The following is a 41,066-nucleotide window of genomic DNA, read 5'->3' as shown; positions in this document are numbered from 1 at the left end:
TCTGCGAAAAATCGATGTTTTGTTCAATCGGGGAGGGCGCGGACTCTTGATTTGCGGAAGCTGCATGCAATTCTTCGGCGGATGGCCTACGGCGAATCATGGGCGATATAAAGTGTGGCATGGCGACCTTCCTGATTTTGGGGGACTTTTCCTTAAATGCAAACTCCGTGCCAAAAAGGGAAATTGGCTTCAAACATTCCCAAAGAACAAGAAATAGCTCAAATCGTTTCCCCGCTTATTCAAAAAATAACATGTAATCGTTTCAAAAGCAAATGTTTAAGGCGTTTTTTGAAACGCTGTCAGCGCAACTGTGCTGCCGACGTGAGCGCAAACTTGCCGGTTGCGGTTTCACATTCGGCACGGACGTACGCAAAACCAAGCGTGGCAACAGGAATGTCGGCGTGGTCGGGCGTTGCGATGAGGCTTCCGATCATGACTTCTTCTTCGGGGGCAAGCTTGCCGTTGCTCTGTATGCGGCGCCCGTAAATGCGGATGTAGCGGAATCCTCCGCCCATTTCTTTGTTGCTGCGGGCGTGGAACGTGATGCCGTTTTTGTCGCGTTCCCACCAGAGGGCAGGACCGTCCGTGATGTAGCAGTTGTCTGCGGCGAAGGCGGCGTTTAATAGGTCGAGGGTCAGCGGGGGCTGTGTAGGGAGATTCCCGGTCGTCCCCGTCATCCCCGTCAAGCGAGGACAGGCGCGAGGACAGGTAGCCGGGAATGACAAAATCGGATTGCCGGTAGGGTCCATGATTTTCACAACCGTGCGGACTTTTCCAAATGTATGGGCACGTGTGTGCTTTAGCGAAATAAGCGGCAAGTTTACGGCCGTCATACTGTTCAAGTCTCCATGGGCGTCGTTTCCACCGATGGGGAGCAAGTAATTTCCTTTGCCTAACTCATTTATCCAAAATTCTCGGCCGAGCTTGAAACCTTCATCGCGACTTCCGTTCCAGAATTGCAGCCCGCGAATCGAATGCTTGTTTTTCAGTTGCAAATCTTCGGGCTTCCAGTAACCGCGACGGAACACGAATTTTTCCAAGAGTCCCATTTGCTGGAACGGGTGCGCTGCGAAGCAGTGCGCCTCAGTCATGTTCAGAATTTGCTTGATGCTGCGCGTCGGGTGGTTTTCGAGCCAATAGCGGCCGCAGTCGCCGAGCCCCGGGAGGTAACCTTCGGGGGCGAGGACAGTCATGTGTACGTTCTCGCCTTTGCTGTTCCCGGCAGATACTTCTTCGCCAGCGAGCATGAGCGGCATATTGTTGCCTTTATCATCCTTGGTGGGGAGCGCCGCAATTTCTTTGCGCAGTTTTTGGAATTTCGGCACTGGCGAGTCCGCTTCTTTGGTGTAATCTTCTTGCGTGAAGGCGAAGTCGTAAGCGTGGTCGGTGCAGTTCACAAAGTCGAGCCCGACTGCCTTGGCGGCAAGCTGCAACACTTCGGGCGTGGCGCCGTATTCCACATGGTCTGCGGAGTAGTGCGTGTGGCAGTGCATTTCGCCCGCGGCATAGCCGGGGGCGATAGGCGGCATCTCGTTCAAGATCTTGAAACGGAGCGGGACGGGTTTAAGTCTCGGCAGGTTCCAGCGCTCAAAAGTCTGTGTCTTGCCGTTGCGTTCTACGGTCAGCTTGCAGTGCGCTTCATATGCACCTGCCGGAATTTTCCCAAGCGCAAGCGGAATGAATTTCATCTGCTCGCTGACGTCGATATTCAAGTCTTTGCAAATGACTATGTTTTGCGACGTCGCGGGTAGATGGCGGTTTGGGTCCGCCATGACATTATCATTAAGTTCCGATGCAGTTTCTTTGTCTGCAATACGTTTTAAAACGATTTCCGCATTTTTAATCGCCGTCGGGAAACGGTCTGCGTCACGCACGACAATCCAGAGGTATGGCTCGACGCCCGGCACAAATTGGAACGGCGCATCGAAAAAAATTTCGGGCCACGGCTTGTAAAGGAGCGACCAGGGCAACTTGAACTTAAAATGCGTTTCGGCGTAACGCAATTTTTCCCCCGGCCAAAAACTCATCAGTCCCCTTTTGCTTTTACGTTTGCTGATTCCGCGCTTGTTTGTGGCGCGTCTTGAGGGACGGGCGCATTTTCCGGCGCAGTTCCAACTGAATCTTGCACAGCTGTTTTCAGTGAGTCGGCGATTCCTGCGGAATCTAGAACTACGCTCGTATCAATCTTTGCGCTATCCTGGACGGTTTTCACAGAATCTTTCACATCGTCGATGATTTTGACCTTGGGCTTCTTGTCTCCGTCGTCATCGTCATCATCGTCGTCGTCCTTGGGCTTAGGCTTGTTCCACAATCCAAAGGAACCCCTAATTTGCAACTGAATTCCACCCAGGTTCCACTTTGCCTTTTCGTCAGGACCGTTCGGGACAATTGCCGAGAACATCTTGTCGGACTTCACCGAAATGGAATTGAAACCGATGTCGCCGTAAAGCTTAAAGTTTTTCCAGCTTGCAAAAAGGTAGCCGAGGCTTACGCCAAAACCCGCGCCAAAGGGGGAGTTTTCCGCTTCGAGCTTGCCCCATGTCGTGTAAATTTCTGTGCCAGGCAAAGTCCAGTACCAACGGACTGCAATGCTGAAAAGCCCGCCTGTGCTGAGAGTAATGAAGTTTTTGGGGAGCGCCAAGCGGTATTCGAGAAACAGCGGGATGCCCTGGAGCGTGTACTCGTAACTGTGCGTATTGCTCTTGCGGTCGGTCAACACGACGGATTCGTTATCGTAGATAAATCCGATGCCCGCGCTTAAGAACTGGTCTTCGCGGAATTGCCACTGGATGCCCGCTGTAACCGGGAAGCAGAAGTTCACTTTCTGGAAATCCTGCTTGGCAACGTTTAATGTCTCTGCGTGGGTGACGGCACTTTCCCTAAATCCATAGTAGATGGTATCGATGGCGTCCTGGAAATATTCGCGCTCGGTAAAGCTGATGAACGAAATTGACGGCTGCACAAATACGGACAAGATGGAATTGTCGTGGTCCAGTTTCTCTTCACTTGCGGCAAAGGCGCTTGCCGAAAACAGCAATGCCGTGAGCAGTGAAACGCAGTTTCTGGACTTAAACTTCATCCGGAGGCCTAGTCAGCGAGTGTCTTTTCTTCTTTCTGGAGGCGCTTCTTTTCGGCTTCTTTCTTGAGGCGCTTTTCGTAGGTTTCTTCGGCGCTTGCAATTTTTTCTTCGGCCTTCTTCACGCGTTTTTGAATTTCCTTGTCTTCGCTTGCTTCGTTTTGGGCGACGGCGAGGTATTGCCTTGCCGATTCAAACTGGTCCAGGTCGGTGTAGGCATCCGAAATCAGGAATAGCGCTTCTTGGCGGCGTTTGGCGTTGGGGTAGGTCTCGAGAAATTCCTTGAAGTAGATGACTGCGGCTTGCGGCTTTTCCATGCGCAAGTAGAGGCGGCCCGTCTGGAATTCCTTTTCGGCCACGCGATCGACGAGGAGGTTGTAGTAGTAGTTGACGGAATCGCGAAGCGGGGTGCTCGGGTGGTTTGCGAGGTAGCGTTCAAAGTCCTTCATGGCGGTTGTCGTGTTGGATTCGTCGCGGTCAATCCTGTAATCCATGTTGAACGAGGAAACTGCCTTGCGGAATTCGGCGGTTTCTGCAAACGGAGAACCCGGGAAGTTCACGATAAAGCTTCCGTATTCGCCACGGGCTTCAATCCACTGCTCCAGGTTGAAATGGCTTTCGGCAATCAGGAATTGCGCCTGTTCCATGTAGCCTGACCCTGCGCAGGTCGAAAGGATTTCTTCCAGTTTTTCGACGGCGCGTCCGTACTTCTTTGCCTTGTAGAGTTCTTCTGACGCCTCATAGCGGGCCTTGCACCATTCGGTATGGGTTATTTTAGATGAAGAGGTCGAGGAACAACCCATCATGGTTGCCATATAAAGGAAAAAAGGAACGAACAGGGTACTCTTGAAAACTTTTTTCATTTTTTTTCTTTGGTTAATTCTAACTTTCATGCTGTAAAGTAGAAAAAAACGACTCTAGAGAAAAATGATTTTAGTCCGCTATGTCTTGAAAGAGCTGATAGGTCCTTTTTTGGCTTCGCTCTTTGGCATTACTTTTTTGTTTGTAGTTGACTTTTTGGTCAAAATCTTGGACAATGTGCTGTCCAAGGGATTGCCTGCATCTACGGTCCTTGAAATTTTTGCGCTGAACCTTGCATGGATGCTTTCGCTTTCGATTCCGATGGCTGTGCTTGTCGCAAGCCTCATGGCATTTGGCCGTATGTCTGGCGATCAGGAAATTACGGCCGTCAAAGCGGCGGGCATCTCTCCCTTGTCGCTGATGCGCCCGGTGTTGCTTGTTGCGCTTTTGCTTTCGGTCGTGATGGTCGTGTTCAACAACTGGGTGCTCCCTGAGGCAAACCACAGGTCGGTGGAACTTATGAACGCCGTGTCGCGCAAGAAGCCTCATGTGTTTATTGATGCGGGGCGCCTTATTACGCAGTTTCCCGGCGTGCAGCTTTGGGTAAACCGCATTGACCCTGTGTCGGGGACGTTGTACGGTATCCAGATTTTTGAGATGGAAAAGAAAGGCGCACCTAGAATTGTCTATGCCGATAGCGCATCGATGGATTATGTGGATAACGGGGCTACGCTCATGCTCAGGCTCCGTAGTGGCGAAACGCATCTCGTGGATCCCGACGATAACGACAACTATTTCCGCATCCGGTTCTTCTCGCAGGATTTGGCGATGCAGAACGTGGACGACCGCCTGGAACGCCGCAGTCGCAGTTATCGCAGTGACCGTGAAATGCCCGTCGAGATGATGTGGGATGTGGTGACGGATGCCCGCAAAAATTATGACTCGGCGGCAGTGCTGGCCAGGACGCGCCGCTTGCCTACTCTTATGAACTTGCGAGAACTTGTCAATGGCGATTCGATTCTCCCCGAAAATGCAAATGGCGTTCAGATGGGCGATTCTATGCAGTTTGTGCAGGGGCTTCGCAAAGTCCGAGTGCAAGAAACAGCGGCCCTCCGTTCGACGGAGCGTGCCTGGGGCCGTATGGATGGTGAACTCAAGCGCGCCGCCCAGTACCTGGTCGAAATCCACAAAAAGTTCAGTACCGCATTTGCATGCTTTGTGTTTGTGCTGATTGGGGCGCCGCTTGGCATTATGGCTCGCAAAGGTGGTATTGGCACAGGCATCCTCTATAGCCTTGCGTTCTTTGTCATCTACTGGATTTGCCTTATCGGTGGCGAAAACTTGGCCGACCGCTTGGTGGTCTCTCCGGAACTTGCCATGTGGATCTCGAATATCATTATCGGTGTCGTTGGCATTCTCCTTACGCGTGCAATGGTGCGCGACCGATTTACTGGCAATTCTAAAGTTCTACGCTTCTTTAAAATCGTTGGCCGTTATACAGGTATTACCCAGTGCGTCAGGGCGGCTGGTTGGCTGTTCGGTAAACTCAAGAAGAGGTTCGAATGAAATTTTCTAGATACCTTATCTGGAACTTTTTGAAGATGTTCCTCATCGTTGTCTGCGGTGCTGTCCTTATTTTTGTTGTTATAGATTTTGTTGGTAATATCAAGACTTGGTCTGCTCGCGAGATGAAAGCCGTGGGCGATTACTACCTGAGTTACCTTCCGTATATTTTGTACTTGATTACTCCTGTGGCGTTGTTTATCGCGGTTTTGGCTTCGGTCGGGAATATGGCACGGCACCTGGAAATGAGCGCCATGCAGAGCTCGGGACAAAGTCCGTTCAAGACGCTTTTGCCGATATTCTTCTTGGGCATCCTCATGTCCATTGGTTCGTATGAAATGAGCGAACACTGGCTCCCAGATGCAAACCACAAGCGCTTTGAAATCATGGAAACCAATGCGCAAAAACGCAAGAACCCGCGCATCAAGGAAAAGCAGGATTTCACGTTTATTGATAGCGAAAAGAATAGCTGGTTTTTTAAGCATTACTCCGGTAAGAATAAAGTTGGACGCGATGTTGTTCTCTTGGTGCGCGATCGAGGACGTTTGGTCGAACGTTACGATGTTCGCTCTATCCGCTGGCATGAGACTGATTCTGTGAGTGGAGACGGTTTCTGGCGGTTTGAAAATGGGTACCACCGCGTGTTCAAAAAGGACGGCTCCGTGGAAGTGACTCCCGTTCGCATGAAGAACATGAAGGGAAAAGTCAAGACGCGTCCGAACGACTTGATCAACGAACGCCAGCTTGCCGACGAGATGGATTCCAAGATGGTCAAGGAACGTATAGATGTGCTTAGGCGTTCGGGTGAAGAAACCCGTGCGATGGAGACCGCGCTTCAGTTCAAGTATTCCGCACACTGGATGAACTTGATAGTTCTTTTGATTGGGGCGGCGCTATGCCACCGGTATAGCCGTTCAGGGGGCCTTTCCCAGAAATTCGGTGTTGGCCTGTTGCTTGTTTTTAGCTATTATATTCTTGAGAGAATTGGACTTAAAATGGGTGAAAACGGAGCTTTGTCGCCGTTCTGGGCGGCGTGGAACAGTCACTTCATTTATGCCGGTCTCGCGTTTGTCATGTTATATCGATCATTCCGCTTGTAGAGGGTTTAAATGTCCGTATCTGAGATTTTGTTTGTTGTAGCCGGTGCATTATTGGGACTTGCTTTTCAGGGGGGCATGTTCCTTTTCCTTATTCCCTTTGCTGTTGTCGCATTTTCCCTTGCTGTGATGAATCGCCCGAACATTCCGGCGAATACCTCTGTGATTCCTGTCATTAAGCGCGATAAGCGTTCTACCGCATTGACTCCGGTCGTTTCTCCGGATATCCGCAATGAATTTACGAACAATGTCAAGACGGATACGAACGAACCCGATTCCTCGCTCCGCGTAAACCAGATTTGGTCACGCGCAAACTCTGATGTCGATAAGGCGTATGGTGATATCTTGCGCTGTCTCAAGGTGCTTATGCCGGATGCCAACACTTTTACGATTTTTACGAGCGGCGGCAGTGTTAACGAATTGAGGCTGAGGGCGTTCCAGAGTGACATTCAGAACTTCATTGATTCAAGTGCGAAAATTACCGAAAATACGGGCATCTTGAGCCAACTTTTACGCCCAGGCGTATCCCGTATCTTGGAAGGTGATTTGTTTGTAAGCAAACGTCTTCCGTATTACATTGAAAATAGAAGAATCCGTTCCTTGGTGGGCGTTCCTTTACTTGACCGCGAAGAACGCCGCTTTGGTGCAATCTTGGTAGACTCCCTGCAGCCGAATGCTTTTAAGGAAGCCGATGTCCAGGCGCTCATGTTCATGTCCCATGTCATGTTCATGGTGAGTTTCAAAAGCTATGTATCGGCGCAGAACTACATTGAACAGCAACAGTTCAGTGTGCTTTACCGCTACCAGCGTAAGTTCTTCCAAACCATGACGGTGAAGGACATCTATAAGCAAATGTTTGAATACGTCAAGGAGAACATACCGTTTGACCGCTTGACGATTCTTGCTCTCGACAAACCGAAGGAATGCTCCGGTCGTGTTGTTTACTGTGTCGGTGTGGATTCTGAACAGTTTATTAATAAAAAGTTTACGTTGTCTGATAAAGGCATTTTCGTGCTTGCGCTCATGAGAAACCGCCCGGTTTTCCGCTCGTTTACCTCGGGATATGCCGATTACGTGCCGCGCTTGAACGATTCCGAAAAGCGCAATATGGAACTGCGTCAGTTGTTTGTAATGCCGGTTGCCTCTGAACCGGACGCAAGAACTGCGGAACTAGCCATTTGCCTTGAAAGCCGCTATACCAACCGCTATCAAGATCACGAAAAGAAACTCCTTAAGGCGTTTGCCGGTGTCGCAGGCTTTGCTTATGCCCGAGCTCTTCAGGTCGAAAAGGATAAGGACCTTGCAACGCGCGATGGCCTTACAGGACTTATGAATCACCGCTCACTACAAGAAGCGCTCCGCACAGAAAAGGTTCGCGCTGACCGCAAGAAATACAATATTGGCGTCTTGATGATGGATATCGACCACTTCAAGAGTGTGAATGATACCTATGGACACCCGGTAGGCGATGAAGTCATCAAGGGTATTGCAACGGCGATTAGTGGCGAAATCCGCAAGGAAATTGACATCGTGGCTCGCTACGGTGGTGAAGAATTTGTGGTGGCACTCGTCGATACGACTCCGGAAGGCATGATTGAAACAGCTGAACGCATCCGCAAGGCGGTGGGCAAGCTCGAGTTCAACGTGCACTTGACGGACCCGCTCCGCGTGACGGTAAGTATTGGCGCTTTCCTTGTGGAACCGGAATTCTCGGACATGAAGAAGGCGGTAAACAATGCGGACCAGGCGCTCTACAAGGCAAAGGACGGCGGCCGCAATCAGGTCGTGCGTTTTGAAACCGTTGAAACTGAAGCGGTGGGTGCTGTTTAGAGCTTAGAACTTAGAACACTTCCTTCTCTCTAAAAAGAAAACACTAAGTTCTAAGAGCGAAGCGGGCTAAGTTCTGCCAACTAGATTTTTTAAACAGCGTCTCCCTAACCACCAGCCACTAACCACTTCCTACTTCTAACTTCCTACTTCCTACTAACCTATGTTCACCGCTATTGATTGGATAGTTCTCTTCGCTTACTTGCTCCTCTCGCTTGCGATTGGGCTGTGGGTGTCCCGTGGAAACAAGAACCTCAAGGAATACATGTTCGGTGGCGGCTCGATGCCGTGGGTGGCCGTGGGCATTAGCCTTATTGCGACATCCGTGAGTGCGACGACTTTCCTTGGCGCGCCTGCCGACGTCTATGGCGACGACATGACGTTTTTGATGTTCCAGATTGGCGCATTGTTGAGCATTTTCGTGGTGGGCTTTGTTTTTATCCCGCGCTTCCGCACATCGGGCATTTCGAGCGCTTATGAACTTTTCGAAGTGCGTTTCGGAAGCAAGTCGGTGCGCCGCTTGGCTGCGATTTTTTACTGCTTGCATTTGCTCCTCCGCACGGGCATTTTGCTTTATGCGCCTTCGCTTGTGCTTGCGCAGATTTTGCACATCGACTTGAAACTGGCGATAATCGTTTCGGCCGCGATTGCGATTTTCTACACGTGGTTTGGTGGCATCAAGGCGGTCATCTGGACCGATGTGATGCAGTTCTGCGTGTTCTTTGGCGGTGGCGTGCTTGTGCTCTTGATTATCGCAAATCAAGTGGGTGGCTTTGGCGAAATGGCGACACTTGCAAGCGAAGCGGGCAAGACGCGCTGGTGGAATCCTTCGATGGATATTTCTGATGCGCGCACGCTCATCTCGGCAGGCTTTGCTTATGCGATTCTTGAAATCGCCATTCGCGGTTGCGATCAGCAGTTTGTACAGCGCTACCTCAGCTGCAAGGACGTGAAGGCGGCGAACCGTTCGAGTGTGCTTTCGATGGTGCTTGGCTGCGCGGTCTCGATTCTCTTTTATTGGGTGGGCGCCGCTCTTTATGTTTATTACAACGTTTCGAAAGTGGCTACAGTTCCGGCGGGCATCGGGCAGAATGACGTATTCCCGTACTTTATCGTGAACGGTCTCCCGGTTGGCGTGACAGGTTTGATTGTCGCTGCCATTTGTGCGGCGGCCATGAGCAGTCTTTCGGGCGCCATCAATTCTCTCAGCAATACGTCCGAGCGCGACTTCCTCGGTTGGGGAGAAGCGACGGGAATGGGCGGGCTCAAGCGTGCTAAAATCTGGACGGTCGTCTGGGGCGTGCTCGGCGTGTTCTTTGCACTCTTTGCTGCCACTCAGCAGGGGAGCCTCCTCAAGAACGCCCTATTCTTTACGGGGCTTTTCACGGGCCCGCTTCTTGGCATGTTCCTCCTCGCGTTCTTTGCAGACAAGATTTTTGGAACCGCAGAAAAAGCGTTACGTGCCTGGGTCGTGATTGTCGCCGTTATTTGCGGCATGGTAAGCCTTGTGCTTATCCAGGGAATCCCCGCCTTTGGCGTGCCTGCCGTTTTTGATAAAGTCTTCAGCTGGCCATGGATGCCATTCATCAGCATGACTACAACGATTGTTGTGGCGATTATCGTGAATTTTGTTGTTGCTTTTATAAAAAATAAAAAGGATTGATTTTTATTTTTAGTGTCGTTTGCGAGTTTTTGAAATATTGCCTATTTGTTTTCTTTAGTCCTTTTATTATTTTTTAATTGAATTACATTGTAAATTGGTGAAGAATGGCTATTTCAGAAAAACAGATAGAAGAAGGTTTTATAAAAAAACTTGTCGATATGAAGTATGTCTATCGTGATGATATTCATGATAGAAAATCGATGGAAGACAATTTTCGTGACAAGTTTGAAAGTCTAAATAAAGTTCATTTGACTGGTTCTGAGTTCAATCGCCTTTTGCAAGAGATTACAACTTCTGATGTGTATGCTTCTGCTAAAAGATTGCGTGAACGTAATACTTTTATGCGCGAAGATGGAACGCCTCTACAGTATATGCTAGTCAATATAAAGGATTGGTGTAAAAATGAATATGAAGTTGTAAATCAGTTACGAATAAACACAAGGAATAGTTGCCAACGTTATGATGTGATTATTCTTGTAAATGGTTTGCCTTTAGTTCAAGTGGAACTGAAAAAGAACGATATTGTTCCGCATAGGGCTATGCAGCAAATTGTTGACTATAAAAATGATGCCGGAAACGGCTATGAAAATTCGCTTCTTTGCTTCATGCAAATGTTTATTGTTAGTAATCAGAATAGTACATACTATTTTGCGAATAACAATCCCGAGTTTTTTAATTTTAATGCTGATGAATCGTATCTTCCTGTTTATCAGTGGACTAGTAGGTCCCAAAAAAAGATAACAGACTTGAATGAGTTTGCAGAAGCTTTTTTGCCCAAATGCAAGCTTGGTGAAATGATAAACCGTTATATGGTTTTAGTTGCCAGTGAGCGTAAAATTCTGATAATGCGCCCCTATCAGATATATGCGGTAGAAGCTATTGTTAAGTGTATTGATGAAAACCGTGGAAATGGTTTTATTTGGCATACTACAGGAAGTGGTAAAACTCTTACGTCGTTCAAAGCGGCAACTTTGTTAAAGGACAATCCTGACGTCGATAAATGTCTTTTTGTTGTAGATCGTAAGGATTTGGATAAGCAGACTCGTGAAGAGTTCAATAAGTTTCAAGATGGATGTGTCGAAGAAAATACAAATACAGATGCTCTAGTGCGTCGGTTGTTGTCAGAAGATTATTCAAATAAGATAATTGTTACGACGATTCAAAAATTAGGCATTGCTTTAGATCCCAAAAACAAACGTAATTACCAAAAACAGCTGTATCCAATAAAAAATAAGAGAATTATCTTTATTTTTGATGAATGCCATCGTTCCCAATTTGGTGAAAATCATAAAGCCATAAAGGAATTTTTTGTAAATTCACAACTTTTCGGATTTACGGGAACACCTATATTTGAAGCTAATGCTGTATATACTCAGGTTTCAGGTGAAGAAGCCCGCTATACAACTACAGAAGATATTTTTGAAAAACAATTGCATTCTTACACGATAACAAATGCAATTGATGATAAAAATGTACTTCGCTTCCATGTAGATTATTATAAACTTGAAAATGTTCAGAAACGTAATGAAACTTCAAGAAAACAGGCCGTTGTAGAAGCGATTTTGGATAAGCACCAGCAGGTGACAAATAGTCGCATGTTCAATGCTATATTTGCCACAAATTCAATTGATGATGCTTTGCAGTATTATGCTCTATTTGAAAGTTTGCAGAAAGAACGCGAAAAAATTGATGGCTCTTATATTCCGTTGAATGTAGCATGTGTTTTTTCACCTCCTGCTAATGGTAGTAAGGATATAAAGCAAATACAGGAAGATTTGCCCCAAGAAAGAATTGATAACGAAGAAAATCCAGAAATAAAGAAATCTGCCTTGAAAAAAATAATCAAGGAGTACAATAAACAGTATGATACAAACCACAAAATTGAAGAGTTTGATGCGTATTATCAAGATGTTCAGCAAAGAATAAAAAATCAAAAATACAGCAACAAGGACTATCCGCATAAAAATAAAATTGATATTGTTATTGTTGTCGATATGCTTTTGACTGGCTTTGACTCGAAGTATTTGAATACTTTGTACGTTGATAAAAATTTAAAGTATCATGGACTTGTTCAGGCTTTTTCAAGAACAAATCGTATTTTGAATGCTACAAAGCCTTATGGAAATATTCTTGACTTTAGAGGACAAACGGAATCAGTTGATGCTGCCATTGCGCTTTTTTCTGGAGAAAAACAAAGTGATGCTAGAAAAATTTGGCTAGTAGAACCCTTTGAAAATATTGTCCAAAAGTATAAGAAATCTGTTGAATTTTTGCGTGATTTTATGAATGAAAGGGAGTTGCCATTTAAGGCTTCTGAAATTCAAAATTTACGTGGTGGTGCACAAAAGTCGGATTTTGTAAATCGATTCAAGGATGTTCAGCGTTATAAAATACAACTTGATCAATATTCAAATATAGATGATGCTCAGAAAGAAATTGTAGAATCATTGTTGTCTGAAAATGAATTGCAAGCGTTTCGTGGGGCTTATTTAGAAATTGCTAGGCAGTTGAAGGCTGAGCGGGAGCAGAAACCGGAGCTTGTTCCACCAGAAATTACTGATCTGGATTTTGAATTTGTTTTATTTGCATCGGCTTTGATTGATTATGATTATATAATGACCTTAATTGGGCAATATGTAAAGAAATCAGCAAAAATCAAACTTACGAAAGAACAGCTTGTAAGTTTGATTCGGTCTAGTGCAAATTTAATGGATGATAGGGATGATATTATTGCCTACATTGATAGTCTTGATGGTGTGAACGGAATGACCGAACAGGAAGTTAGGGATGGATACGAACATTTTAGAAACGAAAAGAAGGCGAGTGAATTGAAGCGAATCTCGGAAAAATATAGCCTAAATTTAGATGATGTTCAAAAATTTGTTGATGATGTTGTAAACAGAAAAATTTTTGATGGAGATAAACTAAGTGAATTACTGGAATCTCTTGATTTAGGCTGGAAAGCTAGAGTGAATATGGAAACGGAACTAGCTATAGATTTGGCTCCATTGTTAAGAAAAATGGTTCCGGGGCAAGATATATCAGGTCTTTCTGCATATGAAAAGAGGAATTGATTAGGCTATATGATGAAGAAATGTTTACTTCCGAAAATTCGTTTCCCGGAGTTTGTGAAAGACGGGGAGTGGTTTTGTTCTTCTTTAGAAGAGGTTATCAGTATGGTAAATCCTCCGAAAAAAATTCAAACAGGTGATTATCAAAGTAAGGGTAAGTTTCCTATTGTTGATCAGTCTCAAAAGTTTGTATCCGGTTATTCTGATGATGCTTCTGCTTTAATAAATGAGGTTGGTGAGAGTCTCATTGTTTTTGGTGACCATACTTGTATTTTGAAAAAAGTTGCGTTTCCGTTTATTCAGGGAGCTGATGGAATAAAAATATTTAAATCAAAAAACGAGAATTTTTTGGATTCACTATATTTATATCAGTATTTATTGTATAATTCAATCGAATCAAAGGAGTATAAGCGACATTTTTCTGAATTAAAAGAAAAAAAAATTACGTTTCCAAAAAGTTTGCTTGAACAAAAGAAAATTGCAAATTTACTTTCTTCTGTTGATGCTAAGGTTTACGCTACTCAAGAAAAATTAGAAGAACTCCGAGAACAGAAAATAGGAATGCTCCAAAAGCTTTTTCCTCGAAATGGAAAAAACATTCCTGATTACAGATTTTCTGATTTTAAAAATGACCGGGAATGGCAAAATGGCTGTTTAGGTGATTTTGCAAGCTTTTTTAAGGGAAAGGGAATTTCAAAATCCGAAATCTCGGATGATGGAAATATTCCTTGCATAAGGTATGGTGAACTGTACACTCGTTATCATGAAATGGTGAAAGATGTAAAGTCTCATACAGTTCTTTCTCCTGAAAATCTTTTCTTTAGCCAAAAAAATGATGTGATTATTCCTGCAACAGGTGAAACTGCAGAAGATATTTCTACAGCTTCTTACTTACCACTAGATGGAATTGCTATAGGTGGAGACATCAATGTTGTTAGGTCTAATTGTGACGGCTTGTTCTTGGCGTATTATTTGAGTCATATTAAGAAAAATGATATTGCAAAAATTGCACATGGCTTTGCTATTGTACATTTGCATGCCGAAAAATTATCGAAACTGAAAGTTCAAATTCCATCGTTACCAGAACAAAAAAAGATTGCCCAAGCGATTTTGTCAGTTGATGAACTGATTTCGTTATATATGGAAAAGAAAGACCAGCTAATTCAATACAAGAAAGGACTTGTGCAGCGTTTGTTTGCATAAAAAAGGTTAAAATATGGATACGTTTAAATCATTGGATACTTTGACTACAAGATTTGTTGATGACTTAAGAAGTTCGGATTGTTTGTTTCTTTTTGCGTATAATGGCATCGGAAAAACACGGTTATCAATGACTTTTAAAGATTATGTAAAAAGAAAAAATCATGATAACCCCGGTGTTCTGTATTTTAATGCTTTTACCGAAGATCTATTTACTTGGGATAATGATTTAAGAGACAATCAACGGCGTTTTTTGAAAGTAAACGCTGATTCACGTTTTATTAGTGGACTAGAAGGGCTTGCTTTGGAAAGCCGAATTCACGAGATAATAGAGAAATATGCTAAGTTTGATTTTAGAATAGATTACAGTGAATGGAAAATTTCATTTAGTAGAACTGTGAAAAATACGAAATATCATTCAGAAAATCCGCATAATACGGAACCGGAATTCGTTACGCAAGAATTTATAAAAATTTCTCGTGGTGAAGAGATGATTTTTATATTTGCTGTTTTTATGGCTGTTTGCCAATTGGTTATAGAAGGGCATAATAGTTATAATTGGGTAAAGTACATATATGTTGATGATCCCATATCATCTTTAGATGAAAATAATGCAATAGCCGTTGCTTCTGATTTGGCTCAGTTAGTGAAAAGAGATGAGGGACTAAATGGTACAAAAAAGAAAAAGTATATCATTTCATCTCATCATAGTCTTTTTTTTAATGTTATTTATAATGAGTTGAAACAAAAGGCTCATAAATCATATTTTTTATATAGAACAAAAGATGATGTGTATAAATTGCGAACTACGACTGATCACCCTTTTTTCCATCATATTAGTGAATTGTGTGAATTACAGCATTGTATAAAAAAATTTAGAGAACAAGAGTTGCCTAATAGAACTCTTCCAAGATCAGATGTTTTGAAAACATATCATTTTAATATGATGCGTGCCATTCTTGAAAAAACATCTGTATTTTTTGGATTAGATAATTTTTCGAAATGCTTAGATGGTGTTGCTGATAGAGATTTATATGCTCGACTACTTAATATTATGAGCCATGGAGGGTATTCGGTTTATGAACCCAAAGGTATGGTTCGTGATAATGCGGAATTGTTTGTTCAATTATTTGAAGATTTTCAAAGAAAGTATCACTTTGAATTACCTGAAGATTTAGTATAGTTTAAAAATAGATGGTTTAAATATGACGACTAAACAAAATGAATTAGGTTCGCTTCTTTGGAAAATTGCCGATAGCCTTCGCGGTTCGATGATGGCTGATGATTTCCGCGATTATATGCTGTCATTCTTATTCCTAAAGTATCTGTCAGATAATTATATTGCTGCAGCCCAAAAGGAATTGGGGAAGGATTTCCCTGATGGCGATTCTTCTGTGGCATTACGTCAATGGTGTAAGCGAAATGCAGATGATTTGCCAATGTTTGAAAATCAGATGCGTCGCAAAATTCACTATGTGATCAAACCCGATTTTTTATGGGGACATATCGCATCACTAGCCAAAACGCAAGATGGTGATTTGCTGACAACTCTAGAAAATGGTTTTAAGTATATAGAGAATGAATCGTTTGATAGTTCGTTCAAAGGGCTTTTTTCTGATATAAATCTTAATTCAGACAAGCTTGGCAAAAATTACGCTGATAGAAATAAACTCTTGGCAAAAATTATAAGTACCATTGAAGAAAATTTGTCTGGTTTTTCTAACGAAAGTGATTCTCTTGGTGATGCTTATGAGTTTTTGATAGGCAAGTTTGCTGCGGGTTCGGGTCAAAAGGCTGGTGAATTTTATACTCCGCAGGAAATCTCATCTATTTTATCTAAAATTGTCACACTAGACTGTCATAATCCCAAAACAGGTAAAAGAAAATATTTGGACAAGGTCCTTGATTTTACTTGTGGCTCAGGTTCATTGTTGTTGAATGTATGCCACGAAATGCCCAAGGGTAGTATTGGTAAGGTTTATGGTCAAGAAAAAAACGTGACAACCTATAACTTGGCTCGCATGAACATGCTTTTGCATGGCCTTAAGGATTCTGAATTTGAAATTTTTCATGGGGATACACTGACGAATGATTGGGGCTTGTTGAACGAACCGAACCCTGCAAAAAAAATTGAATTTGATGCGATTGTTGCGAATCCTCCGTTTAGTTTACGTTGGGAGCCTAACGAAGAAACGGCCAAAGATTTTCGTTTTAGCCGTTATGGTGTTGCGCCAAAGTCTGCTGCTGATTTTGCTTTTTTGCTTCATGGTTTTCATTTCTTGAAAGAAGATGGAACGATGGCGATAATCCTTCCTCATGGGGTTCTTTTCCGAACAGGAAAGGAAGAAGAAATTAGAAAGAAACTTTTGAAGGGCGACTATATTGATGCGATTATTGGTTTACCTGCCAATCTGTTTTATTCTACAGGTATTCCTGTTTGCATTATTGTCCTTAAAAAGTGTCGCAAAAATGAAAATATTCTTTTTATAAACGCCAGCTCCGAAGAACATTATAAAGCCGGTCGCCGTCAGAATGAGCTTCGTGATGAAGATGTTCAAAAAATTGTAGAAACGTATCAGTATCGAAAAGAAGAACTTCGTTATTCTCGCGAGGTGTCGATGCGAGAAATTGAAGAAAACGACTATAACTTGAACATATCTCGTTATGTAAGTTTGTCTAAGGAAGAAATTCTTGTTGACTTGGATGATGTTGCCTCTCAAATGAAAAAAACAGATGAAAAAATTGCTTCGGCAAGAAAAAAATGTAACGAATATTTGCGAGAACTTGATTTGCCTTTAATTTAAGAGTTTTTATTTATTGTTATTATTCATAGTATAGAACATTGGAGCTTTAAATGCTTAAATCCATAGCTGCAAAAAATGTAGGTCCTATTCCGGAGTTATCTGTTAAGTTTGGAGAGCGTCTGAATATTATGACGGGTGATAATGGCTTGGGAAAGACGTTCTTACTAGATATGATTTGGTATGCCATGACTAGCTTTTGGCCAGCAGAGGTTAATCCTAGAATGGTATCTGGATTAATGGGGCGTCCGTTAAATCCTAAAAAAGATGCGATTATTGATTCTACTCTAACGGGCTATGGTTCGGGTAGTAAAAAGCATCAGTCCAAGTTTGATAGGAATGAGCAGTTGTGGGTTAATCAAAATTTTAATCCTTTAAAAACAGGGCTCGTTGTTTATGCCTTGGCTGATGGTAGCCTTTGTGTATGGGATCCTGCTAGAAGTTATTGGTCGGCAAGTTTAGAACGTTCCGGTAAATATGCGAAATATCAGTCTGCGTTTGTTTTTACTCCTAATGACATTTGGAATGGCTTGAAACAAGATGGAAATAATGTTTGTAATGGTTTGATTGTTGATTTGCTTAAATGGCAAGATAAAAAAGGCTTTGAATATGATTGCATGGAACTTCTTTTGCAAGAGCTTTCTCCGTTTGATTTTACAATGAGGCTTGACGAACCAACACGAATTTCTATAGATGACGTTCGTGATATTCCGACTATAAGAATGCCTTATGGGGTAGTTCCTGTTTTGCATGCGTCTTCAGCTATTCGGAGAATTTTGTCGTTAGCATATTGCCTTACTTGGGCTTATAGTGAACATAAAAAAGCTTGTGATATTCGTGGTATTCGTTCTACATCGCAAATGACATTTTTGATGGATGAAGTTGATGCTCATTTGCACCCGAATTGGCAAAGAAAAATAATGAAGGCGTTGTTGGATTCTATTGGTGAAATACTGGGACTTCGTACAAAGGGAAAAGTTCAAATTATTGCTTCAACGCATTCTCCGTTGGTGATGGCTTCGCTTGAAGATGTTTTTGATGAAAGTAAAGATAAATGGCTGGATTTTGATTATGAAAATGATGGAATAATATCTTTGACAGAAAGAGAATTTGAAAAACAGGGAACATCAGAATCGTGGCTTAAAAGCAAGGCGTTTGATTTAAAAGACTCTCGATCTATAGAATCAAGTGAAAAAATACGACAAATATATGATTTATTAAAAGAAGAACGCTCTGATAAAAATCGAATAAGGTTATTGTTTAATGAGCTTGTTGAAAAACTATCTCCTTTAGATCGTGAATTGTTCTTGATTCGATATATGTGCCAAAAGAAAGGTGTGTTGTAATGATTCCAGTCGCAAAAGCCCCTGAACCCGCAAATTTTGATGCTGATGTCAGACAACCTGGAATTGCATGGCTGAAAAGTCACCCAAAAGCAATGCCAAGTAAATTTAAAAGTTTTTGGACGAAATGTATTCCTGATTTGGCTTTGGCTTATAATCATATTTGTGCATATCTAGCCATTTACTTTGATAGACCTCTTGGTGCTGATTCGGTGGATCATTTTATTCCTAAGTCAAATTCTGCTATTGGGAGACAGATGACTTATGAGTGGGATAATTACCGGTTAAGTTGTATAGGTAAAAATAGAAAGAAAGGTACGAAGATATTGCCGATAGATCCATTTACCATGCAACCAGAGTCGTTCTTTATAGATTTTAGTGATGGTCGTATTTATGTGAATCCTTCGATATTACCTGTAAGATATCGAGAAGACTGCGATGAAACTATCAAAATTTTGAAGTTGGATGAACAGGATTGTCGAGATATGCGAAAAAACTTCTATAGTGATTATGTGAATGGCGATGTTAGTGCGAGGTATATGCAAAGCCATGCTCCTTTCGTATGGCATGAAATATGCCGTCAAGGATTGCAGAGGACTGCTGCAGATACTCCGTAAATATTATTTTTCTGAATTGCAACTAAGAAATTAAGTAGTTTATCGTTGAATGAATTCCGCAGGGATGATTCACCTGCGGTTTTGTTTTTGTGGATGTTTTGAAAAAAGGAGAAATATATGCAAAACAAGGTTTCGTACATTGTCATCATTGTGCTTGCGTTTGTATGCCTGATTCTTTCGATGAAACTCGGGCGTGACGACCTGGCGAACAAGGGGAATGCGGCGATTGCGACGGCTCCTGAGGTTGCGAGCGAACAGGCTAAAATCAAGGACGGCTGGAATGTCATTTCTCTTTCGAACTATGAACGTGAAATGTTCCTTGCCGATGAATACAAGATTACGTTCAAGATTATCCAAAGGCATAAGGAAAAGAGCCGGACGTTTAGTTTGCTGAACGAAAGCCGTGAAAAGTTGCTTTCGATGTTCAAGGAATTGAATGTCGAAAAATCAAGTTACGACATGCATTCGATGAGCATTTCTACCGATGTTGACTATCTCAAAGGAAAAAGAATTTTGCTAGGCTACGTGGCCCAGCAGGTTATCGAAATCAAGTTGCCGAACAAGTCCCGTACCGACGAAGTCGAACGCAAATTGGCGACTCTCGATTTTGTAGATGAACTTAAAACTGTTGGCGGATTGAAAAATGCAGATTCGCTAGAGGTCGAAACGATAAAGCGTGCTTGCAAGAAGGTTCTGAAAGAGGCCGATGTATATGCCCGGAGCGTCGGGGCTACGGCGGGGAGAATTCTAGCTGCCGAAGGCAATTCCAACGTTAAAGAGTATGCGGGCTATTCGGATTCTGTTGGCATCCGCGCAGAATTGAATGTTTCTGTGCAGCTAAAGGGACGTGATGAACCCAAGCAATCTTATGTCCAGGTGAGTCAGGATGAATCTAAGAAATTCTTGGCGGACTTGTTTACTATTTCTGCGGGGGCAGTGCTTGATGGCAATAACAGGGATGAAATCTACAACCAAGTGGGGCGTGTGAAGGATTCTATCGTTTCGCTTGCTAAAAATTTGGACGTTGCCGAATCCGAAATAGAAGTCCATACCGCAAGGATTGGAATCAAGTCAAGATGGGATATGGAAAACAATGCGCACAAGAAGAGCCGTTTTAGGGCCCGCCAGTTTGTTACGGTCAATTTTACGTCCAAGCAGGATGCGGCTGCTTTTTTGGCAGAGGTTGGTGGTGCGGACAATATTGTTGTTAGTGAAATCTCGTCCGTGTTGAAAAATCGCGATTCTCTTAAGGTCCTTGTGACTGAAATTGCTGGGCGTAAAGCCATGGCTCGTGCGACGGCGATTGCCGAGGGCTTTGGTGGAAAACTGGGCGATGTTGTTTTTGTGGGGGACAACTCTTCTGAGGATTACAATATTGTCAACGAGATTTCTTATGAATCCAATGCCAGGGGTAGGACCGTTCTTGGGAACAGACGAGGGCTTTCAAGTAGTTTTGGTGGAGGCTTGGCTGGTCTTTTGGGAGGTGGCGCCGGTGATATGATTGCGGATTCTGTCGAGGTCAGTTCTCGCGTCAACGTGGTCGTTGAACTGAAGTAAAGTGGTCTTTCGCTTGGAAAATGACTATTTTAAATTCAAAACATTAAAAAGAGGGCTTAACGATGATCTCAAAATTGCTCAATATCATCTATCTCGTACTGCTAATCGTCTGCGTGTGCGTTCTCATTCGCGTCGTTAAAAGTGAACCGGCGGCTGTTCCTGTGGCCGCATCTAACGGAACTGTTGCATTCGAAGTGCCGCGCATCGAAGTTTCGGCGTCCGAAACCAAGAAGTTCGCTGCCGACAAGTTCGAGATGGGTTTTAGCCTCGAAATCCGCGGCAAGGACAAGGAGTCGGTTTCCAAGCGCTTGGCTGAACGCCGTTCCGTGATTTTCGAGAATGTGAAATCGCTTGAAATTCCGCAGTCCAACGTGGAACAGAACAGTGTCGAAATCCACAAGGAATGGTCTTATCGCAATAGCAAGCGTGAACTCGTCGGTTACGTGGCCACGCAGAGCTTTGTGATTACGGTAAATCGTAAGATTGATGCCGCCGCTCTCGTGCAGGCGCTTTCTTCGGAGCCGGATGTCGAAATCCAGCGCACGTCCGCCCAGCTCAAGGATGTTGATGCGGTGCAGTCTACTGTCATCAAGGCGGCGGGTAAAAAGGCGACCGCCAAGGCTAATGACTATGCCGAAGGCGTTGGCGCCAAGCTCGGTCGCGTTCTTCAAATCAACGGCGAAGGCGGCGGAATCATCTACAACCAGTACAATCGTGTCTACCGTGCCAAGGGCGTCATGCTTGCGGCTAATGCCATGATGGACGGTGCCGCCGCTCCCGACGAAACCGCGATTGCCGATTCCGTCGAGGTGAGCGCTTCTGTCCGCGTCGTTTATGAACTAAAGTAGTTCTAACAGACTTTCTTCATATTCCTTGGCCGCCTTTTCGAGGGCGGCTTTTGTCATATCCGGGCTGCATCCGTAGAATCCGAGCGGCTTAAACCACTTCATGCCGGCTGCATTTGCGGTCATTTCGAACGGGATGAGCATTTCTTCGGCGGTGTAGCGGTTGAGTCCTTCGTGGGTGTAGTGCTCTGCGGCGGCGCCTGCCGTAAATACGACGCGTACGGGCATTCCCTTCAAGAAGTTGTCCGCGCTGTAGACAATCGGGCTCATGATCTGGTCTTGCCAGTCGCGTAAACTGGCGGGGGAGTTATACCAATATATAGGGAACTGCCAAACAATCGCCTTGGACTCCCTCAACAATTTTTTTTCGGCCTCCAGGTCGAAGTAGCCATTAACCCGGTTTTTGTCAAGGTGGTGAAACACAAAATTGGGATTTTTTCTGTTGATATCCACTAAGTGTTTGTTGAACATGGAGTTAGAAATGTTCGGATGCGATAGAAGAATTGTGATTTGATTGTTCATTATTTTTTCTTGTTGATAAGTTGAGGATATATTACAAAAAAATTACATCTTACGTGCAAAAAATCTTCCAAATTGGACTAAGATTTATTATACTTGTAGTGATGTCGACCTACATCTTGTGGGTGTGGTTCGACCTCGAACACAAGATATAGTAAAATTGGAAAAATTTGACTATATTTGAGGAAACGGGAATTGAAGGTTTTTTTTAGATGATTTTTACTGTCAAAAAGCGCGACGGCCGCGAGATGCCGTTCAACATCGAAAAGATTGCTGATGCCGTAATCAAGGCTTTTAGAGCCTCTGGCGAACTGGATGAACAGATCAAGGCTTCCCAAGCCCAGATGAATTTGCTTGGAAGTGATGACCTTTTGACGAACGTCGCTCTCAAGGTTGCTGCCGAAGCTGTAGGCCACTTGGAAGCCGAAAATAAGACCAAGCCGGACATCGAAGAAATCCAGGATGCTGTTGAAAAGGCTTTGACCGAAGGTGGTTACGCCGATACCGCGAAGAGCTATATCTTGTACCGTGCCGAACGTACTCGCGTCCGTGAAGTCAACACCCGCCTCATGCAGACGCTTCATGACATTACGTTCAGCTCTGCCAAGGAATCCGACCTCAAGCGCGAAAACGCCAATATCGACGGCGATACCGCTATGGGCACCATGCTCAAGTACGGGAGCGAATCCGCTAAGCACTTCTACACGATGATGATGCTCAAGCCGGAACACAGCCGCGCCCACATGGATGGTGACATTCACATCCATGACCTCGACTTCTATTCTTTGACGATGACTTGCTGCCAGATTGACCTCATTAAGTTGTTCAAGAACGGCTTCAACACAGGTCATGGCCACTTGCGCGAACCGAAGGATATCCGCAGTTACGCCGCTTTGGCCGCTATCGCCATTCAGAGTAACCAGAACGACCAGCACGGTGGACAGTCTGTGCCGAACTTCGATTACGCCATGGCAAACGGTGTGCGCATCACGTATCGCAAGGCTTACCTTTCGAACATGGTCAAGGCTCTCATGCTCTTGACTGGCAAAACCGAAGAAGAAGTCCTGCCGGTGGTGAAAAAGCTCCACGGCGAAATGGCTGAAATGGGCATGGTCGCAACGCTCGTGCCGAATGAAAAGTTCCAGACAACTGAAGCCCACGAACTTTCCAAAACTTATGACGCCGAAACGGTAAAGAACGCCCAGAAGTTTGCCGAAAAGATGGCTTACGAAGAAACCGACAAGGCAACGTTCCAGGCAATGGAAGCTTTTGTCCACAACTTGAACTCCATGCACAGCCGCGCTGGTGCCCAGACTCCGTTCTCTAGCATCAACTATGGTATGTGCACGGAACCGGAAGCCCGCATGGTCATGAAGAACTTGCTCCTCACGACCGAAGAAGGTCTCGGCGGTGGCGAAACGGCTATCTTCCCGATCCAGATTTTCCGCGTCAAGGACGGCATCAACCTCAATCCGGGCGAACCGAACTACGACTTGTTCAAGCTCGCCTGCCGCGTGAGTGCCAAGCGCCTGTTCCCGAACTTTAGCTTCCAGGACGCTCCGTACAACCTGCAGTACTACAAGCCGGGTCATCCGGAAACCGAAATTTCGTACATGGGCTGCCGTACCCGCGTGATTGGCAACCATTACGACCCGAGCCGCGAAATCTCTTACGGCCGTGGCAACTTGAGCTTTACCTCGATTAACCTCCCGCGTATTGCCATCAAGATGAAGTCCGTGGACCTGTTCTTCAAGGAACTCGACCGCATGCTTCAGCTCGTGAGCGACCAGCTCATGGAACGCTTTGCCGTGCAGAGCCGCCGCAAGGTCAAGAACTTCCCGTTCCTCATGGGACAGGGCGTGTGGATTGATTCCGACAAGCTTGGCTGGGAAGATACCGTGGGTGAAGTCATCAAGCACGGTACGCTCTCCATTGGCTTTATCGGCCTTGCTGAAACATTGGTGATGCTCACGGGCAAGCACCACGGCGAATCCGAAGCTTCTCAGGAACTCGGCCTCAAGATTATCGGCCACATGCGCGAATTCTGCGACAAGGAATCCGAACGCCTTGGCCTCAACTTCAGCTTGCTTGCAACACCGGCTGAAGGCCTCTCGGGCCGTTTTGTGCGCATAGACAAGAAGAAGTTTGGCATTATCCCGGGCGTTACCGACCGCGATTACTACACGAACTCTTTCCACGTGCCGGTCTACTACAAGATTTCTGCTTTCAAGAAGCTCTCGCTCGAAGCTCCGTACCACGCGCTCACGAACGCAGGTCACATCAGCTATGTCGAACTTGATGGCGACCCGACGCAGAACCTGGACGCTTTTGAAAAGATTGTGAAGCACATGGCAAAGGTCGGTATCGGTTATGGTTCTATCAACCATCCGGTGGACCGCGATCCGGTTTGCGGATTTGTGGGTGTGATTGGCGATGTTTGCCCGCGCTGCGGACGTAGTGAAGGCCATGCCATCTCTTGCGAAAAGATAGAAGAACTTAGAAAGAAATTCCCTGGAATGCCCGCATTCAGAGGGATTAGGTAAGTAGAACTTAGATTTTGTGTCATCCTGAGCGTAGGGCGTAGCCCGAAGTCGAAGGATCCAGTTGATTCTTGGATTGCTCAGAATGGCTCGAAGAACTGCGGCGAAGCCGCAAACAAGGAGTGCAAAAAATGTCTGAAAAAGAACTCTCTCAGTATGGTGAAGGTGTTGGATTCGAACGCATCCGCCGCATTACGGGTTACCTCGTCGGTACAGTCGACCGTTTCAACAACGCCAAGCGTGCTGAAGTCAACGATCGCGTGAAGCACGGCGTATAAGATGGATGAATATCCTCCACTGCGGATTGCAGGGATTGAGCCCGAATCATTCGTGGATGGTCCCGGAATCCGCTTGACTGTGTTTACCCAGGGCTGTCACCACAACTGCCCGGGTTGCCAGAATCCGCAGACTCATGATTTTGAGGGCGGACACTTTATCGAGCGCGAAGCGATCATCACGATGATCAAGGATAATCCGCTGCTCGATGGCGTGACGTTTAGCGGAGGCGATCCGATGGATCAGGCGGCGGCTCTTATTCCGCTTGCCCGCGAAATCAAGGAACGCGGTCTCAATCTCGTGATTTTCACGGGATACACGTACGAACAGCTGATGAAGCTTACGCCCGAAAAGCCGGAGCTCTTTGAACTGCTCTCGTTTGCGGACATCCTCATCGACGGTCCGTTTGTCATGGCGAAAAAGTCCCTGGACATTAAGTTCAGAGGTTCTTGGAACCAGCGCATTATCGATGTGCAAAAGAGCCTTGTCGAAGGCCATGTGGTCATCCACCAGATTCAACTGGACGAGATGGCGGAACACCCCGACAGGGAATACAATACGTAAGTGCGAGGTGCGTAAAGGCGCTTTGCTTTGAGAATGTCATGCCGGACTCCGTTCTCTTTGACCACTTAGAACTTTAGTTCTTATGTGGTCATGATCCGCGAATGGGGACGGCATCGCCATTTTTAGGGGTTAAGTCAAAAGGACGAGTTGAACTCGTCCTTTTGTGTTATGCGATAATTTGGTCTTTTGTCAGATTAAATCTGAGGACCAGCGTTTCCAAAGGAACTCCATCTCTGTAGAGAGCCCTAGCTGTTTCTAGTTTTTCGGCTTCTGCTTTGTTGAGCTTGTCACGTACCTTTTGTGTTTCTGCATGGGCATCGGCAAGTCTTTTACGGAATACATCGCCGGCACTCACAAAACCATATTTCTGTCCAATGCTAACGAATGCCATTTTTAACTCCTTGAGTTGTTCTTTATTGAGGTACTTTAAAGCTACATTCGTTATGGAAAATAATCAAGTAGGCCTTTTGTTGGGCTTTGGGGACTGCAGATGAAAAAGTTTGTAAATCTTAGAAAAAATTAGGCGAGAGCTGTTCATAAAACGCTTGCAGATTTATTTGTCTAAAATGTTTGTGCCTTTGTAAAAAAATGAATCTTTTGCAAACGGTTGATTGCAAAATGAAAGGCCCGACAAGCGACCCCTTGTTTTTAAAATTTGAACATTTTATATTATAGACACCACCGTAGAAGTGTGTTGCCGGGTTTCACCTGTCTAGTGATGCTCCATAGTTAATATATCCGTTACTTATATGAAATAAACAAAGGACAAAGCTATGGCCAGACCTATTCGCGAAACTCCGATACTCTTTGGTGAAGATGCCCGCCGTTTTCTTGCTGCAATGCAGGAACGTCGCCCCGAACCTCCAGAAGTTCGTGCCCGCCGCTTGCGGAACTACGAATTTATGAAAAAGGCTTATGAACTGGGTATGGCCGAAAAGCGTGCCCGCGAAGAAGCCAATGGAGGTATTGATCCGTGGTTCAACAATACATAGAAAAGACCAAAGTAAGATTTATTCGGTTAAATCCTGAAAATTCCGTTAAAGACTTTCGCTGTGGCGACCCCGATTTAGATGACTTTATTCAAAATCGTGCGTCGGGATTCCAAAAGCATTTGCTAGCCGTGAGTTATGCCTGTGCTGATGCCGAAACTGGGCGCATGCTGGCCTATTGCAGTTTGGCAAATGACAAAGTGGCCGTCGGAGACTTCAAGGATAAAACGGAGTTTAACCGTTTTCGCAAAAAGCAGGGATTCCCCAATGAAAAACGCTTGAAAAGCTATCCTGCGGTAAAGCTATGCCGTTTGGGCGTTGATGAATCTGCCAAAGGTCAACAAATTGGTACAACGGTCTTGGATTACATCAAGTCCATGTTCGTTTTTGAGAACAAGACTGGATGCCGGTTCCTGACTGTTGATGCTTATTTAGAGGCTATTCCCTTTTACGAGAAGAATGGATTCCGCTTCATGAACGTAGAAGACCATGACCCGCATACTCGCCTCATGTATTACGACTTGATGAATCTGTGTGCGTAGGAGAGTTATGAGTTGGGTGTTAAGGGTGCCGTGGACATCCTTTTTTTATTAAATTGAAATAGGATCGTTTTTATAAATTGCTTTATATGTCTAGATTTTATCCGACTATTCTTTTTGCTATGATTTTGTTTTTTGTCAAACCTACGTTCGCGTATTATAGTGAATATAATGAAGTTGACGAACAGAAAGAGTCTAAGCTTTTGTATCACTCTGTTACGGATTCGGTACCTCCGTCATTAAATTACTATGCAAATTTATTCGTGTTTTCCGATGCTTTAACAGTTTTCTTTGGCCTTGTAGTCTTGGATTTTGACATAGAGAAAGAGAATAGCTATCGTGGTTCTATGATGTTTAATTTTTCGTCGATTTTCAGATTTTATGATTTTCAAGACGAATGGGAAGGCTTTAAAAGTATTTGGAGTGTTGGGGTTGGCTATAGACAATATTTGGAAACGAATCTTTTCAGGGATGTTGTTTTTTTTTCGAAAGTTCACGTAAAACATCGCAATGTTCCCTATAATAGCATGTCTATTTTTGTTCAAGTAATGGCATCTCCGTCTTTGTTGTATGATAATTATAGAGGAATAGAAGTGGATCTTGGAAAACATAGAAGTTTTGGTTGGGGAGGCAATGCAATTGGAAAATTAGGTGTGGTATGGAATTTGGGAAATTTTCTATGGGAAATAGGATTTTTTGGTGGATATCAATATTGGAATGGTGTTACAAGTTCGGTTTACGATAATGATGGAATTGCTTTTGTCGATGTGACCCCATCAAAAGGCCGTTGCTTTGGATTTGAGACAAAATTTGGGTTTTAGAATCGTTATATTTATCACATGGTTATGAATATGTTTGGGAAGATTGTTTTGACGGCTACGGTTGTAGCAACTTCGGTTTCGGCGTTTGCGGCGGGCAAGGTCGCTTGCGTTGGCAATAGCATTACGTACGGTTACGGGATTGAGTCCTGGCCCGACCAGACGAGTTATCCGCATCATTTGCAGGGGATGCTTCGCGAAAATGCGCCGAGCGATACGGTCGAGAATTTTGGCGTGAGCGGGCTTACGGTTCGTAAGGACGATCAGGCTTCGTACTGGAAGGGTTACCGCTTTGCGCCGGCGATTGAATTTGCAGCGGATACGGTTATCATTGAGCTGGGTACGAACGATTCCAAGGCATACACGACTTGGAATACTCCGGCGCTGGATGCTGCGGTGGACTCTGCGATTACGGCGGATTTTGAGGCGTTGATTGACACGTTTCAGGTGAAATCGAAACCGCATATTTTTATTTGCTTGGCACCTTATGTGAACAACGTAGAATGGAATATTCTTGATACGGCGGTCGTGAATCGCGTGAATCCGGCGATTTTGCAGGCGGGGCTCAAAAAGGGCGTGAACGTGATTGACTTGCATTCTCGTTTTAGCGCCCTTGAAAATCCGAGCTGGTATTTGGAAGATATGGTGCATCCGTCTGTCGAGGGCGCAAAGCACTTGGCCGAAATTGTGTATGCCCATTTGCAAATGGATACATTGCAAGTTACGCAGGATGGTTCGACGCTCAAGGCCCCGAAGGGTTTTGGTTACCAGTGGTACAAAGACGGAAAACTCCTCGAAGGCGAAACTCGTGAAACGCTTGAGGCTTCGGAAGTAGGCGAGTACAAGGTTTCTGTGAAAGTGGATGAGAATACGCTTTCGCGGATTGTGACTGTGCCGTTGAAAGTCGAAAAGACGACTGCCTTGAAGCCAGGTGCTCGTGAAATCGCTCGCGAAAGATCGGCGGGTGCTGCGAATATGGCTAAATCGGTGCAACGCTTTGACGCTCAAGGTCGTGTTTTGAATGCTCGCGGCTCTTCGCATCAGAAAATTTACACTAAACGCTAGGATTTTCTGACAAGGAATGGCGATGCCGGCACATGGCCGGCATGACAAGCTGAAAAGGGAACGACCGGAGTCGTTCCCTGCGTGTTTGAGAGATGGATCTGTTCTCGTAGCATCGCTAGAGCTTGTTTTGGTGTGGGGCTTTTATAGCTCAATCCGATGCTAGAGCAAAATTCCTTTTTTTATAAAGATAGATGCGTGAGCCCTAAATGTCGAGGGAAAACAGGTGCCTCGGGAACAAAGCGTCCTCGGTAGACAACGATTTTGTGGCTGTTTTTGGGGCCTTTTTACCGAATATCGCCTTTACAATATATTTTTAGAGTATGAAATCCAGTGCAGAAAAATCGCAGCCTGAAGAGCGTCTCGGTTCTATCCCTCCGAAGCGCATGTCGGTTTTTGAATTTGATGATTACCGCGCCTATTTGCGGCACTATTTTGAGTGTGCGCAAGCCTTGAACCGCCGTTATTCGCTGCGGAGTTTTTCGGACAAGCTTGGATTTTCGTCCAAGGATTTTATTTCGCGTGTGATGAAGGGCGAAAAGAGCCTCACTCCGGCAAGCATTGCGAAAATTGTCGGTGGCTTGCAATTCGATGAAAGCGAGGCTGCATATTTCGAGGCGATGGTGCTGTTCTGTCAGGCGTCCAACGGCGATGAGCGTGAAAACTACAAGAAGCGCATGGAAGAAATCACGGCGACTTATCGTTTCACGCAGCAGATGCTTTTGACCCGCGCGTACCAGTATGAAGTTTATTCGCACTGGTATTATTCTGCAATCCGTTCAATTATTGGGATGATTGGTTTTGATGGTGACTACGGTGCTCTCGGGGCGCGCTTGATGCCGCCGATTTCGGGAGAGCAGGCGCGGCAGGCGGTGGATTTGCTGGAACGCGTCGGGCTCATCAAGAAGGACGCCAAGGGCAACTGGATTTTGAACAATCCGGCAATTAGCACGGGCGACAAGGTCATCCAGCAGGCGTTTATCAATTATCACAAGGAATTTATTGATTTGGCGAAGGAATCCATTTCGACGATTCCTGGCAGCGAACGTAACCTCAGCAGTGTGACTCTCGGCATTTCGGAGGCTTCTTACAAGAAAATTGTCAAGTGCATCAATGAATTCCGCAAAAAAATTTCTATGATTGCTAATGAGGACGAGGACGGTGGCCGCGTTTTCCAGATGAATATCCAGATTTTCCCGTTGTCCAAGTGAGGATGCAATGAAACGAAATACTCGATTGGCTAAATCGGCGGTTTCTGCATTGTTCGCGTTGCAGGCGTTGCTTGCAATGGTTTTCCTCGTATCTTGCTCCGACAATAAGGTGGCGGGCGGGAACAGCTCCGAAGTCGGTTCCCCGGAACTGATGGGCACGCTTGCACTTGTGGAAGGTTCGCAAGGTGCTACAAAAGGTGCTGCGTTTGCACGTGTTTACTGCGTCCCGACGGATTATGACCCTGCAAAAGAAGATAGCACATCGTACTATGCGACGACTGCGGATTCGGCAGGGCATTTTGCATTTGATAACTTGCCTGAGGGCGTTTACAACTTGGAAGCGTTTTATGAAGTGCCGGATGGCTGGTCTTTTGCGCTTCGTGAGTCGGGCCTGAAAATTGCGACGGATGCTGCGCAAACTATCAGTTTGGGATTGGATCAAAGTCACGATATCAAGATTTATTTGCAAGACTCCAAGGATTCGCTAGCAAGCGTTTCCATTGTGGGTTCGACATACAAGGCAACTGCGAAGATTGCGGAGGATGAAGCGGGAAAGTATGCGACTTTTACCGGTGTGCCGGCATCGTACTATGATTCAGTACAAGTGAGTACTTCGGAGGGGGCCAATAGCATCAAGGCTGTTCTTGTTGAAAATACGGATGCCGTTCAGGAATTTTTCTACGATGAATCGCTCCACATATTGGAAATCCCGCTCAACACGGCTGCTTCGGGTATTGACCTGCATGACACTATCGAGGGATTCCCGCTGTATATTCGTTTGAGCGACCTGAATGCGGATGACCATGAATCGCTTGTCAAAAATATTTTTGCGATGAAAGTTTATTTGGAACCGGCTTCGGATTGGGCGACTTTCAAGGTCGTTTATGACAGGGATTCTGTCCCGATGGGGCTGTGGGTTCGTTTGTCAACGCTTTATCCGCAACGCGAAATGCAAAAGCTCGTTTTTGCGTGGAATGGGGCGCGCTCAGGTGCTGCTGGGAATGCGCAGGGCTTGATGCGCGCCGCAGATCCGTTCTCTTATACGGATGGCTTTGTGGCGGCCTGGAATTTTGATGAACGGGAATTCCTGGATTCGACCGTTTCGACATCTGGCGATAATCCGTTCAAGGGACATGTCACAGACGTTACTACTGGCGATGGAATTATTGGCGGCGCGTTTGTCTTTAACGGAAAATCTTCCAATATTGAAGTTGGGGGGACGGCCGATGACCGCGCCTTTGCACTGACGGATACTTCTCGTTTTACGGCGTCGTTCTGGGTGAATGTCGAAGACACTTCGACATCGCGTTTCATCTGGGGCAAGTCTGAATCGGAATACCATTTCAAGTACCAGGCTCGCGATAGCGATAGCTCAAGCTGGATGTTCAAGGAAATGGACGAGACGAATCCGGATCATTGGTATACAGCAAATATTGCAACGGCTCCAGAAATAGATTACAAGCAATGGGTTCACTTGACTGTGGTAAAATCGGGTGATTCGACGGCGATTTACAGGAATGGCGAGCTCGAAAAAGTCTCGGTTAGCATCAACAAGACTAGTGATAAGCGAATCTCGGATGGGCCGTTTGTCATTGGCGCACGCAAGCAGTCAAGTGGAAAGATTGACCGCGTTCTCAAGGGCAAGCTCGATGAGCTTTACTTTATGAATAAAGCGCAAAGCGGTGAATGGGCTAGGCTCATTTATTTGAATCAAAAGCCGACAGACTACTGGCCGAAATAAATTTGGTCGTTAGTCATTAGTTATTAGTCAATAGTGATGAGAATCATCGAATGCTCGTGCTGAAATGCCCGCGCTTCTTGAAACTAACCCAACTTTTCGGTGAGGCGTGTGTAGCGTCTTGTGCTGCGGTTGTTGCGCACGGCTTGATAGAACGCTCCCGGTGCAGACAAAATCCACACATGGCCTTTCGCACGCGTGATGGCGGTGTAGATGAGGTTCCTTTGCAGCATGATGCTGTGGCTTGAATCTAGCACGACGATGACGGCGGGGTATTCGCTACCCTGGCTCTTGTGGATGGTGCAGGCGTACGCAAGGATAAGTTCATCGGCTTCATCGGGCTCGTAATCGACAGTCTTGTCATCGTAAAAGACCGTGATTTTTTTCGTGTCTTTCCCGATTTTGTAGATGATGCCGACGTCTCCGTTAAACACGTTCTTGTCGTAGTTGTTGCGAATTTGCATCACGCGGTCGCCAGTACTCCAGTTGCCGCTCGCGATTTTAATGCGTTCCTTGCCGGGGTTCAGGAGGTCTTGCAAAAAGTTGTTGAGCTCATAAATGCCTAGCGGTCCTTTGCGCATTGGCGTGAGGAGTTGCATCTCTTGCGTGTCAATGTCGATTTTTTCCTTGATGCCGCGCGTGACGAGGCGGGCGATGATGTCTTTAGCTTCATCGGCCGACTCGTAGGGCAAAAAGTGGAAGTTCGTGCCTTCGATGGGCGAGGGGCTAATGCCCTGATTGATTTTAGATGCTTTGTCGGCGATGTCGTTTCCGCCGGCCTGGCGGAAAATGTGCTGAAGGCGGGTGCTCGGAATCTTGGGGCAACGCAACAAGTCGTTCAGCACATTGCCAGCTCCCACGCTGGGGAGCTGGTCGGCATCGCCCACGAGAACGATTCTCGCATTGAGTGGCGTCGCTTCGAGGAGCGAGGCTGCAAGCCACGTATCGACCATACTGAATTCATCGACGATAAGTAAATTGCATTGGAGCTTGTTGTCTCCATCGCGGTGGAACTTGCCCGAAATCGGGTCCACTTCCAGCAGACGGTGGATGGTGCGGGCTTTTTCGCCGCAACATTCTCCCATGCGCTTGGCGGCGCGGCCTGTGGGTGCCGTGAGGCTCACGCATTCTTCCATTTGGCGTGCAAGGTACAAGATTCCCTTGAGGATTGTTGTCTTGCCTGTGCCGGGGCCACCTGTGATAATCGAAATCTTTCGCGAGAGCGCCATCTGGATAGCGCGCCTTTGAATGGGGTCAAAGCTGAACTTGTGTTCGCGTTCCCACTGCGCAAGGTTGTTTTCAAAGTTGTCTATTGGCAGTTCGTTGTAGCGCAAACGGAGCTTGATGTTGTCTGCTATTCGCTGTTCGGCGTTGTAAAGCGGTGGAAAATAGCAGTCGTCGCCTTCGCGTTTGATGCGCCCAATTTCGCTTGCTTTTTCGAATTCGTCGAGGAGCGTGTTGATGGGACCGTCGTCGTCAGGTTGCAAACGTAAATTGCGGAACGTGCGTTCTAACAATACGTTCTTTGGCAAAAATACGTGCCCATCGCTCACAGACGCTTCTTGCAATGTGTAAAGTAACGCTGCCTGAAAACGCTCGGGGCTGTCTTTCGGGAATCCGACTTTCTGCGCGATTTCGTCGGCTTTCAAGAATCCGATACCCCAGACTTCTTCGCAGAGCATGTACGGGTTTTGCGTGATGCGTTCGATGGTTGCTTGCCCGAACTTGTTCCAAAGACGCTTAGCTACACTGCCGACAATTTCGTGCTTGTACAAGAACAGCATCGTTTCGCGGCTGTGACGCGCTTCTTGCCAACGTGCCAAAAAAGCTTCCACCTTGCGGGCGGGGAAGCCTTTGATTTTTACTTCGCGGAATTTGTCCGGATCGTTGTCGAGAATGTCGGCGGTTGCATCGCCAAAAGCTTCTACAATGCGTTCGGCAATCTTTTGCCCCACGCCTGGGAACTGCCCGCTCGCCAAGTATGCTAGGATGTCGTTATCGTCTGTGGCGAAATATTCAAAAGAAGTGGCCTGGAACTGCTTCCCGTATTTCGGATGGCTACCCCAGTCGCCTTCTACAGCTATGGTTTCGCCGGGTTGTAGTGCAGGGAATGTTCCCGTGACGACAACGATTTTCTTGCTTTCGATATCGTTCAGGCGCATCACGGTAAAGCCATTTTGCTGGCTATGGAACGTGATGGATTTTATGCTGCCTTTGACGACCACAACAACTGTCATGCCCGATTTAATCGGGCATCTCCTTTATTTGTTGTGGATTGTTCTTGCATTGATTGAATTTGCTGGTTACGCTTGTTTATTGAGCCTTCGGAATTTTACCTTTGTCCAGTTCCGGTCTCCAAACATCGGCATCGAAACCAGGCATCTTGGTAAGCTCCTTGCCACGGACGCAGAGGAAGAATCCGAGGATAGCGGCATCATGGAGTGCAATCACGAGGGCCGTCTTGTAGTCGAGACCAAATCCGAGCGGAGCGCCCTTGAGGTTTTCCGGGCTCACCCAGAGAATGTAATCGGCTGTAATGAACGTCATGAACATGCACGGGATAAGCGCAATCCAGAAGTTCTTCTTTTTGCTGCGGAGGTAGACGGTTGCCACGCAGAGGCTGCAAACGGCCATGAGCTGGTTGCTCCAGCTGAAGTAGTTCCACAAGATGTTGAAACCTTCGGGGTTCATGTTGCTCCAGAAGATAATCACAGCGCAAAGGGCGAACATCGGAACTGTAAGGAGGAGGCGGTTCTTGACAGAAGTCTGTTCAAGCCCGGTGAGTTCTGCAACGGTAAGGCGGAGGCTTCTGAGGCTGGTGTCGCCACTTGTGATAGCAAGGATAATCACGCCTACGACCACGAGAATCGAAATTGGAGCCCAGGGAATCACGGTCGAAACGAGAACGCTCAAGACCTTCACGCCCGAAGCGCCAGTCAAGAGTTCCGGCATCTGGTGATAAATGAACATGCCACCTGCAGCCCAAATCATACCAATCAAACCTTCGATAATCATCATGCCGTAGAATGTCTGGCGGCCGGTCTTTTCCGTGACTTCAGTACGTGCAACGAGCGGGCTCTGAGTGCTGTGGAAGCCGCTAATGATACCGCAGGCAATCGTCACGAAGAGCATCGGGATAATCGGCTGACCTGCCGGATGCTTGTGGAAGTTGCTCAAGATGTCGCTAAAGCAGAATTCATCGAGTACGTTCAAGTTCGGGACAATGCCCACGAAAATAGCAAGGGAGGCGAGAATCAGGAGTGCACCGAAAACCGGGTAGATGCGGCCGATAATCTTGTCAATCGGGAAGAATGTGCTGATGAAGTAGTATGCGAAAATCACTGCGACGGCGACCCAGAAAAGTGTCGGCGAGACGTGGCTGCCGACGAGAATCGGGGTGTTCACGAGAGCGGCCGGAGTCGTGGTAAACACGGCGCCAACGAGAATGAGCGCCACGGAAATGAGTGTCATTACAAGTTTTGCCGGTCCCTTGCCCAAGAACTTGCGGGAGAGAGCCGGAACGTTGTAACCGTTGTTGCGCATGCTAATCATGCCGCTGAAGTAGTCGTGCACCGCACCGCCGAGCACGTTTCCGAGCGGGAGCAAGATGAACACGATAGCGCCAAACTTGATGCCAAGAATCACGCCAATCACAGGGCCAATGCCTGCAATGTTCAAAAGCTGAATGAGAACGTTTTTCCAGTGCGGCATCGGGACGCGGTCAACGCCATCCGGGTTTGCGAGCGCAGGAGTCTTGCGGTCATCTGGACCGAACACGCGTTCGACGAACTTGCCGTAGGTGAAATATCCAAGGATGAGGATTGCAACACCGATTAGGAATGTTATCATTTTTTGTGCCTTCTTTAGTTTTAATTAAAACTGAACCATCGCGTTGAGGGATACGGCTATGTAGGTTTGCCAAAAATAGCTGATGTCCTTGTCGTGAAATTCCACGGTCCCGCTGTTGTCGGTATGGACTGCCTTATACCAGTTCTCGTAAATGCGCAGAGATGGAGAAAGGCAGAAAAAATCCGTTATGTAATAGCGGATGTAAGTGATAATTCCAAGACCAGAACCCATCAGCTCGGAATCAAAAAATCCTTTTTCGCTAGTGACGTTGTCTTCGATTTTTAAGTTTGAGAAAGAATAACCGAGACCAATACCCACCTGGAAAAATTCAGGATAGAAAAAGTTGTAGGTCGCCTCGAAACCGAATCTGTAATAACGGACGTCCTGTTCATTTTTGTCTTCGGGCAACTCTGCAATTTTGGAAAGGTATGTCCAATACTGGAACGAGAGGGTAAATGAAAAATCACGGACGTTGACTCCGAGATTGTAATCCGGGGCTATGAAAAGTTTTGAAATCGGAAGGTTGACAGTTTCTTCGAAGCCATCCTTGTCTACAACTTTCATGGTGCGCTTGAAAAAGTCACCTCGGTTTGCGATGACATTGAAACCGACGCTTGCAAAATAGGAACGTGGCCAGTATGTGAAATCGCTGTCGTCGGGTTGCGCAAAAACGGCGGAACACAACAAGGTTAAAGCTAATAAAAATTTCTTCATCTTTTATCCTCCAGAGATTTTGACATCCCACAATCCGAGTGACGCAAAGATAGAAATTTTAAGGTCGCTTGTTGTGAACCGCAGTGCGTTCAGCAAATTATTCGGCGTATTTGAACATCGCGTCAATGCACTTTTTAGCCTTCACGCGCACGCCTTCGTCAAGCGAGATGTGTTCTGCCTTTTCGGGGTGGCGGAGGGCTTCCAAAATGTTTTCGAGCGAGTTTGACTTCATGTATTTGCACATGCAGCAGCTACCGATAAAGTTCATGTCCGGATGTTCATAGTGCATACGGGCATTGAGGCCGCATTCCGTGAGGAGCAAGATGCAGCTGTTCTTGGGCTGTTGGTTGATGTAGCTCACCATCTGGCCCGTGCTTCCGACGTAGTCGCTGAGCATGGCGACAGACGGATTGCATTCCGGGTGGCTAATCACCTTGAGATTTGGGTTTTGGCTACGGAAGAACTGGATCAAATCCGGGTCGTAGTTTTCGTGAACGTAGCAGCAGCCGTTATAGAGCTTGATATCCTTCTTGACTCCGCGACGCTTCATTTCATCGATGATGTTCTGGCCCATGAGTGCATCCGGAACAAAGTAAATCTTGTCGGACGGGAGCGTTTCGACGATGTGCATCACGTTACCGCTAGTCACGCAGACGTCGCAGGCGGCTTTCACGTCGGCAGTCGTGTTGATGTAGCAGACAAACGTGTAGTCCGGATTCTGCTTGCGGAGTTCTTCGACATCTTTGCCGGTAATGGAATCGGCGAGGCTGCAACCCGTGAGTGGGCCCGGGATAATCACGTCTTTTTGCGGGTTCAAAATCTTGGCGGTTTCACCCATGAAACGCACTGCAGAGAAGAGAATCGTCTTTTGCTGGACTGTTGTTGCGTCCTTGCTGAGCTTAAAGCTGTCGCCCGTGAAGTCGGCAACGCCCAAAAGAATTTCAGGAGCGCAATAGCTGTGAGCGAGGATAACGGTATCCTGTTCCTTTTTGAGCTCGTTGATTTCATTGATGAGCGGGAGCATCTTTTCCACCTTTTCCATGGTGTAGGTGCAAAGGGCTGCGCCCGGCTTGACGGACTTGAGACGATTGTAAAGTTCTTCTGCTGTCATTGTTGTTCCGTGGTTAAATGCCTAGTGTAAAGATAGAAATTAGAGTGGTTGGTGGTTAGTGGTTAGTAGGAAGTAGGCGGTAGGAAGTAGGAATTTTTTTTATAATCGCGGCTTCGCCGCCTAACTGATCCTGTCTACTGTTTACTGCGCCGCAGGCGCTAATACCCGGCCCATTCTGCGCTGATGGAGGGGCTAGCCTTGCGGATGTTTTTTTCTTCGGGAGTTTCTTCCTTGCGGGCGATGTCGCCGCTTGCGATGCGTTCCTTGATTTCGTCGAATGTTTTGGGCGGCACGGAATCGGGGGAGTTGTCGCCGAGCACTTTGCAGGGGGCTGCTTCGGATTCTTTTGCCTTGTCCTTGACGGGCGTGTATTCGCGGAGGGCGGGGACGCTATAGAATTTGTCTTCTTCGGGGCACCAGGCGGTGAGAGCCTTGCCGTAGACGCAACCGGAATCGAGACCGATAAATCCAGGAATGTTCACGAAGCCCATCTTGGCCCAATGTCCAAAGATAACTCGCTTGTTCCACTTGACCTGTTCAAACCAGGGCTTGTCATTCCAGTAGCGGATGGAAAGGAGCACTTCGGGGCTCATGTCTTCGAGACGCGTCTTGCCCGGTTCTAGGCCTGCGTGCACGAGGAGGGCGTGCGGTGTGTCGCGCCAGAGCGGCCAGTTCTTCACGGTATCGCGGATGTAAACCCATTCGTCGAGCGAGAGCGCCTTGAAGCGCTTTTTCTGCTTTTCGGTCCAGTTGCTCTTGGGCGTTTCCATCATGCGGATGAGATGTTCTTCGTGATTCCCGCGGACGGTCAGAATACCGAGTTCCTCGACAATGCGCATGGCGCGCATCATGTCCGGGCCTTTGTTGATGATGTCTCCGGTCTGGTAAATGGTGTCGCTACCGCGCACGAAACCGAATTGGTCGATAATCGCAGAGAGTTCGTCTGCGCAACCATGAACATCACCGATATAGAGAGTACGTTTCATTTTTTAGTAGACAGTAGGAAGTAGGCGGTAGGAAGTGCGGCGAAGCCGCTACAAATGCACGGCCTGTCGCAATTTGTTCATTTCGTTTGCGGTAAGTTCGCGGAATTCGCCTGCGGGCAAGTCCCCGAGCTGAATCTGGCAGTAGCTTACGCGCTTAAGGTCGCGGATTTCGTAACCGACAGCTCGCATCATGCGGCGGATTTCACGGTTCTTGCCTTCGATAAGCACAAGTTCTGCAAATCCGTTTTCGAGGTAGACGTCTGTTGCAAATGCGATTTCTTCCTGGGCGTCCGGATCTTCCGGGTCGCGGATGTCCACGCCATCGACCAAGCGCTGGGCGGCGGATTCGCTGAGCGGACGCGTTGTCCACACGTAGTAGCTGCGCGGCACTTCGAAGCTCGGGTGCGTGAGGCGGTAAAGCAATTCGCCGTCGTCGGTAAACAGCAAGAGACCGCGGCTCTGCAAGTCGAGCCGTCCAACGTACTTGAAATTATGGTATCCCGGTGGCAAGTAATCGTAAACCGTGCGGCGGCCCTGCGGGTCGTCCTTGGTGCATACACAACCGGCCGGCTTGTGGAGCATGATGACTTTTGTTTTCTTGTTTGTCGGGAGCTTCAGCAACTTTCCGTCAACCGTCACCTGGTCCTTGGTTTCGTCCACTTGATGCCCGAGGTCAGAGATCGTTTCTCCGTTCACCTGTACGCGACCGTCGGCGACGAGTTCGTCTGCAGCGCGGCGGCTAGCAAAACCACTGAGAGAAATGTACTTGTTTATACGCATAATCTTTTTGCTCTGTCATCCTGGAGCCTCGTAGAGGTGATAGGATCCATCAAGCATCTCCTTTATTTGTCAATGGTCATTAGTCATTGGTCTATGGTCAATAGCTATCGCAAACAACAAACAACTAATAACTAATGACTAATGACTAACTACTAATAACTATCAACTAACTTTTCAAAAATGCCGGGCGTTTCTTTGGCTTGGGTTCCGGTTCTTTTTCAGGCGGGTAGAGGAGTCCGAAGCGCAGTCCAGCCGTACTGATCTTGAACGTTTCTACGCGGAGCTTTTCGAGGAGCGAACGCAACCAGAACAAACCGCAAATGATAACTTCGTGGCGGCCGTTTCCAAGTCCCGGGAGCATCGCGCGGAGTTCTTTCGAAAGGTTCGTGATGCGTGTGGTGACTGCTTCAAGGTCGGCGAGGCTCATTTCGAGACCTTCGATCGCCTTGTAGTCAAATGTTTGACTGTTCAAGAAGACCATCGCAAGTGCGGTGCCTGTACCACCGATAAGGTAGACAGGCTTTTTCGTCATGCCCTTGAAAGACAAATCCTTGAACGTTTCCTTGATAAACTTCTTGTATTCCGGTCCTGGAATTGGGCCCATTGCCTTGAACATCTTGAGAGCGCCAACGGGAATCGAGAATGTCGATTCTCCGTTGCTGAGTTCTGTGGATCCGCCACCGATGTCAATCGTGACGTTTCCTTCGCCGTGCCATTCCTTGACGGAACGGTAGGTGAGCTTGCCTTCTTCTTCGCCTGTGATGACGCGCGGCTTGACCCACACGGCTTTTTCAACAGCTTCAATCACTTCGTCCGGATTTGTGGCCTTGCGCATGGCTTCGGTCATGGCGACTGCCTTGAGGTCTGCACCGAGGGCGTGCAAGTCCATGCGGAACTTGGTCATGATGTTGACGAGTTCCTGGATGCGTTCGGGCGTGATTTTTCCGTGTTCGTAAATGTCTTCGCCGAGGCGGCAGACTTCGACCTTCTGGAGTTTCGGCACGAGAATCTTGCGCGGGGTGGCTTCGTGTTTTTCTGCGGGCACTTCGGCAGGCTCAGTGTCCTTGGTGCCGACTATTTCGGAGGTCTCGAGATTTGCGGATTCAGTGGACACTTCGGCAGGCTCAGAGTCCTTAGAGCAGACTGTTTCGGTTGGTGAGCTCGTCGAACCATCGAACGCTGCGATTAGCAAAATGCAGCTGTGGCTCCCGATGTCGATGGTTGCCTGGAGTTTATTTTCCACTTTCGGCCTCGTCGCTTGCAGTGCCACTTGCGCTATCGTTTTCGGCCTGCTTGTTCATCTTTGTCAGCATGATGTTCTTCATCTTTTCGGCGAGGGCGCCTGGATTTGTGAGGAACTGCTTGGCGTGAGCGATAGCTTCTTCGACGACGGATTCCGGATACTTGGAACTCCATGCGGCGACGATGTCGCCAGTCGTGCTGCCGAGCGGTTTCTTTTCGCGAATTTCCTGGCCCATCTTGAGAGCGAGCAAAAGTCCGAGTTCGAATGCTTTCGGTTCTGCTTCGGCTTCAATCATCTTTTCGATGCGGGCGATGCGTTCTTCAAAGGGAATGTTCTGCGAATGGGTCAAATCATTTTCTGAAATCATGCTAACAAAAATAGTAAACGTGGGGCGTGGCGCCAATATAAAGCCAATATAAGAAAGACCCGCAGAGGTCTGCGGGCCAAAATCGTTGGGTCAAAAAGAAGATTACTTCTTGGCGGCTGGCTTCTTAGCGGCAGCGGGCTTCTTAGCGGCGGCCGGCTTCTTAGCAGCGGCGGGCTTCTTAGCGGCAGCGGGCTTCTTAGCGGCAGCGGGCTTCTTAGCGGCAGCGGGCTTCTTAGCGGCAGCGGGCTTCTTAGCGGCGGCCGGCTTCTTAGCAGCAGCGGGCTTCTTAGCGGCAGCGG

The 41,066-nt window shown here is 46.6% G+C and carries 35 protein-coding genes; 21 read left to right on the top strand and 14 right to left on the bottom strand.

Annotated elements, in window-relative coordinates; genetic code table 11:
• Positions 1 to 299 precede the first annotated feature (299 nt).
• From B3A20_RS12740 to B3A20_RS12730, 3 genes are read right to left on the bottom strand one after another with little or no spacing between them, the layout of a single operon-like run.
• Positions 300 to 2,027 (bottom strand): PHP domain-containing protein, encoded by a 1,728-nt coding sequence (locus B3A20_RS12740; RefSeq protein ID WP_290765484.1) that lies wholly within the window; start codon positions 2,025 to 2,027, stop codon positions 300 to 302.
• Positions 2,027 to 3,079: a hypothetical protein gene (locus tag B3A20_RS12735; RefSeq protein WP_290765481.1), complete on the bottom strand. Its 1,053-nt coding sequence runs from the start codon at positions 3,077 to 3,079 to the stop codon at positions 2,027 to 2,029. Before B3A20_RS12735 ends, B3A20_RS12740 begins: the two co-directional genes overlap by 1 nt.
• 8 nt (positions 3,080 to 3,087) lie before the next feature.
• Positions 3,088 to 3,939 (bottom strand): outer membrane protein assembly factor BamD, encoded by an 852-nt coding sequence (locus B3A20_RS12730; RefSeq protein ID WP_290765479.1) that lies wholly within the window; start codon positions 3,937 to 3,939, stop codon positions 3,088 to 3,090.
• Between the two features lie 64 nt (positions 3,940 to 4,003).
• Between B3A20_RS12730 and B3A20_RS12725 the strand changes: the two genes are divergently transcribed.
• The 12 genes from B3A20_RS12725 to B3A20_RS12670 all read left to right on the top strand — a co-directional run bounded on the left by B3A20_RS12725 (position 4,004) and on the right by B3A20_RS12670 (position 21,464).
• The gene (locus B3A20_RS12725) at positions 4,004 to 5,443 is read left to right on the top strand and encodes an LptF/LptG family permease (protein ID WP_290765476.1); all 1,440 of its coding nucleotides are present in this window, start codon (positions 4,004 to 4,006) and stop codon (positions 5,441 to 5,443) included.
• Positions 5,440 to 6,540, top strand: a complete 1,101-nt coding sequence (locus B3A20_RS12720) for an LptF/LptG family permease (protein ID WP_290765473.1) — start codon at positions 5,440 to 5,442, stop codon at positions 6,538 to 6,540. Before B3A20_RS12725 ends, B3A20_RS12720 begins: the two co-directional genes overlap by 4 nt.
• Before the next feature lie 9 nt (positions 6,541 to 6,549).
• Positions 6,550 to 8,367 (top strand): sensor domain-containing diguanylate cyclase, encoded by a 1,818-nt coding sequence (locus B3A20_RS12715; RefSeq protein ID WP_290765470.1) that lies wholly within the window; start codon positions 6,550 to 6,552, stop codon positions 8,365 to 8,367.
• Positions 8,368 to 8,527: 160 nt separating this feature from the next.
• Positions 8,528 to 10,027, top strand: a complete 1,500-nt coding sequence (locus tag B3A20_RS12710; protein ID WP_290765467.1) for a sodium:solute symporter — start codon at positions 8,528 to 8,530, stop codon at positions 10,025 to 10,027.
• Between the two features lie 104 nt (positions 10,028 to 10,131).
• Positions 10,132 to 13,101, top strand: a complete 2,970-nt coding sequence (locus tag B3A20_RS12705) for a type I restriction endonuclease subunit R (protein WP_290765464.1) — start codon at positions 10,132 to 10,134, stop codon at positions 13,099 to 13,101.
• 9 nt (positions 13,102 to 13,110) lie between these two features.
• Positions 13,111 to 14,301, top strand: coding sequence for a restriction endonuclease subunit S (locus tag B3A20_RS12700; RefSeq protein WP_290765461.1), 1,191 nt, complete (start codon positions 13,111 to 13,113; stop codon positions 14,299 to 14,301).
• Between the two features lie 13 nt (positions 14,302 to 14,314).
• Positions 14,315 to 15,481, top strand: coding sequence for an AAA family ATPase (locus tag B3A20_RS12695; protein WP_290765457.1), 1,167 nt, complete (start codon positions 14,315 to 14,317; stop codon positions 15,479 to 15,481).
• Positions 15,482 to 15,503: 22 nt separating this feature from the next.
• A complete protein-coding gene (locus B3A20_RS12690) occupies positions 15,504 to 17,102 on the top strand; it encodes a type I restriction-modification system subunit M (RefSeq protein ID WP_290765454.1) in 1,599 nt (532 codons plus the stop codon).
• A 50-nt stretch (positions 17,103 to 17,152) separates the two neighbouring features.
• On the top strand, positions 17,153 to 18,445 hold the full coding sequence (locus B3A20_RS12685; protein WP_290765451.1) for an AAA family ATPase: 1,293 nt from the start codon (positions 17,153 to 17,155) through the stop codon (positions 18,443 to 18,445).
• Positions 18,445 to 19,059: a hypothetical protein gene (locus B3A20_RS12680; protein WP_290765448.1), complete on the top strand. Its 615-nt coding sequence runs from the start codon at positions 18,445 to 18,447 to the stop codon at positions 19,057 to 19,059. The genes B3A20_RS12685 and B3A20_RS12680 overlap by 1 nt, the downstream gene beginning before the upstream one ends.
• Before the next feature lie 117 nt (positions 19,060 to 19,176).
• The gene (locus B3A20_RS12675) at positions 19,177 to 20,616 is read left to right on the top strand and encodes an SIMPL domain-containing protein (RefSeq protein ID WP_290765445.1); all 1,440 of its coding nucleotides are present in this window, start codon (positions 19,177 to 19,179) and stop codon (positions 20,614 to 20,616) included.
• Positions 20,617 to 20,678: 62 nt separating this feature from the next.
• Positions 20,679 to 21,464, top strand: coding sequence for an SIMPL domain-containing protein (locus tag B3A20_RS12670; RefSeq protein ID WP_290765442.1), 786 nt, complete (start codon positions 20,679 to 20,681; stop codon positions 21,462 to 21,464).
• On the opposite strand, the gene B3A20_RS12665 is transcribed toward B3A20_RS12670, so the two are convergent.
• The gene (locus tag B3A20_RS12665) at positions 21,456 to 21,983 is read right to left on the bottom strand and encodes an NAD(P)H-dependent oxidoreductase (RefSeq protein WP_290765438.1); all 528 of its coding nucleotides are present in this window, start codon (positions 21,981 to 21,983) and stop codon (positions 21,456 to 21,458) included. The genes B3A20_RS12670 and B3A20_RS12665 overlap by 9 nt on opposite strands.
• A gap of 209 nt (positions 21,984 to 22,192) precedes the next feature.
• On the opposite strand from B3A20_RS12665, the gene B3A20_RS12660 reads away from it, so the two are divergent.
• The 3 genes from B3A20_RS12660 to nrdG all read left to right on the top strand — a co-directional run bounded on the left by B3A20_RS12660 (position 22,193) and on the right by nrdG (position 25,360).
• On the top strand, positions 22,193 to 24,523 hold the full coding sequence (locus B3A20_RS12660) for an anaerobic ribonucleoside triphosphate reductase (protein WP_290765435.1): 2,331 nt from the start codon (positions 22,193 to 22,195) through the stop codon (positions 24,521 to 24,523).
• 128 nt (positions 24,524 to 24,651) lie between these two features.
• Entirely contained in the window at positions 24,652 to 24,798 is a 147-nt protein-coding gene (gene nrdD / locus B3A20_RS12655; protein ID WP_041260231.1) for an anaerobic ribonucleoside-triphosphate reductase, read from the top strand.
• Position 24,799: 1 nt separating this feature from the next.
• Positions 24,800 to 25,360, top strand: a complete 561-nt coding sequence (gene nrdG / locus B3A20_RS12650) for an anaerobic ribonucleoside-triphosphate reductase activating protein (RefSeq protein WP_173463365.1) — start codon at positions 24,800 to 24,802, stop codon at positions 25,358 to 25,360.
• Between the two features lie 166 nt (positions 25,361 to 25,526).
• On the opposite strand, the gene B3A20_RS12645 is transcribed toward nrdG, so the two are convergent.
• Entirely contained in the window at positions 25,527 to 25,751 is a 225-nt protein-coding gene (locus tag B3A20_RS12645) for a hypothetical protein (RefSeq protein ID WP_290765427.1), read from the bottom strand.
• 382 nt (positions 25,752 to 26,133) lie between these two features.
• Between B3A20_RS12645 and B3A20_RS12640 the strand changes: the two genes are divergently transcribed.
• From B3A20_RS12640 to B3A20_RS12615, 6 genes are all read left to right on the top strand, one after another.
• A complete protein-coding gene (locus tag B3A20_RS12640; protein ID WP_074207877.1) occupies positions 26,134 to 26,352 on the top strand; it encodes a hypothetical protein in 219 nt (72 codons plus the stop codon).
• Positions 26,334 to 26,891, top strand: coding sequence for a GNAT family N-acetyltransferase (locus tag B3A20_RS12635; RefSeq protein WP_290765421.1), 558 nt, complete (start codon positions 26,334 to 26,336; stop codon positions 26,889 to 26,891). The genes B3A20_RS12640 and B3A20_RS12635 overlap by 19 nt, the downstream gene beginning before the upstream one ends.
• A gap of 86 nt (positions 26,892 to 26,977) precedes the next feature.
• Positions 26,978 to 27,709 (top strand): hypothetical protein, encoded by a 732-nt coding sequence (locus B3A20_RS12630; RefSeq protein WP_290765418.1) that lies wholly within the window; start codon positions 26,978 to 26,980, stop codon positions 27,707 to 27,709.
• A 30-nt stretch (positions 27,710 to 27,739) separates the two neighbouring features.
• Positions 27,740 to 28,771 carry a GDSL-type esterase/lipase family protein gene (locus B3A20_RS12625; protein WP_290765415.1) on the top strand — a complete coding sequence of 344 codons (1,032 nt, stop codon included), beginning with the start codon at positions 27,740 to 27,742 and terminating at the stop codon, positions 28,769 to 28,771.
• A gap of 320 nt (positions 28,772 to 29,091) precedes the next feature.
• A complete protein-coding gene (locus B3A20_RS12620) occupies positions 29,092 to 29,979 on the top strand; it encodes a TIGR02147 family protein (RefSeq protein WP_290765413.1) in 888 nt (295 codons plus the stop codon).
• A gap of 7 nt (positions 29,980 to 29,986) precedes the next feature.
• Positions 29,987 to 31,720 carry a LamG-like jellyroll fold domain-containing protein gene (locus B3A20_RS12615; RefSeq protein WP_290765411.1) on the top strand — a complete coding sequence of 578 codons (1,734 nt, stop codon included), beginning with the start codon at positions 29,987 to 29,989 and terminating at the stop codon, positions 31,718 to 31,720.
• Positions 31,721 to 31,803: 83 nt separating this feature from the next.
• Here B3A20_RS12615 and B3A20_RS12610 read toward each other — a convergent pair whose 3' ends face one another.
• The 9 genes from B3A20_RS12610 to B3A20_RS12570 form a co-directional block, all read right to left on the bottom strand.
• The gene (locus B3A20_RS12610; RefSeq protein ID WP_290765410.1) at positions 31,804 to 33,954 is read right to left on the bottom strand and encodes an ATP-dependent RecD-like DNA helicase; all 2,151 of its coding nucleotides are present in this window, start codon (positions 33,952 to 33,954) and stop codon (positions 31,804 to 31,806) included.
• 76 nt (positions 33,955 to 34,030) lie between these two features.
• A complete protein-coding gene (locus tag B3A20_RS12605; protein ID WP_290765408.1) occupies positions 34,031 to 35,566 on the bottom strand; it encodes a carbon starvation CstA family protein in 1,536 nt (511 codons plus the stop codon).
• Between the two features lie 24 nt (positions 35,567 to 35,590).
• Positions 35,591 to 36,280: a hypothetical protein gene (locus B3A20_RS12600; protein ID WP_290765405.1), complete on the bottom strand. Its 690-nt coding sequence runs from the start codon at positions 36,278 to 36,280 to the stop codon at positions 35,591 to 35,593.
• A gap of 97 nt (positions 36,281 to 36,377) precedes the next feature.
• Entirely contained in the window at positions 36,378 to 37,391 is a 1,014-nt protein-coding gene (gene nadA / locus B3A20_RS12595; protein ID WP_290765403.1) for a quinolinate synthase NadA, read from the bottom strand.
• Between the two features lie 158 nt (positions 37,392 to 37,549).
• Complete coding sequence (locus B3A20_RS12590) at positions 37,550 to 38,377, bottom strand: metallophosphoesterase (protein WP_290765401.1); 828 nt, start codon at positions 38,375 to 38,377, stop codon at positions 37,550 to 37,552.
• A 48-nt stretch (positions 38,378 to 38,425) separates the two neighbouring features.
• Positions 38,426 to 39,157, bottom strand: coding sequence for a pseudouridine synthase (locus B3A20_RS12585; RefSeq protein WP_290765399.1), 732 nt, complete (start codon positions 39,155 to 39,157; stop codon positions 38,426 to 38,428).
• Between the two features lie 166 nt (positions 39,158 to 39,323).
• Positions 39,324 to 40,400 carry a phosphatase gene (locus B3A20_RS12580; protein ID WP_290765396.1) on the bottom strand — a complete coding sequence of 359 codons (1,077 nt, stop codon included), beginning with the start codon at positions 40,398 to 40,400 and terminating at the stop codon, positions 39,324 to 39,326.
• Positions 40,390 to 40,767, bottom strand: coding sequence for a hypothetical protein (locus B3A20_RS12575; RefSeq protein WP_290765393.1), 378 nt, complete (start codon positions 40,765 to 40,767; stop codon positions 40,390 to 40,392). The genes B3A20_RS12580 and B3A20_RS12575 overlap by 11 nt, the downstream gene beginning before the upstream one ends.
• 102 nt (positions 40,768 to 40,869) lie before the next feature.
• The coding region (locus B3A20_RS12570) for a hypothetical protein (protein ID WP_290765391.1) at positions 40,870 to 41,066 on the bottom strand (197 nt) is incomplete at its 5' end.

Source organism: Fibrobacter sp. UBA4297 (assembly GCF_002394865.1).
Lineage (GTDB): Bacteria > Fibrobacterota > Fibrobacteria > Fibrobacterales > Fibrobacteraceae > Fibrobacter.
This window is presented reverse-complemented; position numbering and strand designations above follow the sequence as displayed.

What these genes read in the sequence shown, in the direction of transcription:
- B3A20_RS12625 (WP_290765415.1), top strand. Translation starts at nt 27,740, where the DNA reads ATGTTTGGGAAGATTGTTTTGACGGCTACGGTTGTAGCAACTTCGGTT.
- B3A20_RS12675 (WP_290765445.1), top strand. Translation starts at nt 19,177, where the DNA reads ATGCAAAACAAGGTTTCGTACATTGTCATCATTGTGCTTGCGTTTGTA.
- B3A20_RS12665 (WP_290765438.1), bottom strand. Translation starts at nt 21,983, where the DNA reads ATGAACAATCAAATCACAATTCTTCTATCGCATCCGAACATTTCTAAC.
- B3A20_RS12740 (WP_290765484.1), bottom strand. Translation starts at nt 2,027, where the DNA reads ATGAGTTTTTGGCCGGGGGAAAAATTGCGTTACGCCGAAACGCATTTT.
- B3A20_RS12585 (WP_290765399.1), bottom strand. Translation starts at nt 39,157, where the DNA reads ATGCGTATAAACAAGTACATTTCTCTCAGTGGTTTTGCTAGCCGCCGC.
- B3A20_RS12700 (WP_290765461.1), top strand. Translation starts at nt 13,111, where the DNA reads ATGATGAAGAAATGTTTACTTCCGAAAATTCGTTTCCCGGAGTTTGTG.
- B3A20_RS12715 (WP_290765470.1), top strand. Translation starts at nt 6,550, where the DNA reads ATGTCCGTATCTGAGATTTTGTTTGTTGTAGCCGGTGCATTATTGGGA.
- B3A20_RS12685 (WP_290765451.1), top strand. Translation starts at nt 17,153, where the DNA reads ATGCTTAAATCCATAGCTGCAAAAAATGTAGGTCCTATTCCGGAGTTA.
- nadA (WP_290765403.1), bottom strand. Translation starts at nt 37,391, where the DNA reads ATGACAGCAGAAGAACTTTACAATCGTCTCAAGTCCGTCAAGCCGGGC.
- B3A20_RS12605 (WP_290765408.1), bottom strand. Translation starts at nt 35,566, where the DNA reads ATGATAACATTCCTAATCGGTGTTGCAATCCTCATCCTTGGATATTTC.
- B3A20_RS12620 (WP_290765413.1), top strand. Translation starts at nt 29,092, where the DNA reads ATGAAATCCAGTGCAGAAAAATCGCAGCCTGAAGAGCGTCTCGGTTCT.
- B3A20_RS12735 (WP_290765481.1), bottom strand. Translation starts at nt 3,079, where the DNA reads ATGAAGTTTAAGTCCAGAAACTGCGTTTCACTGCTCACGGCATTGCTG.
- B3A20_RS12710 (WP_290765467.1), top strand. Translation starts at nt 8,528, where the DNA reads ATGTTCACCGCTATTGATTGGATAGTTCTCTTCGCTTACTTGCTCCTC.
- B3A20_RS12670 (WP_290765442.1), top strand. Translation starts at nt 20,679, where the DNA reads ATGATCTCAAAATTGCTCAATATCATCTATCTCGTACTGCTAATCGTC.
- B3A20_RS12725 (WP_290765476.1), top strand. Translation starts at nt 4,004, where the DNA reads ATGATTTTAGTCCGCTATGTCTTGAAAGAGCTGATAGGTCCTTTTTTG.
- B3A20_RS12575 (WP_290765393.1), bottom strand. Translation starts at nt 40,767, where the DNA reads ATGATTTCAGAAAATGATTTGACCCATTCGCAGAACATTCCCTTTGAA.
- B3A20_RS12610 (WP_290765410.1), bottom strand. Translation starts at nt 33,954, where the DNA reads ATGACAGTTGTTGTGGTCGTCAAAGGCAGCATAAAATCCATCACGTTC.
- B3A20_RS12640 (WP_074207877.1), top strand. Translation starts at nt 26,134, where the DNA reads ATGGCCAGACCTATTCGCGAAACTCCGATACTCTTTGGTGAAGATGCC.
- B3A20_RS12705 (WP_290765464.1), top strand. Translation starts at nt 10,132, where the DNA reads ATGGCTATTTCAGAAAAACAGATAGAAGAAGGTTTTATAAAAAAACTT.
- B3A20_RS12615 (WP_290765411.1), top strand. Translation starts at nt 29,987, where the DNA reads ATGAAACGAAATACTCGATTGGCTAAATCGGCGGTTTCTGCATTGTTC.
- B3A20_RS12695 (WP_290765457.1), top strand. Translation starts at nt 14,315, where the DNA reads ATGGATACGTTTAAATCATTGGATACTTTGACTACAAGATTTGTTGAT.
- B3A20_RS12720 (WP_290765473.1), top strand. Translation starts at nt 5,440, where the DNA reads ATGAAATTTTCTAGATACCTTATCTGGAACTTTTTGAAGATGTTCCTC.
- B3A20_RS12690 (WP_290765454.1), top strand. Translation starts at nt 15,504, where the DNA reads ATGACGACTAAACAAAATGAATTAGGTTCGCTTCTTTGGAAAATTGCC.
- B3A20_RS12630 (WP_290765418.1), top strand. Translation starts at nt 26,978, where the DNA reads ATGTCTAGATTTTATCCGACTATTCTTTTTGCTATGATTTTGTTTTTT.
- B3A20_RS12730 (WP_290765479.1), bottom strand. Translation starts at nt 3,939, where the DNA reads ATGAAAAAAGTTTTCAAGAGTACCCTGTTCGTTCCTTTTTTCCTTTAT.
- B3A20_RS12590 (WP_290765401.1), bottom strand. Translation starts at nt 38,377, where the DNA reads ATGAAACGTACTCTCTATATCGGTGATGTTCATGGTTGCGCAGACGAA.
- nrdD (WP_041260231.1), top strand. Translation starts at nt 24,652, where the DNA reads ATGTCTGAAAAAGAACTCTCTCAGTATGGTGAAGGTGTTGGATTCGAA.
- B3A20_RS12680 (WP_290765448.1), top strand. Translation starts at nt 18,445, where the DNA reads ATGATTCCAGTCGCAAAAGCCCCTGAACCCGCAAATTTTGATGCTGAT.
- B3A20_RS12645 (WP_290765427.1), bottom strand. Translation starts at nt 25,751, where the DNA reads ATGGCATTCGTTAGCATTGGACAGAAATATGGTTTTGTGAGTGCCGGC.
- B3A20_RS12600 (WP_290765405.1), bottom strand. Translation starts at nt 36,280, where the DNA reads ATGAAGAAATTTTTATTAGCTTTAACCTTGTTGTGTTCCGCCGTTTTT.
- nrdG (WP_173463365.1), top strand. Translation starts at nt 24,800, where the DNA reads ATGGATGAATATCCTCCACTGCGGATTGCAGGGATTGAGCCCGAATCA.
- B3A20_RS12660 (WP_290765435.1), top strand. Translation starts at nt 22,193, where the DNA reads ATGATTTTTACTGTCAAAAAGCGCGACGGCCGCGAGATGCCGTTCAAC.